This is a genomic window from Kitasatospora sp. NPDC053057, assembly GCF_044546945.1.
In the GTDB taxonomy this organism is placed as follows: Bacteria; Actinomycetota; Actinomycetes; order Streptomycetales; family Streptomycetaceae; genus Kitasatospora.
The window spans coordinates 1-56,959 of sequence record NZ_JBITZP010000047.1 but is presented as its reverse complement, the minus strand read 5'-3'; the positions used below and the strand labels follow the sequence as shown (position 1 = coordinate 56,959).

Annotated in this window: 48 protein-coding genes and 1 pseudogene; 28 read left to right on the top strand and 21 right to left on the bottom strand. The window is 71.0% G+C overall.

Annotated elements, in window-relative coordinates; all coding sequences use genetic code 11:
• Window positions 1-194 (bottom strand): hypothetical protein (locus ACIG5E_RS33290; protein ID WP_396539900.1); only part of this gene is annotated, 194 nt, incomplete at its 3' end.
• A gap of 21 nt (window positions 195-215) precedes the next feature.
• On the opposite strand from ACIG5E_RS33290, the gene ACIG5E_RS33285 reads away from it, so the two are divergent.
• Complete coding sequence (locus ACIG5E_RS33285; RefSeq protein WP_396539898.1) at window positions 216-1,952, top strand: LPXTG cell wall anchor domain-containing protein; 1,737 nt, start codon at window positions 216-218, stop codon at window positions 1,950-1,952.
• Window positions 1,953-2,198: 246 nt separating this feature from the next.
• Here ACIG5E_RS33285 and ACIG5E_RS33280 read toward each other — a convergent pair whose 3' ends face one another.
• Window positions 2,199-3,044: a polysaccharide deacetylase family protein gene (locus ACIG5E_RS33280; protein WP_396539896.1), complete on the bottom strand. Its 846-nt coding sequence runs from the start codon at window positions 3,042-3,044 to the stop codon at window positions 2,199-2,201.
• A 1,101-nt stretch (window positions 3,045-4,145) separates the two neighbouring features.
• On the opposite strand from ACIG5E_RS33280, the gene ACIG5E_RS33275 reads away from it, so the two are divergent.
• Both ACIG5E_RS33275 and ACIG5E_RS33270 read left to right on the top strand, forming a co-directional pair.
• The gene (locus ACIG5E_RS33275) at window positions 4,146-5,543 is read left to right on the top strand and encodes an alpha/beta fold hydrolase (protein WP_396539894.1); all 1,398 of its coding nucleotides are present in this window, start codon (window positions 4,146-4,148) and stop codon (window positions 5,541-5,543) included.
• A gap of 127 nt (window positions 5,544-5,670) precedes the next feature.
• Window positions 5,671-6,168 (top strand): phosphoribosyltransferase, encoded by a 498-nt coding sequence (locus ACIG5E_RS33270; RefSeq protein ID WP_396539892.1) that lies wholly within the window; start codon window positions 5,671-5,673, stop codon window positions 6,166-6,168.
• Between the two features lie 82 nt (window positions 6,169-6,250).
• Here the strand turns inward: ACIG5E_RS33270 and ACIG5E_RS33265 are convergent, their stop codons facing one another.
• Window positions 6,251-7,207, bottom strand: coding sequence for a helix-turn-helix transcriptional regulator (locus tag ACIG5E_RS33265; RefSeq protein ID WP_396539890.1), 957 nt, complete (start codon window positions 7,205-7,207; stop codon window positions 6,251-6,253).
• A gap of 221 nt (window positions 7,208-7,428) precedes the next feature.
• Here ACIG5E_RS33265 and ACIG5E_RS33260 point away from each other — a divergent pair, with 221 nt between their 5' ends.
• The 6 genes from ACIG5E_RS33260 to ACIG5E_RS33235 all read left to right on the top strand — a co-directional run bounded on the left by ACIG5E_RS33260 (window position 7,429) and on the right by ACIG5E_RS33235 (window position 13,346).
• The gene (locus ACIG5E_RS33260) at window positions 7,429-8,331 is read left to right on the top strand and encodes an oxidoreductase (protein WP_396539902.1); all 903 of its coding nucleotides are present in this window, start codon (window positions 7,429-7,431) and stop codon (window positions 8,329-8,331) included.
• Window positions 8,332-8,598: 267 nt separating this feature from the next.
• Entirely contained in the window at window positions 8,599-8,988 is a 390-nt protein-coding gene (locus ACIG5E_RS33255; protein WP_396539888.1) for a hypothetical protein, read from the top strand.
• Complete coding sequence (locus tag ACIG5E_RS33250) at window positions 8,988-9,419, top strand: hypothetical protein (RefSeq protein ID WP_396539886.1); 432 nt, start codon at window positions 8,988-8,990, stop codon at window positions 9,417-9,419. Before ACIG5E_RS33255 ends, ACIG5E_RS33250 begins: the two co-directional genes overlap by 1 nt.
• Entirely contained in the window at window positions 9,416-10,030 is a 615-nt protein-coding gene (locus tag ACIG5E_RS33245; protein WP_396539884.1) for a hypothetical protein, read from the top strand. Before ACIG5E_RS33250 ends, ACIG5E_RS33245 begins: the two co-directional genes overlap by 4 nt.
• Before the next feature lie 60 nt (window positions 10,031-10,090).
• Window positions 10,091-10,570 (top strand): hypothetical protein, encoded by a 480-nt coding sequence (locus ACIG5E_RS33240; RefSeq protein ID WP_396539882.1) that lies wholly within the window; start codon window positions 10,091-10,093, stop codon window positions 10,568-10,570.
• A gap of 826 nt (window positions 10,571-11,396) precedes the next feature.
• Window positions 11,397-13,346, top strand: a complete 1,950-nt coding sequence (locus tag ACIG5E_RS33235; RefSeq protein WP_396539880.1) for an ABC transporter ATP-binding protein — start codon at window positions 11,397-11,399, stop codon at window positions 13,344-13,346.
• 87 nt (window positions 13,347-13,433) lie between these two features.
• On the opposite strand, the gene ACIG5E_RS33230 is transcribed toward ACIG5E_RS33235, so the two are convergent.
• From ACIG5E_RS33230 to ACIG5E_RS33220, 3 genes are all read right to left on the bottom strand, one after another.
• Window positions 13,434-14,261: an aldo/keto reductase gene (locus ACIG5E_RS33230; protein WP_396539878.1), complete on the bottom strand. Its 828-nt coding sequence runs from the start codon at window positions 14,259-14,261 to the stop codon at window positions 13,434-13,436.
• Window positions 14,261-14,458 (bottom strand): hypothetical protein, encoded by a 198-nt coding sequence (locus ACIG5E_RS33225; RefSeq protein WP_396539876.1) that lies wholly within the window; start codon window positions 14,456-14,458, stop codon window positions 14,261-14,263. The genes ACIG5E_RS33230 and ACIG5E_RS33225 overlap by 1 nt, the downstream gene beginning before the upstream one ends.
• Window positions 14,459-14,633: 175 nt before the next feature.
• A complete protein-coding gene (locus ACIG5E_RS33220; RefSeq protein ID WP_396539874.1) occupies window positions 14,634-15,083 on the bottom strand; it encodes a hypothetical protein in 450 nt (149 codons plus the stop codon).
• Window positions 15,084-15,289: 206 nt separating this feature from the next.
• Between ACIG5E_RS33220 and ACIG5E_RS33215 the strand changes: the two genes are divergently transcribed.
• The gene (locus ACIG5E_RS33215) at window positions 15,290-16,432 is read left to right on the top strand and encodes a hypothetical protein (RefSeq protein WP_396539872.1); all 1,143 of its coding nucleotides are present in this window, start codon (window positions 15,290-15,292) and stop codon (window positions 16,430-16,432) included.
• 436 nt (window positions 16,433-16,868) lie between these two features.
• Here ACIG5E_RS33215 and ACIG5E_RS33210 read toward each other — a convergent pair whose 3' ends face one another.
• From ACIG5E_RS33210 to ACIG5E_RS33200, 3 genes are all read right to left on the bottom strand, one after another.
• Window positions 16,869-17,564, bottom strand: a complete 696-nt coding sequence (locus ACIG5E_RS33210) for an HNH endonuclease (RefSeq protein ID WP_396539870.1) — start codon at window positions 17,562-17,564, stop codon at window positions 16,869-16,871.
• A gap of 44 nt (window positions 17,565-17,608) precedes the next feature.
• Window positions 17,609-18,967 carry an AAA family ATPase gene (locus ACIG5E_RS33205; RefSeq protein ID WP_396539868.1) on the bottom strand — a complete coding sequence of 453 codons (1,359 nt, stop codon included), beginning with the start codon at window positions 18,965-18,967 and terminating at the stop codon, window positions 17,609-17,611.
• 294 nt (window positions 18,968-19,261) lie between these two features.
• The gene (locus ACIG5E_RS33200) at window positions 19,262-20,134 is read right to left on the bottom strand and encodes a HEAT repeat domain-containing protein (RefSeq protein ID WP_396539866.1); all 873 of its coding nucleotides are present in this window, start codon (window positions 20,132-20,134) and stop codon (window positions 19,262-19,264) included.
• Between ACIG5E_RS33200 and ACIG5E_RS33195 the strand changes: the two genes are divergently transcribed.
• Together ACIG5E_RS33195 and ACIG5E_RS33190 are read left to right on the top strand one after the other, a co-directional pair.
• Entirely contained in the window at window positions 20,133-20,585 is a 453-nt protein-coding gene (locus ACIG5E_RS33195; RefSeq protein ID WP_396539864.1) for a hypothetical protein, read from the top strand. The genes ACIG5E_RS33200 and ACIG5E_RS33195 overlap by 2 nt on opposite strands.
• Window positions 20,586-21,025: 440 nt before the next feature.
• Window positions 21,026-21,715: a hypothetical protein gene (locus ACIG5E_RS33190; protein WP_396539862.1), complete on the top strand. Its 690-nt coding sequence runs from the start codon at window positions 21,026-21,028 to the stop codon at window positions 21,713-21,715.
• A 401-nt stretch (window positions 21,716-22,116) separates the two neighbouring features.
• On the opposite strand, the gene ACIG5E_RS33185 is transcribed toward ACIG5E_RS33190, so the two are convergent.
• Window positions 22,117-22,968 (bottom strand): LysR family transcriptional regulator, encoded by an 852-nt coding sequence (locus tag ACIG5E_RS33185; RefSeq protein WP_396539860.1) that lies wholly within the window; start codon window positions 22,966-22,968, stop codon window positions 22,117-22,119.
• Between the two features lie 81 nt (window positions 22,969-23,049).
• Here ACIG5E_RS33185 and ACIG5E_RS33180 point away from each other — a divergent pair, with 81 nt between their 5' ends.
• The 4 genes from ACIG5E_RS33180 to ACIG5E_RS33165 all read left to right on the top strand — a co-directional run bounded on the left by ACIG5E_RS33180 (window position 23,050) and on the right by ACIG5E_RS33165 (window position 28,379).
• The gene (locus ACIG5E_RS33180; protein ID WP_396539858.1) at window positions 23,050-23,544 is read left to right on the top strand and encodes a cupin domain-containing protein; all 495 of its coding nucleotides are present in this window, start codon (window positions 23,050-23,052) and stop codon (window positions 23,542-23,544) included.
• A gap of 182 nt (window positions 23,545-23,726) precedes the next feature.
• Window positions 23,727-24,122: a DoxX family protein gene (locus ACIG5E_RS33175; protein WP_396539856.1), complete on the top strand. Its 396-nt coding sequence runs from the start codon at window positions 23,727-23,729 to the stop codon at window positions 24,120-24,122.
• A 41-nt stretch (window positions 24,123-24,163) separates the two neighbouring features.
• The gene (locus tag ACIG5E_RS33170; protein ID WP_396539854.1) at window positions 24,164-27,343 is read left to right on the top strand and encodes a Tn3 family transposase; all 3,180 of its coding nucleotides are present in this window, start codon (window positions 24,164-24,166) and stop codon (window positions 27,341-27,343) included.
• Between the two features lie 4 nt (window positions 27,344-27,347).
• Entirely contained in the window at window positions 27,348-28,379 is a 1,032-nt protein-coding gene (locus tag ACIG5E_RS33165) for a DUF559 domain-containing protein (protein WP_396539852.1), read from the top strand.
• On the opposite strand, the gene ACIG5E_RS33160 is transcribed toward ACIG5E_RS33165, so the two are convergent.
• From ACIG5E_RS33160 to ACIG5E_RS33140, 5 genes are all read right to left on the bottom strand, one after another.
• Window positions 28,371-28,796 (bottom strand): hypothetical protein, encoded by a 426-nt coding sequence (locus tag ACIG5E_RS33160; RefSeq protein WP_396539850.1) that lies wholly within the window; start codon window positions 28,794-28,796, stop codon window positions 28,371-28,373. The two genes, ACIG5E_RS33165 and ACIG5E_RS33160, sit on opposite strands and share 9 nt — an antisense overlap.
• Window positions 28,793-30,946, bottom strand: coding sequence for a site-specific integrase (locus ACIG5E_RS33155; protein WP_396539848.1), 2,154 nt, complete (start codon window positions 30,944-30,946; stop codon window positions 28,793-28,795). Before ACIG5E_RS33155 ends, ACIG5E_RS33160 begins: the two co-directional genes overlap by 4 nt.
• A complete protein-coding gene (locus ACIG5E_RS33150; RefSeq protein ID WP_396539846.1) occupies window positions 30,943-32,829 on the bottom strand; it encodes a hypothetical protein in 1,887 nt (628 codons plus the stop codon). The genes ACIG5E_RS33155 and ACIG5E_RS33150 overlap by 4 nt, the downstream gene beginning before the upstream one ends.
• Complete coding sequence (locus tag ACIG5E_RS33145) at window positions 32,826-34,148, bottom strand: site-specific integrase (RefSeq protein ID WP_396539844.1); 1,323 nt, start codon at window positions 34,146-34,148, stop codon at window positions 32,826-32,828. Before ACIG5E_RS33145 ends, ACIG5E_RS33150 begins: the two co-directional genes overlap by 4 nt.
• Window positions 34,149-34,568: 420 nt before the next feature.
• Window positions 34,569-35,705 carry an alkene reductase gene (locus tag ACIG5E_RS33140; protein ID WP_396539842.1) on the bottom strand — a complete coding sequence of 379 codons (1,137 nt, stop codon included), beginning with the start codon at window positions 35,703-35,705 and terminating at the stop codon, window positions 34,569-34,571.
• Between the two features lie 160 nt (window positions 35,706-35,865).
• On the opposite strand from ACIG5E_RS33140, the gene ACIG5E_RS33135 reads away from it, so the two are divergent.
• The 3 genes from ACIG5E_RS33135 to ACIG5E_RS33125 are packed head-to-tail and all read left to right on the top strand — an operon-like array spanning window position 35,866 to window position 37,369.
• Entirely contained in the window at window positions 35,866-36,432 is a 567-nt protein-coding gene (locus ACIG5E_RS33135; protein ID WP_396539840.1) for a TetR/AcrR family transcriptional regulator, read from the top strand.
• An 8-nt stretch (window positions 36,433-36,440) separates the two neighbouring features.
• Window positions 36,441-36,725, top strand: a complete 285-nt coding sequence (locus tag ACIG5E_RS33130) for a YciI family protein (RefSeq protein WP_396539838.1) — start codon at window positions 36,441-36,443, stop codon at window positions 36,723-36,725.
• Complete coding sequence (locus ACIG5E_RS33125; RefSeq protein WP_396539836.1) at window positions 36,722-37,369, top strand: DNA-3-methyladenine glycosylase I; 648 nt, start codon at window positions 36,722-36,724, stop codon at window positions 37,367-37,369. The genes ACIG5E_RS33130 and ACIG5E_RS33125 overlap by 4 nt, the downstream gene beginning before the upstream one ends.
• 3 nt (window positions 37,370-37,372) lie before the next feature.
• On the opposite strand, the gene ACIG5E_RS33120 is transcribed toward ACIG5E_RS33125, so the two are convergent.
• The 3 genes from ACIG5E_RS33120 to ACIG5E_RS33110 form a co-directional block, all read right to left on the bottom strand.
• Window positions 37,373-38,038, bottom strand: coding sequence for a recombinase family protein (locus tag ACIG5E_RS33120; RefSeq protein ID WP_396539834.1), 666 nt, complete (start codon window positions 38,036-38,038; stop codon window positions 37,373-37,375).
• A gap of 317 nt (window positions 38,039-38,355) precedes the next feature.
• A complete protein-coding gene (locus ACIG5E_RS33115) occupies window positions 38,356-38,763 on the bottom strand; it encodes a hypothetical protein (protein ID WP_396539832.1) in 408 nt (135 codons plus the stop codon).
• A 391-nt stretch (window positions 38,764-39,154) separates the two neighbouring features.
• Window positions 39,155-40,192 carry a Rieske 2Fe-2S domain-containing protein gene (locus ACIG5E_RS33110; protein WP_396539830.1) on the bottom strand — a complete coding sequence of 346 codons (1,038 nt, stop codon included), beginning with the start codon at window positions 40,190-40,192 and terminating at the stop codon, window positions 39,155-39,157.
• 555 nt (window positions 40,193-40,747) lie between these two features.
• Between ACIG5E_RS33110 and ACIG5E_RS33105 the strand changes: the two genes are divergently transcribed.
• The 6 genes from ACIG5E_RS33105 (at window position 40,748) to ACIG5E_RS33080 (ending at window position 52,444) form a co-directional block, all read left to right on the top strand.
• Complete coding sequence (locus ACIG5E_RS33105) at window positions 40,748-43,609, top strand: BTAD domain-containing putative transcriptional regulator (RefSeq protein WP_396539828.1); 2,862 nt, start codon at window positions 40,748-40,750, stop codon at window positions 43,607-43,609.
• Between the two features lie 186 nt (window positions 43,610-43,795).
• On the top strand, window positions 43,796-43,981 hold the full coding sequence (locus ACIG5E_RS33100; RefSeq protein ID WP_396539826.1) for a plantaricin C family lantibiotic: 186 nt from the start codon (window positions 43,796-43,798) through the stop codon (window positions 43,979-43,981).
• A 79-nt stretch (window positions 43,982-44,060) separates the two neighbouring features.
• Complete coding sequence (lanM, locus tag ACIG5E_RS33095; protein ID WP_396539824.1) at window positions 44,061-47,081, top strand: type 2 lanthipeptide synthetase LanM; 3,021 nt, start codon at window positions 44,061-44,063, stop codon at window positions 47,079-47,081.
• A 126-nt stretch (window positions 47,082-47,207) separates the two neighbouring features.
• Window positions 47,208-47,402, top strand: coding sequence for a hypothetical protein (locus ACIG5E_RS33090; RefSeq protein WP_396539822.1), 195 nt, complete (start codon window positions 47,208-47,210; stop codon window positions 47,400-47,402).
• Window positions 47,403-47,483: 81 nt separating this feature from the next.
• Window positions 47,484-50,264, top strand: coding sequence for a DUF4135 domain-containing protein (locus tag ACIG5E_RS33085; RefSeq protein WP_396539820.1), 2,781 nt, complete (start codon window positions 47,484-47,486; stop codon window positions 50,262-50,264).
• Window positions 50,265-50,281: 17 nt separating this feature from the next.
• A complete protein-coding gene (locus ACIG5E_RS33080) occupies window positions 50,282-52,444 on the top strand; it encodes a peptidase domain-containing ABC transporter (protein WP_396539818.1) in 2,163 nt (720 codons plus the stop codon).
• 53 nt (window positions 52,445-52,497) lie between these two features.
• Here ACIG5E_RS33080 and ACIG5E_RS33075 read toward each other — a convergent pair whose 3' ends face one another.
• From ACIG5E_RS33075 to ACIG5E_RS33065, 3 genes are all read right to left on the bottom strand, one after another.
• Window positions 52,498-53,400, bottom strand: a complete 903-nt coding sequence (locus tag ACIG5E_RS33075) for a hypothetical protein (protein WP_396539815.1) — start codon at window positions 53,398-53,400, stop codon at window positions 52,498-52,500.
• 198 nt (window positions 53,401-53,598) lie between these two features.
• Window positions 53,599-54,174 (bottom strand): restriction endonuclease, encoded by a 576-nt coding sequence (locus ACIG5E_RS33070; protein ID WP_396539813.1) that lies wholly within the window; start codon window positions 54,172-54,174, stop codon window positions 53,599-53,601.
• A 249-nt stretch (window positions 54,175-54,423) separates the two neighbouring features.
• Window positions 54,424-54,768 (bottom strand): hypothetical protein, encoded by a 345-nt coding sequence (locus ACIG5E_RS33065; protein ID WP_396539811.1) that lies wholly within the window; start codon window positions 54,766-54,768, stop codon window positions 54,424-54,426.
• A gap of 183 nt (window positions 54,769-54,951) precedes the next feature.
• On the opposite strand from ACIG5E_RS33065, the pseudogene ACIG5E_RS33060 reads away from it, so the two are divergent.
• The 3 genes and pseudogenes from ACIG5E_RS33060 to ACIG5E_RS33050 form a co-directional block, all read left to right on the top strand.
• A pseudogene (locus ACIG5E_RS33060) lies at window positions 54,952-55,164 on the top strand (ATP-binding cassette domain-containing protein); the annotation flags it as partial.
• Window positions 55,165-55,280: 116 nt separating this feature from the next.
• Window positions 55,281-55,775 carry a hypothetical protein gene (locus ACIG5E_RS33055; protein WP_396539809.1) on the top strand — a complete coding sequence of 165 codons (495 nt, stop codon included), beginning with the start codon at window positions 55,281-55,283 and terminating at the stop codon, window positions 55,773-55,775.
• Window positions 55,776-55,988: 213 nt separating this feature from the next.
• Window positions 55,989-56,600 carry a class I SAM-dependent methyltransferase gene (locus tag ACIG5E_RS33050; RefSeq protein ID WP_396539807.1) on the top strand — a complete coding sequence of 204 codons (612 nt, stop codon included), beginning with the start codon at window positions 55,989-55,991 and terminating at the stop codon, window positions 56,598-56,600.
• The last annotated feature ends 359 nt before the right edge of the window (window positions 56,601-56,959 follow it).

Here is a 56,959-nt window from a genome sequence, read left to right as displayed (position 1 = left end):
TCTCGAAGCGTGAAGAACGGCCGCGTCACGTGCTGCCGAATCCCGGAGATCTCAGCAGGTCGAGTGACCGCCGAGGTTAAACGGCAAGCTGAGAAGGCGTCACGCCGACGGAAATTGCGGACCGCTCCACCGGTCGAGTAGATGTTCCCGTCGGCATGCCCGTCCTGGCAGATCCGTCCCGGCATGCCCGTCACGACCCCAGGGGGACCTTCCACATGCGCAACTCGCGCAGACGCGCGCTCTACGCGCCCTTCACCATCGCCGCCGTCGTCCTCGGGGCGACCGCCGTCCCGGCGCACGCGGACGACCTGAAGCTCACCTTCACCGGAGTCTCGAACTCCACCGTCCAGATCCCGACCAAGCCTGCGCAGCCGGGTCGGGGCAGCCAGAACCTGCACATCGAGATCGGCCGGATCGGCTCGGGCACCGCGCACGACGTGAAGGTCGTGTTCGATACCACCGACCTGGCCGGCGTTGCGGACCTGACCGTTCCCGGTTGCGCGACCGCGGGCAAGACCATCACGTGCGACGAGCACGAGCTGAACTTCGACCGGATCAACCTCCTGTACAACCCGTGGCTCAGTGCTGTACAGGGGGCGACCCCGGGCAGCCACGGAGTGCTGCACCTGAAGCTGACGGCGTCCAACGCGCAGAGCGCGAGCCGGGACGTCCGGGTCGACGTCGGCGGGCCGGACTTCAAGGCCAAGCCGCTCGCCGACCAGAACAACGTCAAGCCCGGCACCGTGCTGACGCCGTCGGTGGAGTTCGCCAACGTCGGTGACCTGCCGGCTGGCAAGGTCGTGGTGGCCCTCGACGCCATCTCCGGCATTGACTTCAAGCAGCGCCCGTCGAACTGCGAGTTCGCGTCCGAGCCGGACGGCGGCTGGGGCGACAAGACCTGGCCCGGTGACTCCGTCGCGATCTGCACCGTGGACACCACGGTCGCGCCTGGTCAGGTGGTCGCCCTGGACCCGCTGCAGCTCGGCATCACCGACAGCGCCTGGTACACCTTCGCGGACATCACGGTGTCCCCGGCCGAGGACGCCCAGTTCTCCGAGATCTCGGACTGGCGCAAGCGGCTGACCTTCCAGCGCGGCACCGGCCCGGCCTTGACCGTGAAGCCGGCCAACGACCCCGGCCTACTCAGCGCACCCCGCACGAGCTACGACAACCGCGTCGAGCAGAACGTGCTGGCCACGAACACCGCCGATTTCTCTGCGCTGGGCTCCTGGAAGCCTAACGGCGACAAGCAGGGCACGCTGTCGGTCGGCTTCCGCAACAGCGGCCCGGCCTCGATCTTCTACCGCAGCGGCGACGCGGTCGTGACCGTCCAGGCCGCGATCCCCGCCGGCGTCACCGTGACCAAGGTTCCGGACGGCTGCCGGCCCAAGACCTGGGAGAACGGCAAGCAGGTCGCCCACCCGGACAAGTACCTGTGCGAGTCCCCGATCTGGGTGGCGAGCGGGCTGGAGAAGGTGTTCCCGTTCGGGCTGTCGGTCGATGCCGGCACCACGCCGCCGACCGTCCAGGTGACGCTCCAGGACCAGGAGAGCCTGTACGGCACCGGCGCCACGATCGCCAAGCTGTCCTTTGAACCGGACCCGTCGCACGAGTCGGTCTCGGTCCAGCTGGGCACCCAGGCGAGCGGCTCGATCCCCGGCCCCGTCCCGACCTCGGAGCCCTCGCAGGGCCCGACGCCGAGTAGCCGCCCGACCTCCGCCCCGCCGATCGCGCGGCCAACCGCCACGCCCTCGACGCCGGGCCAGGCCCCGAGCACGACGGCCTCGGCCACGAGCACCGCCTCCCCCAGCGCCCACGCGCTGAGCGGCGACCTCGCCCACACCGGTAGCGACGGCACGCTCCTGATCGCGGGCACCGGCGCGGCGGCCATCACCGTCGGCGGCGCGCTGTTCGTGGTCGCACGCCGCCGCAAGGCCGCGACCCACCGCTGAGACCCGACGAGGGCGGGGACCGAGTACCGGTCCCCGCCCTCGTGCGCGTTCGGCGCCGCCCGGAACAGCTTCACCGGCGGCCCGAAGGGTCACAGCAAGTGCCCTCCCAGCAGCGCGCTGCGCCGGGCAGGACCGCGCGGGAAATGATCTCCAAAGTCGCGGGAACGATCACCTCGCGGAGCGGATGTCACTGCAAGTCAACGGATTGTGTCGGTTGGCCACGGTCAGGTGCACCTCGACGTCGTGTCACTGGGTGGTGCGGACCGGGAAGCCGGTGGGGCGGCCCTGGCTCTTCAGCCAGGTGAGCACCTGGCCGAGGGCGTCGACGGTCTGCTGGCGGTCGCCGCCGCCGTCGTGGAAGAGGATGGTCGGGCCGTTGCCGATCTCCTTCTTGACGGTGTCGACGATGGCGGCCGTGCCGGGCCTGGTGAAGTCCTTGGAGTCGATGTTCCAGCCGAGCGGGCGCATGCCGTTCGCGGCGGCGATGCGCCGGCTGTCGGGGGTGCAGGAGCCGCCGGGGGCCCGATAGTACTGCACTTCGGCGCCGGCGCCCGCGGCCTCCTCGATCATCTTCTTCGCGTCCAGGATCTCCTTCTCCTGGTAGGCGACGGGCTTCTTGTCCATGGTGGTGTCGTGGTCCACGGTGTGGTCGCAGAGCCGGTGGCCGGCCGCGACGACCTGCTTGACCAGGTCGGGGTGGGCCTTGGCCTGCGGTCCGATCATGCAGAACGTCGCCTTCACGCCGTACTGCTTGAGGACGGCAAGGACCTTCGGGGTCCAGACGGGGTCGGGGCCGTCGTCGATGGTGATGTTGACGGCGTTGCCTCCGGCCTCGGAGGCGTGGGCTATGCCCTCGGGTATGCCCCCGGCCCCCTGCGTACCGCCACCGCCGCTGCCCTGGGCGCCGTCCTGGCCGCTGTGGTCGCCGTCGGCGGTCGTGTCCCGCTCGTGTGCGGCGGTCGGGTGGGGGGCGGCGATCGACTCGGTGACGGTCGGAATCGCCCAGGCGGCCGCCACCGTGACGGCGACCGCCACGGCGACGGCCACCCGTGAACGGTTGCGCTGGTCCCCCATGCGCGCCTTGAAGTCCATCAACGACCACTCCCCCCGGACCGCTCCAGCCTGTTCTGAGGTCCATGACGTCAACTGGGCCGGAGGGGTTCCCTCGGTTTGACGCGCGTAGCGGACCGGCGCTACGGCGAACCTCGGCCGGACAGGCCGGTGAGGCCCGGGAACTCGGCACGTCGGGGAACTGATCGATGATGCCGCAGGGGAGGCAGAAGAGCATGTCGGCCATGCCGAGGATCCGGATGCGGCCCGCCCTCATCCCCCGTGGCGGGCCGCTCACTTCACTCCTTGAGGGACGGGACCTACTGTCCTTCGGGATGGAAGCTACCGTCCTTCGGACGGGACCTACCGTCCGTCCCCGCCCACCGTGGGCGGTCCGGCCGGTACCGGCGGGACCGACACCGGACCCGGCAGGGGCTGACGGCCGGTCACCATCGCGCCCACCACGACAGCCGCACCACCGATCGTCATCAGCCACGACATCGGTTGACGGTCGGCCACCCGCAGCTTGCAGGACTCCGAAACGTCCCCGTACGACCCGCCCTCCTTCGGCGACCACGGCGACCCACACGCGTCATCCACGGGGTACAGCCCCAACGCGATACCACCGGCCACCAGCACCACCCCGGCCGTCGCCAGACCCTGCGTCACCTGAGACACGGCAACCCCCCTCAGCTCGATGAAGAGCACAGCGTAGGGCAGGCGGTATGCCGCGAGCACAGGCGGGGGCAGCACACGAACCGTTGCCCCGCCGGCCGGGTCGGACCCGATGCGGCGTCTTCGGTGGCGTGGCCGTCCTCCCCGCGCACGCGGGCGTCAGCCCCTGGGGTCGCTGCGCAGCCAGTGCCCTCCCGTGCTCCAGCCGAGGAGGAGCCGGCCGGTGCCCGCGTCCGTCGGGCCACCCTCGGCGGCCCGGCGTAGGCCGGTCAGGGCGGCGGCGAGGGGGCGGCGGCGAGGTGGGCGGCGGGCGGCGACGTCCTCGGCGCGCTGGGAGCACAGACCGGCGAATCCGTCGGAGGCGCTGGTCCAATCCCGCCCGAACGCTCGCCATCGAAGCGCCCCCGTACGCAGGCTGATTCCATGACCGCGTCCGTGCGGACGCGGTACGACCGGAAGGGGTTGAACATGACGAGCACGCGCAGCCGCGTCGCCGCCCTGCTGGGCGCCGTCGCGGTGGTCGCCGGCACCACCCTGGCCACCCCCGCCGTCGGCTTCGCCGCCACGGCCGGACCGGCCCGCGTCGGCGGCGGGATCACCGGGCAGGCTCCCTGTCCGGACGCACCGGAGTTCATCTGCGGGACCCTCACCGTCCCGTTCGACCACAGCGGTGCCACCCCCGGCACCCTCGACCTGGAGGTGGCCGTCACCGGCAACACCACGGCGCCCAAGGGCGATCTGCTGTACCTCACCGGCGGCCCCGGTCAGCCCGGCGTCCCGGCGATGAAGCGGATGGCGGGCAAGCTGGAGCCCGTCCTCAAGGACTACCGGCTGGTGATGTACGACCAGCGCGGCACCGGCCGGGGCGCGCTCCAGTGCCCGGGCCTCCAGGAGGACATGGGCTCCTCCGACCTCGCCGTGCCGCGCAAGCAGTCGATCGCCGACTGCGCCGCCGCCCTCGGCCCGAACGCCCGCCACTACAGCACGGCGGACACCGTCGCCGACATCGACCTGCTGCGCCGCGCCCTCGGCGACCGGCGCCTCACCCTGGACGGCGTCTCGTACGGCAGCTTCGTCGCCCAGCGGTACGCGCTCGCCCACCCGGCGCACGTGGCCCGGCTGGTGCTCGACTCGGTGGCGCCGCGACAGGGTTTCGACCCCCTCGACCTGGCCGCGCTGCCCGCCACCGCCCGGGTCCTGCGGGCCGCCTGCCAGGCCACCGGTTGCACCACCGACCCGGCCGCCGACCTCGCCGCCACCGTCCGGCGGTACGGCAACGGGGCGCAGATCCTGAGTGCGCTCACCGGCTACGAGTTCATCGACCCGGACTACGGCGGGGTCCCGGAAATCCTGCACGAGGCCGCCGCCGGGCAGCCGGCGAAGCTCCAGGACTTCTTCGACCTCGTCCACCGGGAGGTCGACGCCGCCCCCGCCGAGGAGCTCAGCCAGGGGCTGCACTCCGCCGCCCTGTGCTCCGACTCGCGCTTCCCGTGGGGCACCACCGACACCCCCGTCGCGGACCGCGCGGCGGCGCTGGAGCGCACCCGGCAGCAGCTGACCGCCGATCAGACCTGGCCGTACGACCCGGCGACCGCGACCGGGCTCGGCAGCCTCCTGGTCTGCCTCGACTGGCCGCGCGAGCAGGTGCCGCCGGCGCCGTCGGACCACCGCAAGCTGCCCGACGTGCCGGTGCTGCTGCTCGGCGGCGACCGGGACGTCTCCACCCCGTACGAGGTGCTCTACCAGGTGGCCGAGATGGCGCACGACCCGCAGATCGTGATCGTGCCCGGGGCGGCGCACTCGGTGCAGAACCGGGCGGCGAACCCGGCCGGACGGCAGGCGGTGTACGACTTCCTGCTGAAGTAGCGGCCGTCGGCGGGCCGTTCCGTACGGGGACGGAACGGCCCGCCGCCAGTGCTCAGCGTGCCGCTGCTCGCCGACCGGCCGACTGGCCGACTGGCCGACTGGCCGACTGCCGGGGACACTGAACGCCGTGACTGATGCGCGCGAGATCTTGGATTACCAGACCTTCGGCCGGGCGGTGCGCGAACTCGCGCAGACGATCGCCGACGATGACTACGAGCCCGACCTCGTCCTGAGCATCGCCCGCGGCGGCGTGTTCGTGGCGGGCGGTCTGGCGTATGCGCTGGACTGCAAGAACATCCACCTGGTGAACGTCGAGTTCTACACGGGCGTGGGCACCACTCTCGAAATGCCCGTCATGTTGGCGCCCGTCCCCGCGGCGATCGACTTCACCGACAAGAAGGTCCTGATCGCCGACGATGTCGCCGACACGGGCAAGACACTGAAGCTGGTGCACGACTTCTGCCTCAGCCACGTCGCCGAGGTCCGGTCCGCCGTCATCTACGAGAAGTCGCACTCCCTCGTGAAGTGCGAGTACGTGTGGAAGAGGACCGACGACTGGATCGAGTTCCCGTGGTCGGCGGAAGGGCCGGTCGTCAGGCGCCACGGCCAGGTGCTCGACGCCTGACCGGCGGAGGACGCGGCAACGATGACGCCGCCTTTCCCGATGCGCGCTCGGGTGCTTGCTTCGGGGCTGCTGTCGTGTTCCGTCACAGGTCGGCATCGGTGATGATGCGGTCCATCCGTGCCCGTGGCAGCACGGGGTCGGCCGCAACGTCCTCGATGACATTGGGATCCGGATCCGCGTGCTGCCCGTGCGGGGTCTCGGGCTGCCGTATCCACGCGTCCAGCAGCCGAAGCGCCTCCTCGGAGCCGGAGCCTGCCTCGGCGGTGTAGACACTCAGCCGCTGGTCCGGGTCGGCGGGCAGGGTGAGGGACTCGTAGTTGAGGGTGAGCGGGCCGACGACCGGGTGGTGGAAGCGTTTGCTGCCATGCGCGTGCCGATGCACGTTCTGGTCGGCCCACCAGCGGCGGAAGTCCTCATCCGTGATCGAGAGTTCGCCGACGAGTTCGGCCAGCAGTGGATCGTGGGGATGGCGTCCGGCGTAGAGCCGGAGCGAGGCGACGATGTCCTGGGCGTGGATCTCCCAGTGGGTGTACAGCGAGCGGGCGGTCTCGTCGCAGAACATGAACCGCACCAGGTTCCGCTCGCGGTGCGGCAGCGCGTCGAAGTCGGTGAGCAGCGCACGTGCCATCCGGTTGGACGCGAGGACGTCCAGTCGCCGCCCCAGCACGAGGGCGGGGGTGTGCTCGAGGATCCGGAGCAGGTCGCGAAGCCCCGGGCGGACCGGCTGCGGACGTGTCGCCGTGCGGCGGGGCCTGCCTGCGGCGGGCTTGGCGAGCTGGAACAGATGGGTGCGTTCGACGGGATCGAGGCGCAGCGCGCGGGAGATGGCGTCCAGCACGGTCTCGGAGGCGTTCAGTCGGCGTCCGCGTTCCAGGCGTACGTAGTAGTCGACGCTCACGCCCGCCAGTCGCGCGATCTCTTCGCGGCGCAGTCCCGGCACTCGCCGGGAGCCCCCGTCGTCGGACAGGCCCGCCTGGCGCGGGGTGATCCGTGCCCGCCGGGAGCGGAGGAACTCACCGAGAGCTGTGTTGCGGTCCATGCCGTTCACGATAGGGCCCAGGACCGCCCCGACGGCCCGCGAAGGGGGGACTGACAGTCCCCCGGTCCGGCTGTCCCCTGGTCGGGCTGTCCCCGGGGCGAGGCGGACCCCCCGGAAGCCGATCGGCAGCCGGTTCCGGTGCTGAAGTGGAACGTGTCGAGACCGGCCGGGGCCCAACCGCCCCGGTCGGCCTCCGTTCGCATCGCACGAAGGGAACTCCTGTGTCGGACACCAAGACATTCCTGATCACCGGCGTCAGCACCGGCCTGGGCCGCGCACTCGCACGCGCGGCGTTGGCCGCGGGCCACCGGGTGGTGGGCACGGTGCGCACGCCCGCCGACGCACGGGCCTTCGAGGAGCTCGCCGGCGACGCGCACGCCCGCATCCTGGACGTGACCGACCATGACGCGGTGGGCTCGGTCGTGGACGGGACCGAGCGCGACCTCGGCCCGGTCGACGTACTCGTCGCCAACGCCGGGTACGGCCATGACGGCCTCTTCGAGGAGTCGTCGATGGATGACCTTCGCCGTCAGTTCGAGGTGAACGTCTACGGAACCGTGGCGGTGATCAAGGCCGTGCTGCCGCACATGAGGAAGCGCCGTTCGGGCCACATCATCGCCGTCACCTCGATGGGCGGGCTGATCACCATGCCGGGCCTCAGCTTCTACCACGGCAGCAAGTTCGCCGTGGAGGGCATCCTCGAAACGCTCGGCAAGGAGGTCGCCGATTTCGGCATCCGTGTCACCGCCGTCGAGCCGGGCAGTTTCCGGACCGACTGGGCCGGCCGCTCGATGATCCGCGCACCCCGTGTGATCGCCGACTACGACGAGCTGTTCGAGCCGCTGCGCGCCCGGCGCGTCCACGGCAGCGGGCGCCAGCCGGGCGACCCGGACAAGGCCGCGGCCGCGGTGCTGCGAATCGTGGCGGCCGACCAGCCGCCGACGCACCTGCTGCTCGGCACCGACGCGCTTCGGCTCGTCCAGGCCGGACGCGAGGCCTTCGAGCGCGACATGCTGGCATGGGCCGAGTTGTCGGCCTCCACCGACTTCGACGACGTCAGCCGGCATCGCCTCGAGGCAGATCCGGCGCGATTGTCATGTCCGCAGGCATGGCAGGAGCCGTAGACGCGGGCCTTGGGCGCATTCGCCCCGCACCTGTGGGGGCCAGCCGTAGCCCGAACGCGGGGTACGGCTGGCCCCTGTCGCACGTTGCTGAGCAGCGCGGTCCCGCTCATCGGTGGCGGTCCGCGCGGATCAGTCATGATCGCGGTCTGCTACGTTCACCTGTACAAACAACTCGCTTGGACGTGCGGTCATGTGCACCGCAGCGCGGCCACGACAACGCCGATCCATGGGCGGGCGCAGGCCAGCTGACAGGGGGGACCGTAGTCCATGAACGCGTACGCAGGCTCGGACGGGCCGGGAGGGCCCTACGCCGCTCCCTACGCCACGCCGCCGCTCGGACCGACGTTCGGGGTCAATCCGGCGGACCTGGACCTGGCGGCCAAGGCCGCCAAGGAGAGCGGTGAGGCGATGCCCGGCGAGCTCAAGGCGATCCATCAGCCCTCCGACACGGCGGTCGCCGCGCTGTCGGGCTGGCAGGTCGGCGCCTCGCTGCACAACTGCACCGCGGCGTGGGAGGACCTGCTGAACAAGCTCGCCTCCGAGGTCGACGGGGTCGGCCTGAAGCTGAGTCAGACCGCCACCGACTACCGCAACGCGGACAAGAACAGCGCCACGGGTCTGAAGCCGCCCGGGCTGGTCCCGCAGGGGACGAGCTGATGGTCACCCTCGCCCAGCTGCGCGACACCGACCTGTCCGGCCTGGCGCCGGCGGCCACCGCCTACGACACCCTCTCCACCAACTTCGGCAAGCATGTGCAGAACATGCAGCACGAGGTCCTCAAGCACGTCTTCAACGCGAACTGGGTCGGCAACGCCGCCGGCGCCGCCAACGCCTCACTGCAGCGCACCAGCAATCGGCTGGACGCCGCGCACACCGAGATGTCGGCGGTCTCCGGGCTCCTGCGCGAGGCCTCCGAGAGCTTCCTGCTGGCGCAGTCCAAGCTGCAGGTGGCGTTGCAGGAGGCCGGGAACCTGGGGCTGACCGTCGCCGATGACGGGACGGTGTCCTGGCCCGCTCCGTCGAAGGCCGAGAAGAACGACCCGGGGTACAACATCCCCGAGCAGGTCACAAGGCAGGATCACCGATGAACCACCGTTCCCGCCCCGCCCTGCGCCTGTCGGCGGCCCTCGCCGTCCTCACCCTCGGTGCCACCGCCTGCGCCGCCGGCGCCGGGGCGGGCGCCGGCCAGGGCGGGGGGAAGACTCCCGGCCCTCTCATCCCGCCCGCCCAGGCCCTGCAGAAGCTCGACTCCCTGCTGGCGGAGACGACCTCGGGCGTGCAGCCGGCGCTGCGGTACTGGGACGCCTGGCCGCAGGCCACCGTGCAGTACTCCAAAGGCCTCGACGAGCACTCCCTCGGCTACGCCGCGGCCTCCCGCGAGCGCCACGTGATGACCAAGATCGCCCCCGGCAAGTACGACGCCCTGATGGCCGCGGTGCGCGGCACCTGGCAGGCCAAGGGCTACCGGATCGACACCGGGCCCGCCAATCTGAAAGCCTTGTTCGCCACCACGGCGGAGGGCTATGGCGTCAGCATCACCATCCATCCCGCCGGGAACATCGACATCGGGGCCACCGTCAGCCCCGTCCCGGTACCCGAAGGCCAGGATCTGTTCGGCACCCCCACTCCAGACCCGGTCATGGCCAATGGCAACCCGGACGTCCTGCCCAAGTACGACGACCCGTACTGGTCGGTCTGACCGCCGCGCCCCCCGCGGGACCGTTCTCCGTCTCCTCGTTCCGAAAGCCTCCCCATCCCCATGCCCCCCGAACAGGCCGTCCACGCACTCGACGCGCTCCTCGACGAGGCGATGTCCGCCATCCGTCCCCCGCTGAGGTACCGGGACGGATGGCCGTGGTCCACCGAACGGACCGCGGGCCCGGACGACCACTCCTTGGGCTACGCCACTGCCACTCGCGACCGGTACGTCATGACCAAGGTCGCCCCGTCCAAGTACGGCGCGCTGCTGGGCATCACCGAACGCGGCTGGCAGGCCCGGGGATACCGGATCACCGCCGTCAACCCTCGCCAGCCAGCCATGTTCGCTTCCACACCCGCCGGGTACGACGTGTGCCTGCTCGTCGGCGCCGCTGGCACCATCACCTTCCAAGCCGCCGTCGGCCCCATTCCCGTCATCCGCGACCACGACCCGTTCGGCACCCATGTCCCCGAGCCGACCCTGCCCGACGGACGCCCCGACATCCTTCCCAAGTACGAGGACCCGTTCTCGTCGCACTGAACCACCGCCCGGCAGTGGGCCGGCAGAGGTCCTCCTCCCGCCTGCGGAGGTCAGCTCTTGCAGGCGGGGCCGCAGCGCCGAGGAAATCGCCCGCTCCTCCCCGCGTGCAGGCTGGAGATATGGGCCAATGAGGATCTCGGAACTGATCGACCCACGCCGGGCCCCGCATACGGCGGACCGGTGGTTCTCTCGGCACGCCAGTAGCAGACCTTCCGCCTGACAGTCACCAGGCCGAGCAGCGTTCATCCGCCGCCTCCGCCTGAGCACTTCAACGAGTACAGACACCTGTCTCGCCCTGACCGCGCTCGACACTGTCAGCCCTGGACATGTGCGTCGCCCGGAAACCTGATCGAGCAGTTGTCCAACCGAACGGGTGAAACCGGCGACGGCTACGCGCTACACGGCCTCCTCGCCAGACAGGGCATCCGTGGCCGCCTCGGCCCCACCCGGACGACCGCACTCGAACAGGCTCTCGCCGCCTGCGCACTGGGCTCCGGTGTCCTCCCCAAGCTATGTGCGACCGGCTGGAGGACACCGTAGCCGGTGCTCGGGGCGTGCTCGAAAAGTCCTCTTTCGTCCGGGGCTCGCCCGGAGGAAATCCGCTTGAACGCCGAACTCGAACAGCACCATCATCGGACGCCATCCAGCCCTGCTCGATCCGTCAACTTGGCTTCGAAAGAGGGAAATTGAGCCTTCCCGCAAACCGAGTCCGGAGCTACCCCACACCCGCGCACCGCGCTTCGTCTGGAGGATCTGTGGCCTGTCCCCCCGCCCCGGCGATCCACGTCCCACCCGCCCCGCGCACGGCACGCGAGGAGGCGAACGCGTGAGCACCACGACCACGGCGTCGGCCGAGGCCCCCGACGAGGAACTGCGGTGGCTCGCCGACGGACGCCGCATCGAGGCGATCGAGGCGATCAGCGTCAGCGCGATGGCCCGCCGCCTCCCCGCGCTCGTCGTCCGCGCCTTCCGCCTCGGCTGGCGCATCGACCGCGTCTCCGTCGCGCTGCTGCTGACCTGCCAGGCGGTGTCCGCGGTGCTCGGCGCGGCGGGCCTGTTCGCGACCACCGGCACGATCTCGGCGCTGTTCGGCCTGGGCCGGCTCGACGACAGGCTCGCCCACGCGGCGCCGTCGATCCTCGTCATCGCGGCGGCCGCCGGCGCCCGCTCCCTGCTGGGCATCACGATCCGGACCGTCACCATCCACCTGTCGCCGCGCATCTCCCGGGAGGCGGAGGCCGCGGTGCTGCGCGCCACCGTGGCGGCCGAACTGACCGCCTACGACCACGCCGGCTACAACGACGAGCTGGAGGCCGCCGACCGCGGCGCCGAGGTCTGCGTGGACATCGTCGGGGAGGCGCAGAACCTGCTCGCCGCCCTCGCCTCGCTGCTCGGCGCGGCCGGCGTGCTGACCATGCTCCACCCCGCCCTCCTGCCGCTGCTGGTGCTGGCGGCGCTGCCGCAGGGGATCGCGTCGGTGCACGCCGCCCGGGTGCAGTTCCTGGCGAACCGGGCGGCGATCGGCGACCGCCGGATCATGGCCAACCTGCGCTGGTACATCCACCTCAAGCGCAACGCCGACCAGGTCCGCTCCGACACCATGGGCGAGTTCCTGCTCGCCAAGTACGACCAGGTCGGCCGGCGGCTGGACGCCACTTCGCGGCGGGCGGCGAGGCAGAGCGCCCGGGTGTCGGTGATCGGGGCCGCCGCGTCCGGCCTCGGCACCGCGATGGTGTGGGGGGCGATGCTGTGGCTGGTCAGCACCGGCCGGATGAGCCTGCCGCGCGGCGGAGCGGCGGTGTTCGCCCTGACCGCGGTCGGCACCAGCCTGCACGGCATCGTCGGCTACGGCGCGGACCTCTTCCGCACCGGCATGTATCTGGACGACTGGTCGAACTTCCTCGACACCGCCGGCGGCCACCGCCCCGAACGCGGCACCGAAGCCCCCGAGCCGCCGCGCCGGATCACCGTGGAGAACCTCGGCTACGCCTACCCCGCCTCCGACCGCAAGGCGCTGGACGGGGTGAGCCTGCACGTCGAACGCGGCGAGATCCTCGCCCTGGTCGGGGAGAACGGCTCCGGCAAGACCACCCTCTCCAAGCTCCTGGCAGGGCTCTACCTGCCCGATGCCGGATCGGTGCGCTGGGACGGGCGCGACACCCGCGACCTCGACCCGCACGCCCTGTGGCGCCAGGTCGCCGTCGTCCCGCAGGACTACGCGCGCTGGCCGCTGACCTGCCGCGAGAACATCACGCTCGGCCAGCCCACCGCCGAGGGCGACGCGGCGGTGCTGCGCGCCGCCGACGCCTCCGGGGCGGCCGACGTCGTCGCCAAGCTCCGCCGGGGCCTGTCCACCCTGCTGGCGGTGGAGTGGATGGGCGGCGAGGAACTGTCCGGCGGCCAGTGGCAGCGCCTGGCCATCGCCCGGGCGTTCCACCGCGAGGCCGGACTGCTCGTCCTGGACGAGCCCACCGCCGCCCTCGACCCGCGCGCCGAGCACCGGATCTTCCAGAACCTGCGGGCCGTCGCACGGGAGCGGGCCGTCGTCCTGGTCACCCACCGGCTCACCAACGTGGCCGTCGCCGACCGGATCGTGGTCCTGGAAGACGGAAGGGTCCTCCAGGAGGGCACGTTCGCCGAGCTGGTGGCCGACGAGGGCGGCCACTTCAGGGAACTGTGGGACCTGCAGAACGAGCGCACCGGCCTCCCCTCCCAGCGGACCCGGCCAGCGCGGGAGGGCAGGGAGGGCATGGAGGTCATGGAGACCGACCGGTGATCGATCGACCGGCTCCATCACCTACCTGCTCGCCGACGGCGACGACGTCATCCTCCTAAACTGGCCGCGATTCGGTTCTGGTTGCCTTCACCGCCGTCGGGTCTCGGTCGTGGTCATCCACCGGTCCTGCTCCGTGGCCGCTGCGGCTGTCGCCGTGGCTGCGGCCGTGGCTGCGGCGAACGCCGCTGTGTTCGCCTCCAGGTGGCCGACCTTGGTGGTGCCGGTCAGGACGACCGCGCGCTGGAAGGCCGCCCGGTGGAAGGCGAAGGGGTTGCCGGTGCCGGCGATCGCGCCGGAGGCCATCGGCCGGTTGAGCAGGGGCAGGTGGGCGCGCTCGGCCTCGGCGAACACGGCGGTGAGGCCCGTGCTGGCGGAGTTCGCCGGGAACTGGACGGTGTCGAAGACCGCGATGTCGAGCGCCGCGCGCAGTGCCTCCTCGGACGAGACGCTGACGCCGACCGCGCCCACCTCGCCGGAGGCCCGCAGGCCCTCGAACCAGGCGAGGAGGCGCTCGTCGCGCAGGTCGTCGACCGTGCACTTGTGCAGCTGCAGCAGATCCACGCGCCCCAGCAGCTCGCGGGAACGCTCGAAGCTCGTCTCCAGGGCGCCGAGCGAGTGGTCCGGCGGGCCCACCGGGGCCGGCCAGGTCTCACCGCACTTGGTGGCGATCAGCAGGTCGTCGCGTCGGCCGACGGGCAGGTCGCGCAGGTACTCGCCGAGCACCGCCTCGCTGCGGCCGTACGCGGCGGCCGTGTCGAAGAAGCGGATGCCCAGTGCGACCGCGCGGTCGAGCAGTGCCCGGGCCTGCTCGGCCGGGCACACCGGGGCGTCCGGGGTCGGCCACGGCCGGCCGATGCCGATCAGGCCGAGCCCGAGGGTGACATCGCGTACCCGGTCGGCGGTCGCCCCGTTCATCACTTGCTCCGCGGGTGGTAGGCGAGCTGGCGCTCGACGGCGGCCGCGGCGAAGTCGCCGACGGACGGCACCGAGCCGGGCTGGTTGGCCTTGATCTGGACGCCGCCGGGGCCGAGGGAGCACCCGGTGTTCGTCTCGGCGAGGGCGGCCATCTCGGCGGGCGCCAGGAACCCGTTTTTGCGGCGGTGTTCGTCCATCTGTCCGATGATCTGGCCCTGCACGGGCGGTCAGCTCCCCTGGTTGGTCAACTCGTAGGTGTCGATGGGACGGGCCGTGACGCCGCCCGGGCCGCGCATGTCAAAGACCTGGCCGACAACGGTATTCGAAGCCCCCAGATTCGGAGAAGGAAATGAGATGGCGGACCGCACACCATCAGCAACCGGTTCGCCCAGTGAACAGCACGTCGCGCAGCCCTTCAGCGAAGACCGGATACGCGTACTGGTCGGTGCCGGAGCCCGGCATCTCAAGCTTCTTGAGCTGCCCGCCGACGATGTGGGACACCAGTGGCACGGGCAGGGCGTCCGGCCAGAGGCCGGTTCGCTTGCCCTCGGAGAGCACGCGTCGGAAGGCCCCGGTGGATCCCCGCAGGTTCCGGCCGTTCGCCTTCAACTCCTCTGCGGCGCACTCGCCTTCACCGTGGACGACCTGCAGCAGGATCTGCTGGGCACGGGGCGGGAGCCGGTCGTAGTACGAGCGGGCCCGCTCCGGTGTCCAGCGGTCGTCGGGCACCGCGGTCACGACGGCGGTCGGCATGGCGGCGAGGGCGAGCAGCTTTTCGAGGGCCTCGGGGGTCGGGTTCTCCACGGTGATCGTGATCTTCATGGCTGACACCTTTGCAGCCCAGGGACCTGAACACAAATAACCCCACTAAACACGTGCCAGACGGGAGGGCATTCCCCAGATCCTGGTTATGTATCAATCTACGTATCGCGTCCTCTAACTGGATTTAGAGGATGCGATACAGCACCTGGTACAGATAGGCTGTCCCGGACGGATCATCAGCCCGCCGCACCGGAAGGAGAGCGCCCGTGGATGCGGAGGCCGACTACCTGCCCGAGATCGTGGTCGGCGAGCTGGTGGACGACAGCCAGGCACTCGTACAGTTCATGCTCGACGGCGTCGACCCGAACGAGACACTGACCGAGGACGCCTCCGACGACCTCGCCACCGCCCGGCCGGCCCGCACCAGCCAGACCTACGCCGAACAGTGGCGCTACTTCGCCCGCTGGTGCGCCGACAACGGCCGCCACCCCGGGCCGCGCACCAGCGAAGCGAACCTGGTCTCCTACATCTCCCACCTGCGCCGCCGCGGCGGACGCGACGGCACGGGCGCGCCGGTGAGCTCCCTGCGCCTGGCGATGGCCGCGGTCCGCGACGCCAACGCCCGTGCGGGGTATGAGAACTGGCCGCCGAAGAAGGCCACCGCCGAACTCATCCGCAAGCAGGCCGCCGACCACGCCCGCGCCCGCCGCGCCCCGAAGTCCAGCCCGCCCGTCGACGCCGCCCGCATCGCCCACCTCCAACAGGGCACGACCGCCGACATCCCGCTCGCCCGCTGGCGCGACCTGACCATCCTGCACCTCGGCTACCGCACCCGCGCCCGCCGCTCCGAACAGGCCGCCTACCGCATCGACTCCATTCTCTTCGAGCACCTGGAGGACGGCACCGAGCAGATGATCGTCGGCAAGCGCACCAGCAAGAACGACCACTGGTCCACCGGCCGCGAGTACGTCATCCGCGAGCCGGTCTCCATCACCGTCGTCCGCACCTACATCTCACTCCTTGCCGAACTCGGCCAAGCGGAGCCGCAGTTGCCACTACTGCGCGGCATCACCCGTTGGGGCCGACTCATGCCCGTCCCCGCCTCCGGAACCGGCATGACCGGCCACGCGGTGAACCGCGCCTTCAAGCGCATGGTCGCCCGCGTCCCCGACTTCGACGCCAAGAACGCCACCAGCCACGGCCTGCGCGCAGGCGTCCCCGCCGACCTCGCCGCCCAGGGCTACAGCCCCGCCGAGATCCTGGTCATCACCGAGGACTGGAAGTCCACCACCATGGTCGAGAAGTACGCCAAGGCCGGCCTGCGCCGCGCCGGCAAGGACACCCTCGGCCGAGCCCAACAGGCCCTCGACGCTCTGGTCGTCCCACCTCCGGGCCATCCTGCCGGGTAGGAAGGCAACACTGGTAGGCGCGATGTCGTTCGAACGATTTCGGCAACCAGTCACGCGGAATCGACAAGGCGGTACGGGGCTGAGTAGCTCGCAGCCCCAAAGGCCATAACATGGTCCGCTACGTGCCCAAGTGAGCTGGCCGAGGACGGTTATCAACCGTCGTATCTCACCGAACTCACCGAAACAAAACAGTAGTTGGTGCGCGCAGCGCATGGCAGGATGGGATGCGCTCCTTGACGTGTCAACAGCCCAATTCATAGTCGCATTCGGACACGTAGCACGGTCAAGAATCGGCAAAGGCTCTGCTGGGCCGCAGGTCAGAAAGCTCCTCCCTGCACTCGCAGGGGTCAGCCGGGGTCGCCAGGCGGATGAAAGTGCCCCTGGCCCTCCTCCCTGCACGCGCAGGGGTCACCCGATGGGGCCCAACTGCGGCGTCCTACCGGATCAGCAAAGCCGACCGGAGCCGGGGCTCGCGGAGGTGGGCGAGGAGCTGCGGGTCGTCCTCGAAGAGGATCTCGGCGGCGGGGTCGAGTGCCTGGTGCAGCATGGCCTGCACCACGTCGGCTATCGGCTGTTCGTTGACCACCGTGGCCCAGTGGGCGGCGGCATCGTGGTCGCCCTGGGCCGTGGCATGGGCCCACTGGGCGACGCAGGCCTTCGTGACGTGGAAGGCGTTGACCCGGCCCTTGGCCAGCAGGCCCCGATTGAGGTCGAACAGGTCGATGGTGGCCTGGCCCCTGGGGGTGAGCGGGTGGTAGATGCCGGCTGCCAGGACCAGGCGCAGGTGCGGTGTCGGGTCCTCGGCCGTGGGGTCGATCAGAAGCGGCCTGCTGCCGTCGTCGAGCGGGAACGCGGCGCCCTTCAAGTGGCTGTTGCACTGCGAGCAGGCGAGGACGTGGTTGGTCCAGTCGAAGGCGCGCATCGGGTGCCGGTCGATCGGCTCGAAGTGGTCGATGTCGGTGCCCTGGTTGTCCCCGCAGTACATGCACCGCTCGCGCCCGGCCGCCATGTCCGCGAGGAGGTCTCGAAGCGGCGCGTGCACGTGGCGCCGTACCGTCGTGTGGTTCCAGAGCGTTCGTGCCCTCGTCTCCGGCTCCGGGGCCAGCACGATGTCGCAGGTGCACTCGGCCATGCGGGAGCGCGGCGGCTCCGGCAGGGGGAGCCGCCGGAGCCGGATCACGCGACGTGCCCGGTCAGGGAGTGCAGCCGTGCGGCGACCTCGTCGACCCGGGCGGACGGCGAGCTGGTCAGCGTCCGCTTCAGCCGGCGGTAGCGCTCCCGCTCCTGCTCATCGGCCTCGCCGGCCACGATCTTCATCTCCAGCGCGACCAGGAGGGCCCGGGCCTCGTCGGCGCGCTGCGAGTACGGGGTGTCGAGGCCGAAGAGCTCGGACAGCACCGCGTCGTCGCCGCTGCCGAACACCACCCGGTCGTACAGGTCCGCATCCACGACTTCGGGGGCTTCGTCGACGTCGGGGCCGGGCAGGCGGATCAGTCCGGCGGGGTCGGCCGCCTGGCAGATGTACGGGCTGTGGGTGGTGACCAAGAACTGCACGAGCGGGAAGTGCTGCTTGAGCCACCCCCCGATGCGCTTCTGCCAGGACACGTGCAGGTGCGCGTCGATCTCGTCGATGATCACGACGCCGGGGACGGTGACGACGGGGTGGCCGCCTTCGCGGTCGACGCGCAGGGCGCCGTAGGTGTCGTGGAGCTGCTTGAGGATGTCGACTACCAGCGCGGCGACGGTCCGGTAGCCGTCGCTCATCTCCCGCAGGGCGAACGACCGGCCGCCGTGGGCGACCCACAGGCCGTCGGAGTCGACGTCCCCGATGGTGTAGTCATCGGGCAGGAGGTCGTCGCCGAGGATCTCCAGGGCGGTGCGCTTCAGCTCGGCTGCGCCCTGACGGTTCTCCAGGGACCGCAGGTGCTGCTCGATGAGCCAGCTGACGCCTTCGGCCAGCGAGGCGTCCTCGTGGAAGAGGCTGGTCAACCGGGCCACGGCGCCCGACCCCGCCATGCGCCGCTGGATCTCCCCCGACCCGCCGACGAGGCGGCGGAACGGCCCGTAGCCCGCGCAGAACCAGCCCACCGGGTTGTCCGACCACGGCCCGCGCTGAGCGGCGGTGGGCGCCTTCTTGTACGTCACCGAGCTCAGGGCCGGCTGAGCATGCCGGCCGGCCGCGGTGGCGGCGTCCGGCGCGGTCCACCTCAGTCCCGCCCAGAACGAGCCGGCCGCAGGCCGCCCCGTGGTGAACCTGTCCTCGGACGGGTCCGGGTGGAGGCAGACCTCCGCGACCGCCTGCGACCGCTCGTCGCTGATCCACGAGTCGAAGCCGGTCACCAGCCCGCGTGCCGCGCTCGGGCCGCTGACCGCCAGGGCGACGGCGCGCAGCAGAGTGGACTTGCCGGACCCGTTGCGGCCGGCCAGCACCGTCCACCCGGCGTACGAGCCGTCGGGCCGGGTCAGGTCGAGGTCCACCTCACGGGCGCCGCGGAACCCGCGAACGTTCCGCACCCGCACGTTCTTGAGGTACATGACCCGGCCTCCAACCCTCTTCCTCCGTGGTGCGCCCCGGTCCGGGGCCGCTGCGACGACTCTATCCGTGCCCTGGCCCGGGCTGGAGAGGGTCTTCTGTCCGGCAGTCCTCGCGTAGGCGGACGCGCCCGCGGTCGATGGCGTCTCACCGCCGATCAGCGCGGCGGTCTCGCGGCGGGTTGGGGAGTTCGGCGGCGGAAGGGCGGGTGTGCGGTCGGCCAGGCCGTGATCGGTCGCCGGGACCGCGACGGTTTCGGGATCCACTGAGCCGTGGCGCCCTCCTCGCGCACGCGCTCAGTCCTCCTGAGGGCAGGTGCAGCCGCTGTCGTCGCGCGGTTCGGATCCGTCGACGGGAGGCAGCCCGGTATAGGCGCGCAGTGCGGGGCGGGAGTCGGGCAGGTCCAGGGCGGACAGTGCGTCGCGGACTCCGGAGCCTGTCACCCAGTGGTCGTACAGGTCGGCGGGTAGCCGGTCGGCCACCACTCGCAGGATGGCCTGCTGTGCGGGGGTGAGGTCGGCGAAGGCGGCGTCGCCGACCGGTTCGAAGGCGGTGCGCAGCAGGTGCGGGGCGAAGCCGTGGATGGTGCGGGCCTCCATGAACCCGAGGCAGTGCGCGATGGCGATGAGGATCTGGGCGTCGTCGGCGGTGAGGTCTCCGAGTGCCAGGAGGGTGCGGGCGGTGTAGTGGTGGGGGCCGTCGTCGTTGTGGTCGGTGCGGGGTTCGGGCGCGGGTGCGATGGAGGCGTTGACGAGTTCGGCGACGACGCGTTCCAGCAGCTGGGGGTCGGAGAGCGGGTCGGCGGGCAGGAGGAACAGGCGGGCCAGTGCGGTGGCGGCGGCCCAGCGGAGCAGCGGGTGTTCGGCGTCCAGGTGGGGGCGCAGCCGGTCGGCTGTCGCCCGCTCTCCGAGGAAGCCGATGGCGAGCAGGACGGTGGCGGCCGTCCTCGGGTCCTGCTCGGTTTCGAGGCGGCGAAGGAGCGGAGGCGTGCTCTGGGCGGACTCCTCGGGGAACCAGCCCAGTAGGTAGGCGGTCCTGGTGCGGACTTCCCCGTGCGGGTCGTCCAGGAGCGCGCGCAGTCGGGGCAGTTCGGCGCGGACGGCGTCGTAGGAGCGCAGTGCGCCTTCGCGGCTGTCGATCGGGTGCCCTGCCGGTAGGGGTGTGGCCATGAACGGCGTTCCTCCGCATCTTCCGGTTCTTCTCCTGGTCGGCGCTCCCGTGCTCATCGCGGTCCTGGTGTCGGCCAGGCGGCGTCGGCGCGAGCGCGAGGCGCTGGCCGCGAAGTGGGCCTGGCTGGTGCGTGAGCGGGAGGCTCGCCGGTCGGCGGGCGCGCGGCTGCTGCAGGTGGTGAACGTCTATCAGCGGGCTCGACGGGGATCGAAGGCCAGCATCCGGTGGTGTGACGGCGGCGCCGTGCAGGACGCGTGGTTCAACGGCTGGCACGTGCCTCCGGGCGCCTTCGTGCCGGTGACGGGCAATGTCGGGTGGGGACCGCACAACGGGATCCGGAACGTGCTGTACGTCGAGCCCGCGCAGGTGCACGGCTGGGTGCCGGCATCGGCGCCGGACGCCTGGCGGCGGCAGCAGGAGGACCTGGGCCTGGCGCCCCAGCAGTGGTGAGCGCGGGCACGGTGGTCGCCCTGTCACCCGTCACCCGATCGGGGCGAGTCAAGCGGCCAGTCGGCCACCCGCGCAGGCGTCCTTCCGGCCAGGCCACGGCGCGGCACTGCGCGGCAGGGCGCGGCACAGCGCGGCCAACCGGTCCGGTGGCCGGCTGCCTGTACAGGCGTGATCGAGTAGCTGCACGGACCAGTCTGAGTACCCGTACTCAGGCCGGCCCGACTGTGGCTGCCGGAGCATGGGGGGCATGTGCCCAGCAGCGACTCCGAGCACGCGCCTCGCCACCGTCTCTCCCGCCTCCCGGCTTGCCGGCTCACGTCGCGGCGAGTCCAGGACGAAGTCGCTACGGGCAGTTGTCTGACGGGTCCGACCATCCGCCACGGCAGTCGGCTCCGTCAGAGCTCCTGCCGTCCCGTCCCCACCCTCAACGGAGTCCTTGCATGCGTACCGACCTCCTGCTGCGCGCAGCCGTGCCGACGACCGCGGCGCTCGTCCTGCTGCTGAGCGCCTGTGGACCGGACCAGAGCGGCGCTGACGCCCCCGCCGCCGGACCGTCGTCGGCCGCCTCGGCGGGAAGCACGACCGGCACGACCGCGCCGGCCGTCACGCCGTCGGCCTCTGCCCCCGCTCAGGCCGGATCGAGCGCGAGCCCGAGTCCGAGTGCCACCGCGGGCGGCCGCTTCCAGAGCGCCCTGGCCGTCGGAGCGAAGGCCCAGGGCACCTACCCCGACAACGAGAAGGGCGATATCTCCCTCAGCATCAGCCCTACGAGCGTGGTCAAGGGCGACATCGGCGACCTGGCCAAGTTCCTCAAGCCGGAGGACATGGCCGGGAAGACGCCGTACTACGTGAATGTCACCTACACCCACACCGGCGGCAACGGGATCTTCGAGCCCTACTTCAACCGGCAGCTGCGGGCGATGGTCAGCGACACCGCCCAGGCCCGCAAGGTCGACCTGCTCAGCAGCTTCCCCAAGTGCGAGAGCGATGTCCCGCAGGGCGGCAAGGACTTCGTCAAGGGCCAGAGCGAGCACGAGTGCGCGATCTACCTGGCGCCGGCCGACAAGCCGCTGACGTACCTGCTGTGGATCGACAAGGACGGCAAGCCGCTCGCCTGGAAGACGAGCTGACGGCACTGCGGGGCCGTGAGGGGACCGGCTTGATCTGCCGGTCCCTAACGGCGCGGCTCCCGGCAGCGGCTTCGCGACGACGACCAGTTGACCGACCGCCACACCGACCGACTCGACGCGGCACGTTGGCATTCCCCAGGCAGTCGCAGGTGCGGGGCGGCAGCGTGGTGGCTCGCACCGCAACTGCACCTGCGCCTACGCCCGAGGTCCCGGTCTCCGGACCCTGCCGTAGCTGCGGCGGCACCGCTGCTCCGCTCGGGACGAGGTATTGCCCGACAGCGACGTCCACGTGGCTCGTACGCGTGAAGGAGTAGCGGATTGTTCACCACTCTGGGTAGGCGGTCCCTGGGGTCACGGCCTTCGAGTTGTTCACGGGCTGTGGCAGCACTGGTTGTTGGTGCTCAGTGGCGGTACGCGGTTGTCGCGGTCTCGATGAAGGATCGGATCAACGGGTTGGTGTCACCCTCGTTCCACACCGCCACCACTCGGCTCGGCGGCATGTCGATCAGCGGCACCACGGCCAGCTCCGCGGGCAGGTCGTGTCCGAGCGGGGCCAGGCCGACCGTGCCGTTCCACAGCACGGCCTGCAGGCATTCCTGGACGGCGCGCACCACCGGGCCCTCGCGCGGCCTGCCGCCGTTCCAGTACGACTGCCAGATGGGGTCGGTGCCCTGCGGGAACTGGAACCAGCGGCGGTCGTCCAGGTCGGCCAGGCGCAGCCCGTCGTGGTGGGCCAGCGGATCGTCGGCGCGCAGGACCACGCCGACCGGATCGGTCCGCAGTGCACGCATCGTCAGGGCGGTCTCGTCGAACGGTGCCCGGGTCAGTGCGATGTCGACCAGTCCGGCGCGCAGCCCGCAGGTGGGGTCGGTCAGGTCGGTGTCGCGGATGCGGATGTCGATGCCGGGGTGGCTTCGGCGGTAGGCGGCGGCCAGCCTGGTCACTCCCGGGTCGGTGCCGTCGCCCAGCAGGCCGATGGTGAGGGTCGCGACGCCGGCCGCCGCGCTCACGCGGACCCGGACGCGGTCGGCGTGGTCGAGCAGGGCCCGTGCCTCGTCGAGCAGTACCGAGCCCACCGCAGTGAGGGTGACGCCCGTGGGCGAGCGGGTGAACAGCAGGGCGCCGACATCGGCCTCCAACTGCTTGATCGCCCGGCTCAGCGGTGGCTGGCTCATGTGCAGTCGGGTGGCGGCCCGGCCGAAGTGGAGTTCCTCGGCGACCGCCACGAAGTAGCGCAAGGTGCGTAGCTCCACGCTGCAACGATACCCATGGGGTATCGGCGCCGCGGGATGGGTCTTGGACACCGGCAGGCCCGTGGCGGTGCACTTGTGAGCATGACCGAAGACGCGAAGAGCAGCGAGCCGCGGACCGATCCCGCCGTGTCGGTGGTGGGTCCCGGCAACGGCGAGACGATCGTTCTGGGCACCACGCGCATGCGCGTCCTGGAGGACGGCAGCCACACCGGGCACCGCCTCGCGATCGCCGAGTCCGTCCTCGCCCCGCACACCCAGGGGCCGCCGCAGCACCGCCACGGCCAGCACGACGAGGGCTTCTACATCCTCTCCGGCACCGTGCGGTTCACCGTCGGGGACGAGGACTACGACGCCGCCGCGGGCACGCTCGTGATGGTTCCGCCCGGCACCCCGCACACCTTCGCCAACGTGACCGACCAACCCGCCGTCATGCTCAGCACCTTCACCCCCGACCTGTACGTGCAGTACTTCCGGGACCTCCAGGAGGTGCTCGCCGGCGGCCGGCCGCTGACGCCGCAGGCCAACATCGACGCGATGGCCCGCTACGCGACCGAGCCCGCCACCGACCCCGCCTGAAGCCGACGGTGCAGCACGGCCCGGCCCGGCCACCGTCCTTCCGACCGGCAGGGCGGGGGCGCTGGCGCCTTCCGACGTCCGGGCCGGCCCCTCTTACGACAAACCGGACCTTCACCAGGGCTGTTCCGGCAAGCGACGCAATCGACGGGTCCCCGTGAACCGGTGGCCCATGAACGGGAACCATGAACATCGCCTATTGGATCGTCGCGGGATTGCTCGCGCTCTTCTACTTCTACGCAGGCACGCTGAAGGTGATCCGCAGCCCTGATCAACTCCGACCGATGATGGCCTGGGCCGACCGCATACCCTTGCCGGCCCTCAGGGCGCTGGGGACGGTAGAAATACTCGGCGCGATCGGCCTGATCCTGCCGCCGCTGACCGGCATCGCCGTCTCGCTGGCGCCGGCCGCGGCCATCGGCTTCGTACTCCTGCAGACCGGCGCGATCGCCGTCCACCTGACGGGCGAGGACCGCCGGATCCGGCCCCGGGGATCAATGGAACCGTGGTTATCGATGAGATTGATCATGGAGCGGGCGCCTCTATCACGGTGCGGGACACTCGCGCAGCGGTTCGGGTGACGGCTCACTGATCCAGCGCCGGCCCGGCTACCCTGCGCCGCGTGCCGGTTGAGTTCTTAACTGATGAGCAGGCCGAGGCGTACGGACGGTTCGTGGAGGAGCCGACCCGCCCGGAGCTGGAGCGGTTCTTCTACTTGGACGACGTGGATCGGGACCTGATCGCGCTGCGGCGCACACCCCACCAGCAGCTCGGCTTCGCGGTGCAGATGTGTACCGTCCGGTACGTGGGCCGGTTCCTGCTGGACGACCCGTTGGACGTGCCGTGGTCAGTGACCGAGCACCTGGCCGTGCAGCTGGGGATCGAGGACCCGTCGGTGGTGAAGCGGTACGCCGAGCGCCGGCAGACCGCGTACGACCACGCTTGGGAGATCCGGGACGCCTACGGCTACCACCCGTTCGAGGACCACGAGTGGGGCCGGAAGTTCCGCACGTTCCTGCACGGTCGGGCCTGGACGCACGCCGAGGGGCCGGTGGCGCTGTTCAACCAGGCGGTGGGGTGGCTGCGGCGCCACCGGGTGCTGCTGCCGGGCGTCTCGGTGCTGGCCAAGCAGGTCGCCGCGGTGCGGAAGGTCGCGGAGGACCGGCTGCACGCCACTGTGGCCAACGCGGCCCGGCGGGCGGACGGCGCGCTGCCCGGGGACCTGGCGGCGCTGCTGGAGGTGCCGCAGGGGCGGCGGGTGTCGGAGCTGGAGCGGCTGCGTCGGCCTCCGACGCGCACGACCGGCACCAGCATGGCGAAGGCGCTGGAGCGGGTGGAGGAGATCTCCGCGTTCCGGCTGGGCCGGGTGAGGGTGGACAAGGTGCCGCCGAACCGGCTGGCGACGTTGGCGAGGGTCGGGCTGGGGTCGAAGGCGCCAATCCTGCAGCGCACCCCGGAGCCGAAGCGCACCGCGCTGCTGACTTTGGTGGTGCGGCACCTGGAGGCGTCGGCGATCGACGACGCGCTGGACGTGTTCGCGCTGCTGATGCAGGTGAAGCTGCTGAGCGCGGCGAAGCGGGCCACGGACAAGGACTGGCTGGCCTCGCGGCCCCGGCTGGCGAGAGCGTCGCGCACCGTGCAGGCGGCGTACCGGCTGTGGAGCAGGCAGCTGGACCTGGTCGCTGAGGCGGGCGCCGATCTGGACGCGGCGGCGATGTACCGGGCCCTGGAAGAGGAGGTGGGGCCGCGCTCCGAGGTCGAGGCCGCGGCGCGGCTGCTGGACGAGCTGCTGCCGCCGGGCGACGAGGCGGCGGAGGCCGAGATGCGCCGTGCGCTGGCCGGCCGCTACAACACGGTGCGCCCGTTCCTGTCGCTGCTCGGTGAGTCGAGCGCGCTGGGGGCGGCCTCCGGCGGGCGGCGGGTGCTGGAGGCGGTCAAGCGCCTGCCGGCGCTGGCTAGGCGCAAGGTGAAGGCCAAGCCGCTGTTGCCGCGCGAGATCGACCAGAAGCTGGTGCCGCCGGCCTGGAAGAAGGCGGTGTACTCCAACCCCGACCTGCCGCAGGGCGCGGTGGACCGCGACGCCTACGTGGTGTGCGTGCTGGAGCAGCTCTACCGGGCGCTCGGGCGGCGCGACGTGTTCGCCTCCCCGTCTGCGCGCTGGTCCGATCCGAGGGCGCGGCTGTTGGACGGGCCGCAGTGGGAGGCGGTGCAGGCCGATGTGCTGCACGGCCTGAGCCTGGATCAGCCGGTCGAGCAGCACCTGGCCGAGCGGGTGCGGGCGCTGGACGCGGCGTGGCGGCTGATGGCCGAGCGCCTGGCGGAGGCCGGCCAGGACGCGAAGCTCAGCTTCGAGGTCCAGCCGAACGGCCGGTTGAAGCTGAACGTGGACCGGCTCGGCGCGCTGGGCGAGTCGAAGTCGCTGCGGTGGCTGCGTCGGGCCACCGGGGCGATGCTGCCGCGGATCGACCTGCCGGACCTGCTGTTCGAGGTGGACTCCTGGACGGGGTTCCTGGACGCCTTCGTCCACCTGGACGGCGGCCGGCCCCGGATGGACAGGGTGAAGACCTCGCTGGTGGCGCTGCTGGTCGCCGAGGCATGCAACATCGGCTACACCCCGGTCATCGACGCGGACGACGAGGCGCTGACCCGGGCCCGGCTGGTGCACGTGGACCAGTACTACTTGCGGGCCGACACCATCGCCGCGGCGAACGCCGCGCTGATCACCGCCCAGAGTCGGGTGCCGATCGTCGCGCACTGGGGCGAGGGCCTGCTCGCCTCGGTGGACGGGCTGCGGTTCGTTGTGCCGAAGCGCACGATCAGCGCCGGGCCCTCGCCCAAGTACTACCACTTCAAAAGGGGTATTACATGGCTAAATGCTGTAAATGACCAGGTTGCTGGGATCGGGCAGATGGTGGTGCCCGGCACCCCGCGCGACTCGCTGCACATCCTGGACACCCTGCTGAACCTGGACGCCGGCGCCCGCCCGGAGATGGTTGCCACCGACAACGCCTCCTACTCCGACATGGTGTTCGGACTGTTCTCGCTGCTCGGCTACAACTTCTCGCCGCGCTTCCGCGACCTGGCCGACCAGCGGTTCTGGCGGGCCGAGCTGCCCGGGGCGCCGGGCAGCGAATACGGGGTGCTGGAGCCGCTGGCCCGCAACCGGGTCAACCTGGGCAAGGTGGTGACGCACTGGCCGGACATGCTGCGGGTGGCCGGTTCCCTGGTGACCGGGCAGGTACGCGCCTACGACCTGCTGCGGATGTTCGGCCGCGAGGGCCGCCCCACCCCGCTGGGCACCGCGTTCGCCGAATATGGGCGAATCGGCAAGACGCTGCACCTGCTGCGGGTGGTCGATCCGGTGGACGACACCTACCGGCGGCAAATGAACCGTCAGCTCACTGTGCAGGAGTCCAGGCACAAGCTCGCTCGGGACATCTGCCACGGCAAGCGCGGGCAGATCATGCAGGCGTACAGGTCGGGGCAGGAGGACCAGCTCGGCGCGCTCGGCCTGGTGTTGAACGCCGCGGTGCTGTGGACGACCCGCTACCTGGACGCCGCCGTCGAGCAACTGCGGGCGCTGCCGGCCGAGCAGCGCGAGCACCAGGTGGTGGACGAGGACGTGGCCCGGCTGTCCCCGCTTCGCCACGCCAACCTGAACGTCCTGGGTTCTCTCGCTAGCTTGGCGGTGTTGCTCAACGAGTTCCGGGGGCCGCCGGAGGCTCGGCCCATCCGACCTCTGGGTGAGTTGACGGAGCGACAGTCGCCGGGCACCCACTGTCAGTGCCCTCGTGCATGCTGATCGGATGCTGGTCACGATCAAGTGTGGGAACTGTGGCGAAGACGTTCACCTGCCACCGAGCCGACTGAAGAATGGCGCCAAGTACTGTTCCTCGAAGTGCTATCACGAAGCCAAGACTGCTGCACGTGTTGTGTCTCGCGGGTGTCAGCAGTGCGGCACCACGTTCAAGAAGAGGCTGTCTCAGGTCGTCCGCGGCAAGGGCCTGTACTGCTCCACTGACTGCGCCCGTCTCGGGTCACGAATGGATCGAGTCGAACGTCCATGCGGACACTGTGGCAAGCCTTTGATTGTGGTGCCCGAGCAGGTGGCTTACCGAGACAACGGCCGCGGCCAGTACTGCTCCATGGCTTGCAGTGGTGCCGCCAAGACGCTTGAGGGCACGATGTTGACCCCATGCAAGCGGTGTGGTGATGACGTTCGAGTGCATCGGTCGAAGATCGAGGACGGCCGGAAGAGCTACTGCTCGGACGAATGCAAGGCCGCTGACAAGCTCCGAGAGGAACGGCCCTGCGAGCACTGCGGGGCAGTCATGGTTCTCATCCATACCAAGACGATCGAGGAACGCCGATTCTGCGGCCGGGAATGCTACAAACTCAACCAAGCCAAAGATCCAGCGATCTTGGAACGGCTAGCCGTCATCCGGGCCAAGCAGTTGGAGCAAAAGGAACCCACGCGTTGCGAGCGGATTCTCTATGAACTGATGGACCGTGCGGTCGGACCGAAAGCATGGGAATCCCAGTACCGCCTCTTCCACTGGACTGTTGACGCGGCAGTCCCCGGTCGCCAGCTCGTCGTCCAAGCGGATGGCGACTACTGGCACGGGCTCACAGCGGCCAAGGCAGGCGAGGCACCTCACCCGACCGTCGCCCTGACGATCAGCAAAGACCGGGCCCAGGATAAATATTTGGAGAAGGCAGGCTGGCGGATCTTGCGCCTGTGGGAATCGGAGTTGATCAAAAATTCGGACTGGTGCTTGCGCAGGATCACGGCAGCAATCGAAGAAGCGGGCGGCGATTCTGGCAAGAGTTCAGCGTAGGGACCTGTGGCTGGGCGCCGTAGCGATGGAACGGACGTTGCCAAGGAGGTCGTCGCGTTCAGCGGTGACGCGGTCGAGCTCGACGGACAGTTCATTGATGACGTGCGCGTAGAACTCGGTCAGCGCCTGTCGCTCGGTTTCCGCCGCCTTGAGCCGGGTGTTGGCGTCTTCGAGGTCGCCGATCTTCTTCTTGAGGGCCGCGATCGGCGGCGGGTCCCCGGCGAGGAGCCGGGCGCGGGCCTGGAATTGCTCGGCGAGGTCACGGTGCTTATGGGTCAGCAGCCAGCGCTTGACGTCGGCCTCGGCGGCCAGTTGGACCACGGTGAGTTCGCCGGTGGACCGTAGGGGGATGCCGTCCAGCAGCCGGTCGGCGGCGGCCCGGATGGCCTCTCGGTCTGCGTCGGCGGTGGATGTCACGTGGTCACCGGCCGGGTCCGGTCGTGGTCGGCGACGAGTGCGGCGATCCGGGCCAGTTCGTGGCGCTCACGTTCCTGGCGGGGACTCGGGCTGAGCGGGTCGTCCACGAGGTCCTCCAGTTCGGCGATCTGACTGCGCAGGACGGTGATGTCGCGGTCGGTGCGGGCGATGTTCTGGCATCCGGGCTGGCAGTCCGTCAGGTCCGGGGTGCGCCGGACGTGCTCGTCGCCGCCCAGGCGGCACTTGGCCTTCGCAGGGTCGAAGACGCAGGTCATGCCCTTGCCTTCGTGGATCTGCAGGGTTGGGTTGTCGAGGAGGTCACGGGCCTGGCGGGTGCTGGTCAGGACGCGGCCGGCGAACTGCCGGGACGCCTGCTGGACGCGCTGGGTGTAGGTGGGGGCGGCGGGTCCGCTGACGTGTTCGCCGGCGCGCAGGCGATGCTCGGCGTCGGCGAGTTCCTCCAGCCGTAGCAGCCAGGTCTCGAAGGCGTGCTCGTCGGGAAAGCCGGAGGCGTAGGTCCCGCTGTAACCGAGAGTTACTCGGACGTGGAGATGGCCGTACTGGATGGCGCCGGCGACCAGGCCGCGCGGGTGTCTGACAATGTGCCAGGCCAGGGTCCTGCGGAAGCGGACGGGGTAGATCTGGCGGCCGCTGGGGTCGGGCGGGACGCGTTCGTCACGGCCAGTGGCCGTGCAGTAGTCGTCGATCCAGGCGGTAAACAGGTCGATGTGGTGGGCGAGGACCTGGGTCGTGCGGGCCTTGCCGAGCCGTTTCTGGGCCAGTGAGTCGGCGACCCGGGTGTCGAACAGGGTCGTGGGGAACAGTAGATCCCGGTCGTGCAGCCGTTCCAGCACGGTCACCGCGTCGGCGACCTGCTTCACCACGACCCACGGATCGGTGCGCTCCTCGCCCTGCGGTTTCTTGTCTCCGTTCTCGTCGATCGCTCCCTTCCACTTGCGGCCCCGCAGCAGCCACAGGTCGGCGGTTGGATCATGGCGCACGCAGCCGCGCTGCCAGGAGAGAACTTCTCCGGGTCTGGCGCCGGACAGGTAGGCCAGGACGACCGCGCAGGCCGTGGACAGATTCCTGATCAGGTGCGGGGCCTCGGCGAAGGTGATCGGCCTGGGCCGCCAGGGTTGGCCGTCCAGCTGGAAGTGGATCGGGGCGCTGAGGTAGGCGGCGTCAGCGATGGGCAGGCCGCTTGCGGCCAGTGCCGCCTTGTTCGCGGTGCGGTCCAGCCAGTGGGTGGGGCAGTTCAGGAGCCGGGCGAGGTGCTGCCGGTCCAGGACCGGGTGCCCGTCGGGGCCGGGCTTGCCCGGCAGTGCCGTGTGGTCGCGGGCCGTGCGTTGCAGGAGCGCCTGCAGGTCGGCGTGGAACGCCTCGGGGGTGCGGGGGTCTTCGTGTCCGCCGTGGTGGTGCCGGTCGGTGAAGCTGCGTGGGGCCAGGGCGGCGTACTCGTCGCGGATCGCGAGGATGTCGGCGGAGAAGTCCTCGACGAACCGCAGGGACCACAGCATCAGCCGGTCGATGGTCGCCGGCGGGATGCGCGGGGTGCGGTTCTCCCCGGCGCGTCGCTTGCGTCCGATCAGCTCGTCGGCGTCCGCTCCGCGCCATGGCGGTGCCTCGGGGAGCCGGTCGCGGGCCGGCAGCACCTGGCGCCAGGCCCACAGTCGTCGCACGGTGATGATCCGCTCGCCCAAGGTGTCGCGGGATGTGCCGCCCTCCAGCAGGTCGGCGAGATAGGCGTCCAGGTCATCGGGGCCGACGTCGGCCAGCGCGGTGATGCCGCGGATGTCCAGCCAGACCAGGAACACGGTCAGCGAGGAGAACAGCGACACGATCGAGCGGACGGCCAGGCGGGTGCGGGTGAAGCGTCGCAGAGCGGGCGGCTTCGGGCAGTTCAGCAGCTGCCAGACGTAGGTCTTGGCCATCAGCCGCAGCGGTGCGGGGATCAGGGCGAAGTTCAGGCTGGTCGTCGCGATGTGCTCCTCGAACAGGGCGGGCGTCAACTCCCAGCGTTCCTCGCCGAACACCGACAGGCCGGTGGCGTCCGTGCCGGGCCTGAGCGGACGGTTGAGCAGGACCGGAGTCCCCGGGCGGGGAAGACCATCGGCGGAGTCCAGCGGCGCGGATGCGTACTCGGCGGTCACGTGTGGTCCAGTTCTCGGGCGAGGAACCGCTCGGCCAGGCGGCGGTCGGCGCTGGTGGCCTCGTCGCGGGCGTGGGTGACGGCGGCGGGCGGATGCCGGGAGACAAGTTCGGCCAGTTGCGCGTGCGGGAGCGCGAACCGCTGGGCCCAGCGGGCCGGCGGCATCTCGGCGCGGTGGGAGTCCAGGCCGTCCAGGACCAGGATCTGCACCGTCAGATGCTGGGGCGTCGCGCGGGCGCACGGACAGTCCAGGCAGCGCATGAACGAGGCCCGGCAGGGCTGACCGGGCGGCGCGTGGGAGCCGCCGCGGTGGTCGGTGCAGGCCCCGAGAACGGTGTCCAGGTCTCCGGCGAGCATCCGCTTGAGGACCGGGATGTCCACTCCGTAGCGGGCGGCGACGTCCCCGGGGCGCTCGCGGGCGAGTTCCAGGTCGGCGGCGGTCAGCACCGGCATCAGCGCGCTGGCCCTGGCCCGGACGACCTGGTCGTCCAGGACCCGGGCGACCAGCTGCTGGTAGGCGGTGATGTTCCCGCGGTCTCGTCCGAGGTACTCGTTCGCCAGGACCTGGTCGGTGTGCGCGATGGCCTGCTGCCGCTGTTCCAGGACGGTCAGCCGCAGCCGGGGCAGGCTGACCTCGCCCTCGCGCGGCATCGCGGACCCGGTCGGGGAGATGGAGGTGAGTCCGGCGCGCCGGCTCCAGGCGGCGACCGCCGTGCCGAGCAGGCCGGCCCCGGATGGTCGGCCGACGCGAAAGCCCTTGCGCCCGCGGACCGCCATCAGCCGGTCGCTGCCGGTGATCCGCCGCACGGGCTCGGTCAGTTCGCGCGTCAGGAGGAAGACGCCCAGCGGGGTATGCAGTTCATCGCGTGTGCTCAGGCTCGGTCCGGTCTCCTCGTCGCGCTCGCCGGTGCTGAGCCAGTCCGGCAGGTCTGCCAGCACGACCGGCATGTGGCTGCGGTGTCCGCGTCGGGGCTTGACCAGCTCCACGATGCCGTTCGCGGTGCCGCCGACGCCTCCGTCCGGGCGGTGCACGGCTGCCGGGGCGTCGATGATCGTGCCGCCGTTCTGACCGGTCAGGCCGACCAGCAGGACAAGGAACGGCATGGCGTCACGCCAGGTGAGAAGCACCATCGGGATCAGGTCGCGCACCGTCCAGCGCTTGGCGAGGTCGTAGGGCAGGTAGCTGTTGCCGTTGCTGCGGTGCATGCGCGGGACGTCGCCGGTGGTCTCGACGTGGTCCAGCAGTTGCCCCAACTGCCAGCGTTCCGAATCCAGTTCGCGGTCGATGGTCCCAGACCGCCACTGCTCGACCAGTTCGCGGTGCTCGCGGATGCGGGCCGCCGTGGCGCGGGCCTCGCTGCGGGCGGCGGTCATGATCCGCCGGAACTCCTCGGGGCTGTAGCTGGAGACCTTCGGGGCGCGGTCCCGGGTGATCCCGCCGCTGCGAAGCGCCGAGGTGAAGGCATCGTCTGTGCCCTCGACCGCCCGCAGGGTCCGCTTGACGCCGCCCAGGCGCTGCGCGAGCGTGCGCTGTCCCGCGTACTTGGTCCGGTAGCTCTCCAGGTGAGCGGGCCGCAGCTGGTCCGGGCGGCTCGGCGGGAACGGCAGGCCGGACAGGCACTGGGCGAAGGTCCGCAGCCCGTAGTAGCAGCCGTTCGCGGAGCTGACGCTCTTGCAGGTGCCGGACGGCCCGGTGCGGCGGTCGAAGGCCCGGGCGAAGGCGACCTGCAACTCCCGGTCCACCGGCATGCAGGTGAAGTCGTAGTCCTGGCTGACGCGTCCGTCCTCGCTGGTGAACGTGACCGTGCAGCGGCCCTCGTCCAGCACCAGCCGGTCCGGCGCCTGGTAGCCCGGCGCCGGCAGCGCGGCCGGTCGGCCCCTCATCGAAGCATCTCCGCGAATCCGGGCCCGGTCCGGGAGGCCAGCGGGTCGACTGCGACCTTGGGGTGCTGGTGCCAGACCTGCTCCAGCAGGGCGGCGACCGGGACGCCGACCGTCTGCTCCAGCAGCAACTCGACGTCCAGGTGCCGAAAGGGCTCCAAGTACACGTCCATCGTGGTGGTGACGCTTCGGTGGCCGAGCATCGTCTGCACGAGTTGCCAGGTGTCGCCGAACTGCACCCGGAAATCCCGCAGTTCCTCACGGTCCAGGTGGGCGAACCGGGCGTCGTAGAGGAGCTTGCCCACCGAATACCAGCGCAGGGCAAAGGAATGGCGGAGCCGGTGGGCCGAACACGAGAACCCCTCCAACCCGTGCGCGGCGATCCGGGCGTTGGCGGTGGTGAAAGTGTGCTGCCAGCCGTGCGGATCACGCGGCAACCCGTCCTCGTTCAACCACAGCGCCAGCGGTTCCAGCCCCGCCTCGCCCTCTCGGAACAGCCGCTGTCGCACCTGTGGGTCCAAGGTGTCCAGCGACACCGAGCTCACGATTCCGCAGGCGTCGCGCACGGTCAGGCGCCGGTTCGCGTGGACTCGCTCGACCACGAGCCGGCCCGGCGCCGCCGCGTACCGGTCGTGCCGCTGAGCGCGGCGGACCGCCCGGGCCCGGGCTCCCTCGCTGTAGGACAGCACCCCGAGCAGGGCGCTTCGGGGCAGCCAGTAGCGCCGGCCCAGGCCACCCTTGGCGCAGGCGTCCGCAAGCCAGCGCGTCGTGAAGGCCCGGTCCGGATCATCCCCCGGCAGCTCGATGTCCAGCACGCTGGCCCACTCACTCAGCCGCAGACCGGTCTCGAAGAGCCCGTCGGCGAACGCGGCGTCACGTTGCTCGCCCCGCCCGCGCCAGCGCGGGTTCTCCAGCCCGTCCAGGCCGAAGCCCCGCAGTCCGAGGTCGCGCCAGCGCCGGTAGCCAGCCGGGGTGAACCACTTCACGTCCCGGCTGCGGATCCCCACCGGCCCGGCCGCGATCTCCTCCACCGATCCGCGCGGGGCGGGAGCGCGGACCTCGCGCATCTCCACCGGGCTGGCCACCGCGTGGTGGCGCGCGGCCCAGTCGTAGAAGACGTTCAGTGTCACCAGGTCGCCCTTCAGCGTCCCGGCCGCGACCCGCTGCGGATTGGCCGGGTCGGCCATCCGCCAGAACTTGAACGCCTCCACATCGGCAGGCACCGCCTGCTGCCAGCCCTGCCCTCGCATCGCCAGGAAGTTCAGCCACAGCCCGAGCGCATACGCGTACTTGCGCCAGGTGTCCGGGTCCCGCGACGTCATCGGGTACGTCGTGAAGAACGCGTTCACCCACCCGTCCGGCCTGCCACCGGGCCCCAGCAGGAACGGCTGCCCGGGCCGCCGCCCGTGAGCGCGCATCAGATCCGGCAGCCGGGCGGCGAACTCAGCCGAGACGGGATCGGAGAACTGCGGCCAGCGGCGCTCAGGATCGGCGAAGCACACTCGCCACCCCGGCGAAACACCCTCGGTGAGCACTGCCACAACGTAGCGTCACCGACCCCTGCAAGTTGCAACACGACATGCGACAACACTCGAACTGGGTAGAGAACCTGGGCCGCTATACCTTCCGCGCCTCCGGCCCGGCCGGCGGCGGGCTGCGGCCCCTTCGAGACCCGGCGGAGGCTGCGGACGAGGACGATGAGGCGGGAGCAGACTGAGCGTCAGGAACCGCCCCGGGGCTGATCAGCGTGCAGGCCCGGCCACGGCCTGGACGTCAGCCTGGGTCGTGAGGGCGCGGGTCTGGGCTGCGTCGCCCTGGTGGAACGGGTAGTCCGTGTAGCCAGCTTCCCCGCCGCCGTAGAACGTGGCCGGGTCGGCCGCGGCCAGCGGCAGGTTCTCCCGGTAGCGGCGGACCAGGTCCGGGTTGGCCAGGAACGGTGTGCCGAAGGCGACCAGGTCGGCATCGCCGGCGTGCACCGCTGCCTGGGCTCGGGCGAGGTTGTAGCCGTTGTTGGCGATGTACGTGCCGGCGAACCGCTCCCGCAGCGCGCGGTAGTCGAGGGAGACGGCCGTCGTCGCCATGCCGCCCTCCAGAACGTGCGCGTAGGCCAGGCCGCGTGCACTCAGCTGCCCGAGGAAGTACTCGAAGTGGCCCTGCGGGTCGGAGTCCGACATCGAGTTGAAGCCGTTCTCCGGCGTCAGGCGAACCCCCACCCGCTCGGCGGGCCACTGCTCGCACACGGCGTCGAGGGCCTCGTTCAGCAGGCGCATGCGGTTGGCCGCGCTGCCGCCGTACGCGTCCGTGCGGTGGTTGGTCTGGTCGCGCAGGAACTGGTCGATCAGGTAGCCGTTGCCGGCGTGGACCTCGATGCCGTCGAAGCCCGCTTGCTTCGCCAGCGCGGCGGCGCGGCGGAACTGGTCGACGATGCCCGGCAGCTCGTCGGCGTCGAGCGCGCGGGGCGTCACGAAGTCCTGCGGGCCGGTGTAGGTGACGGCCTGGCCGGCGGGTGCGAGCGCCGAGGGGGCGACGGGCACCTGCCCGTCCAGCAGGCTCGGGTGGGAGACGCGGCCGCAGTGCTGCAGCTGGACGAAGATGCGCCCGCCCTCCGCGTGGACCGCGTCGGTCAGACGCCGCCAGCTCGCCGCCTGGGCAGCGGTGTGCAGGCCAGGCGTGAAGGGGTAGCCGACCGCCTGCGGGGAGACGGTGGTGGACTCCGCGACGATCAGGCCCGCGGTGGCGCGCTGACGGTAATGGTCGACCATCAGCGAGGGAACGCAGCCGTCGGCGTCGGCGCGGTTGCGGGTCATCGGCGCCATCACCATCCGGTTGGCGAGCGTGAGGCCGCCCAGTTCGAACGGCGCGAACAGGTCGAGGTGCATGCGGAGCTCCAGCGTTGCGGCGAAGTCGTAGGACAGCTGTCCTAGAGCGCCGTCACGCTAGGCCGCTGGTCCCGGCGGTGTCAACGGCTTGACGCTCTAGGACGGCTGACCTACGTTGTGCCTCTAGGTCGACTGTCCTACGGCACCGGAAGGGATCACCATGACTGCTGTGGCGACCCGCGAACAGATCGTCGCGGCGGCCGACCGGCTCTTCTACCACCACGGCTACGAGCACACCTCGTTCGCGGACATCGCCGGAGCCGTCGGCCTGTCGAGGGGCAACTTCTATTACCACTTCAAGTCCAAGGACGCGATCCTGGACGCGGTGATCGACGCCCGCCTCGCCGACACCCGGCGGATGCTGGAGCAGTGGGAGGCCGAGGCGCCGACCCCAGCCGGCCGGATCATGCGGTACGTCGAGATCGTGCTGACCAACCGCGCCGACATCCAGGACTACGGCTGCCCCGTGGGCACCTTGACCACAGAGTTGGCCAAGCTGGAGCACGCCATGCTCGGCCAGGCCGGCCGCCTGTTCGCCCTGTTCCGCGCCTGGCTGCGCGAGCAGTTCGCGCTGCTCGGGCACACCGAGCAGGCCGACGAGCTGGCGATGCACGTGCTCGCCTTCAGCCAGGGCGTCGCCGTCATGGCCAACGCCTTCCGCGACGAGGCGTTCATCCAGCGCGAGGTTGACCGGATGCGCCAGTGGCTGCGCACCTACGAGAGATGAGAGAAAGCATGTTCGTGGTCCTGCTCCGGTTCTCCGACAACAAGGCCGCCGCCGCCCAGCACATGGCCGGCCACCAGGAGTGGATCAAGCGCGGCCTGGACGACAAGGTCTTCCTGCTGGTCGGCAGCATCCAGCCGGGCCTGGGCGGCGCGGTCCTCGCCCACAACACCTCGCCCGAGGAACTGCGCAAGCGCGTCGACGAGGACCCGTTCGTCGCCCAGGACGTCGTCACGGCGGAGATCATCGAGATCGCGCCGGGCATGGCGGACGAGCGGCTGAGCTTCCTGCTGTGACGACACCGTTCGTCGGACCCGACGGTGCGCCGCGCTGCGCATGGAGCGCAGGCGCCCCGGAGTTCCTCGCCTACCACGACACCGAGTGGGGTTTTCCCGTCGGTGACGACCAGCGCCTGTTCGAGAAGCTGAGTCTGGAGGGCTTCCAGTCCGGGCTGAGCTGGCGCACGATCTTGGCCAAGCGCGAGAACTTCCGCTCCGCCTTCGCAGCCTTCGAGATCCCGGCCGTCGCCCGGTTCGACCGGCACGACGTCGAGCGCCTCCTGGGCGACGCCGGCATCATCCGGCACCGCGGCAAGATCGAGGCGGTGATCAACAACGCCCGCCGGGCCGAGGACCTGATCGAGCGCGAGGGGTCGCTGGCGGCGTTCGTCTGGCGCTACGAACCCGACGCCGCCGGCCTGGCCGAACCGCAGACCGCCTCGACCTCACCCGCCTCGGTCGCCCTGTCGAAGGACCTGAAGAAGCGCGGCTGGAAGTTCGTCGGGCCCACCACGGTGTTCGCGTTCATGCAGGCCATGGGACTGATCAACGACCACGCCCGGGAATGCACGATCCGGTCCGAGGCCCAGCGGATCCGTGACGGATTCGACCGCCCCGGACAAGCTCTCGGGGGACTTGCCGGACCGGAGTCCGAGCGGTAGCGGTCAACTCGCCGTGACCTGCTTCGGAACCCGCCCGGAGGCACGGAGCTCCCGCAGGTCGGGGATGTGGTTGTAGAGGGTACCGGGGCTGACGCCGAGGATCTTGGCGATCGACGTGATCGAGTTCTCCGGGTTGGGCAGCATGTCGCGGGCAGCCCGGATGATCTCGGCGGTGGCGACGGTGGGACGTCCGCCTACCCGGCCACGGGCGCGGGCGGCGTCCAGGCCCTCGCGAGTGCCGGAGACGATCAGCTCCCGAATGAACTCAGCGAGCGCGGCGAAGACGTGGAAGACGAGCCGGCCACCGGGCGTGGTGGTGTCCAGTCGCTCGTGCAGCGAGCAGAAGCCGACCTCGCGGCGCCGGAGCTCGCCCACCATGTTCACCAAGTCCTTCAGCGAGCGGCCGTAGCGGTCCAGCGACGGAACCACCAGCGTGTCGCCGGACTGCAGGAAGGCGTGGCACTCCTTGAGCTCTGGGCGCAGGTCGTCCTTGCCGGACTTCTTGTCGGCGAAGATGCGCCGGCAGCCGGCGGCGGTGAGGGCGTCGATCTGGCGGTCGAGCTTCTGCCCGCCGGTGGAGACCCGGGCGTAGCCGATGAGGATCTCGGTCCGCTGGGCGGGTTCGGCGACCAGGAGGTCGAAGGCGTCGGGCTCGAAGGGGGTGGTCACGCCCGGGATTCTGTCAGAAAACGGTGTTCGGAAGTTCTTGAACGTCCCTGGTTTTTGAAGGAGTTGTTGAAGGATCTGAGGGGCCGTCGGGCGGCCTGCGCGGCGATCTTCAGGAAACGATGGTTTCTTGAAGCCCATCAAGCAGGGCGCACCTCGGCACCGTGATCGTTCTCACCGATAACCACGGTTCCATTGATCCCCGAGGCCGGGATCGCACTCAACGCCGGGCTCACCGTCACCCGACGGCGGGGCACCCCGATCTGGCGCGACGTGGACCAGCCGGTCCGGGCGGCCGACTGCCCGCCTCACCAGCCCTCCTACCCGTTGCCGATGGCGAGTTGGGCGATGGTCCCGAGGACCTCGGTGTCGTCCACGTCGAGCAACGAGGCGCGGACGGCCGCCGGGTCGCCCGCGGCATAGCCGTTCTGGTTCAGGGTCGTGACCGGGACGACCACCTTCACGGTCGCGCCCGTGCAGCTCGGGGCGAACCGGGCGGTGCCGAGGGCACCGGAGCGCCGGTCCTCAGCGGTCACAGTCGCGGACCTGACGAAGCCACCGGCGTCGCAGGAGTACTCGATGGTGACATTCACCGTCGTCGAGGCGCCGCCGGAGACGGTCGCACCGTCGATCTGCACCCCGGTGCCGGCGTGCGCCGGAGCTGCGCCGAGCAGTATCCCCACGATCAATGCGGGACCACCGAGCCAGGTCACGATCCTGCCGTTCATGAGGGCCCTTCCGTTGTCGGTTACCGGTCATGCTACGAACGACGGTGCGCCCCGGCCCGGTCCAACGATGAACGTTAGAGCGGCGTTCATCCGGACACCCACCGTCGACGCTGGAGGGGTGCCATGGGTGAGCGGGAAACGTGGACGACGGACGAGTTCGGCCCCGCACACGAAGGCACGGCGAGCCTTGGGGAGGCCACCGGACGCGCTGAGCCTCGACGAAGAGGGCGCCCGCCGTCTGCTGAACCGCTTCGGGCGCCGGCACACCTACAGCTGAAACCTGCTGCCAGGATGGCCGGAGCCCGGGTGAGGGCGCCTCCAGGAAGAGGAGGAGCTCCGGTGCCACGTCCTCCGGACTTCGCCAGTTCCGACAAGACCCACGAGACATGACTTATTGGCGGGTGCCCGTTTCGATGGTGGCGTCCTCGCCGTCGTGGTCCACGTGAGAGGTTCCGGCCCGCAGGTCCATGTGGCCGTCGGGCGGGTAGAACTGGCGCGCCCAGTGCCGCATCGCGCCGATCGGCCCGTCGCCGGCGGCGAGCCGAGGCCGGGAGAGGTACTTCTTGGTGGACCAGATCGGGAAGTCGGCCGAGGTGAAGTCGAGGGAGCCGCGGAACATCGGGCCCGCCATCAGCTTGGTCACTGTTCGGCTGACGGTCCGGGCGAGCAACGGCGGTAGTCCGGCGGGCTCCCTCAGGACGAAGCGGCTCGCTTGCCGCAGTTGCATCCGGACGGGGGTGACCTGGGCGGGCATCACCAGCGAGCAGATCGCCAGCCCCAGGGAGGGTGTGCGGATGTCGGTGTGCAGCACCGACAAGCCGTGTCCGTCGACCTCCACCTCGACGTCGCGCATGCCCACCAGCGGGAAGGTCTCCCGCACCCGCATGGAGATGTGGAAGTTGACCCCGTTGAACTCCACCGGGGCCGCCAACTCGCCCTGTGGCCAGCCGTGCAGGGTGATGAAGTGCCCCAGGTCGAAGGAGTTCTCCATGACGTCCTGGGCGTAGCCGGGCATCTCCAGGGAGGCGTGGCGCAGCGGCTGGTCGCCGAGCGCGTGCCAGGTGGGGATCTCCCAGTCCGGGTTCCGGCCGTCGTGGTGGCGCCAGAGGAAGACCACGTCGTTCAGCTCGCGCACGGTCAGCCGGGTCAGCGAGGCCCTGGGCGGCGGCGTGCCGTACCCGGTCCGGACGCAGCGGCCGTCGGGGTCGTAGGCAAACCGGTGGAACGGGCAGACCAGGTCGTTGCCTTCCACCTTCGCGAGGCCCAGGTGAGCGCCCAGGTGGGGGCAGTACGGGCGGACCGCACGGACGCGCCCGTCGTGCAGCCGGTAGAGCACCACATCCTCGCCGGCTAGTTGGCGGGTGATGACGGTGCCGGGCTTGAGTTCGGAGGAGAAGGCCAGTGCGGCCCAACCGTCGGGATAGGGCAAGCCTGGCGGGAGCGTGGCATCGGCGGGAGTCGGGGAGCTGCTGACGGGGTGAACGTGGCTTCGGCGCGCGGGCATGACCTCTCCTGTCGGCCTGTCCGGCGAGGCCGCTCCCAGGCGATCAGCATCCGAACAGAGTGGATTTGGATGCTATCCGCGATCTGGGGCGAGTTGTTATGCAATAGGCGCTTAATTAGCCCCATGCACAGAAAGTCTGATGGTCATTCTGTTCATGTCTCCGAGTGCGGCCTGCTGCCGGGCCTGCGTTGCCAACGGCTCCATTCGGCGGGGCCGGTGGCAAGTCCCTCTCCCCCGCCCGGGCCGCCGCCTCGGCCCGCCTCGGCCCACCACGACCCGCACCACTGTGCGCCGCGTCCGCTCCGCCCCCGGGCGGACCAGCCCTCGGGCGGACCGCGGCGGCTGCCCTGAGCTGGGGCGTTGCGACGCCCCTTGGAATCCGAGGCGAAGGGGCCGGGGGTCGGACGCGGCGGATAGCATCGCCGCAACGGGGTGATCGACACGGCCGGCGCTGCCGGTCGGTCTTGGGGGAATCGAATCGTGCGTTTCAGTTTGCTCGGCCCGGTCGTGGTCCGGCAGGGCGATCGGGTGGTGCCGGTGGGCGGGCCGAAGGTCCGGGCGCTGCTGGCGGCGTTGTTGTTCCAGGCGAACCGGGCGGTGTCGCTGAGCAGTCTTCAGGGTGCGCTGTGGGGCGAGGAGCCGCCGACGACGGCGTCCGCCTCGCTGGCCAACCATGTGGTGCGGCTGCGGCGAGCGCTGGAGGCCGAGGATGCGCCGCGGCTGTCCGCCACCCCGTACGGGCCGCTGCTGCGGGTCGACGAGGGGGAGCTGGACGTCCGGGAGTTCACCGGGCTGCTCTCCCTGGCCCGCGAGGCCCGCGGGCGGCGGGACTGGCCGGCCGTGAGCCGGCACGCCGGGGCGGCCATGGCGTTGTGGCGCGGTCGGCCGCTGGCGGACCTGCCGGTCCTGCACACGCTGGAGGCCGAGGTCAGGCAGCTGTGCGAGGCCCATCTGCAGGCCCTGGAGTGGTACTTCGAGGCGGAGCTGGAGCTGGGGCGGCACACCGAGGTGACGCCGGAGCTCAGCCGCTGGGCGGCCGAGCACCCGCTGCACGAGTCGCTGCACGTCCTGCTCGTCACCGCGCTGTACCGCGGCGGGCGCCAGGCCGAGGCGCTTGAGGTGTTCGAAGCCGTACGGGCGGCGCTGGCCGAGGAGCTGGGCGTGGACCCGGGCCCGGCCCTGCGGGAGGTCCACCAGCGGGTGCTGACCGCCGACCCTCTCCTGTTGAAGGAACAGGCGGGCTTGGAGGCGGTCCCGGTGCCGACAGCGCCCGCACCCACACCGACGGCACCCGCGCAACTGCCGCTGGACACGACCCTCTTCACCGGACGCAAGGACGAGCTGCGCCGCCTGCGCGAGGCACTGGAACAGGCCGCGTACGGCAACGGCCCCGGCGTGGTGGCCGTGACCGGCATGGGCGGGGTCGGCAAGAGCGCCCTCGCCGTCCACGCCGCCCACCTGCTGCGCGACCGCTTCCCCGACGGGCAGCTCCACCTGGACCTGCGCGGCCACGGCACCGCGACCCCGCCCACCGCCCGCGAGCTGCTCGCCTCCGTACTGACCGACCTCTCCGGACCGACCGACCCCGCCGTACCCCTGCCCGAGGACACCGGCCAGCGGGCGGCGCTGCTGCGCTCGGTGCTCGCCGAGCGGCGCGTCCTGCTGCTCCTCGACAACGCCCGCGACGGCGCGCAGGTGCTCCCGCTGCTGCCCGGTTCCGGCCGCAGCGCGGCGATCGTCACCAGCCGCTCCACCCTCACCGACCTGCCCACCGCCCACCACCTGTCGCTCGCCCCCATGGACGTCGAGGAGCAGCGCGCCCTGCTGTGTGCGCTGTGCGGCAGCGACCGGGTCGAGCAGGACCTCGACGCCGCGCTGCGGATCCTGGCGGCCTGCGCGGGCCTGCCGTTGGCCCTGCGCATCGTCGGCGCCCGGTTGGCCGCCCGTCCGGCCTGGCCGCTGGCCACCCTCGCCGACCGACTCGCCCCCGGCGGGCCCGGCCGCCTGAGCACCCTGACGGCGGGACACCTCCAGGTGCGCGCCACCTTCGCCGCCAGCTACCTCGGGCTACGGGACAGCGAGTCGCCCGGTGAGCGCGAGGCCGCGCGCGCGTTCCGTCTCCTGGGCCTGTGGCCCGGCCAGACCCTCGGCCCCGCCGACGCCGCCGCCCTCCTCGACCGCGACCCCGCGCGGGCCGAGGAACTGCTCGAACAGCTCGTCGACGCCCACCTGCTCCAGACACCCGCCCCGCTGCGCTACCGCCTCCACGACCTCCTCGCCGAGTACGCCGCCGAATGCGCCGAAGCCGACGAGAGCGAGCAGGAACGCGAGGCGGCCCGACTGCGCATGTGCGTCTGGTACGCGCTCGCCCTGGAGAACGCCCGCCTGGCCATCCCCGAGAGCGGCCAGCTGCCGCCCCGGCTCGGCCTGGAGCCACCCGCCCCGCTGCCCGTCTTCACCGACGAGATCCAGGCCCTCACCTGGTGCCGGCGTGAGCTAGCCGGCATCGGCGAGGCCATCCGGCAGGCCGGGCAGAGCCACCGCTTCGACCTCGCCTGGCGGATGGCCGTCTGGCTCCTCGGCTACATGCGCACGTCCTGGTGGACCGGACACTGGGAGAGCTTCCTCCACCAGGCGCTGGACCTCACCGAACAACACGACGACCGGCTCGGCCGCGCCTGGCTGCTGCGCAGCCTGGGTGCCTGCCACGGCATGGGTCGGCGTCCCGACCGCGCCATCGAGGCCTTCGAGGAGGCCCTCACGCTCTTCGACGACCCCGAGAGCCAGGCCGTCACCCTCGCCTACCTGTCGCTGGCCCACAGCACGGCCGGTCACGGTGACCAGGCCCTCGCCCATGCCCGCGCGGCCCTCGACCTCCACCGGCGCACCGGCGGTGACCGGCACCGCACCGCGATCTTCCTGAGCACCATGGCCGACGCCCTGCGGGTGTCCGGCCACCTCGACGAGGCCGACCTGTGCTACCGCGAGGCGATCGGGCTGTGGCGCGACCACGGGGACGCCAACGGCACCGCCATCGTCCTGACCAACCACGGCGACGTGTTGCGCCGCCGCGGCCGGCGCGATGACGCGTTCGCGGCCTTCGAGGAGGCCCTCGCGACCTTCCAGTGCATCGGCAATGCCGCCCTCGTTGTCGAGTGCCTGGTCATGATGGCCCGCACCCACGCCCGCTTCGATGAGTGGCCGCAGGCCCGTACCCGCATCCACGAGGCGATCGAGGTCGCCGACCGGCACCACCTGGAGTCCCGGCTCCGCGAGGCGCGCGACATCCTCGGCCTGATCGAAGTCGGCGCGATCGAAAGCGTCTGGCCCGCGGACCGCTGAGAGCGGCCGGCCCTTCGCAGGACCCGTCCATACCGGCTCTCTCCCCGCAGAGCCGTACGGCCGGGCCGTCGGGGTGTGTGAATCCCCTGTTGACGGCCTGTTGAGCGGTTGTTGGCGGGCGCTGCCACGCTGGCTCCAGAGCGGTCCGAACAGGGACCGCACGAGCCTCGAAATGAGCCAACTGCCATGAGCAACCCCAACGTTGACATCCTCGAAGAGATCAGCGAGCAGAACCTCGACGGCCTGAGCGCGGGAACCTTCACCTTCGGGCCCATCGAGGGGGTCACCTACACGGTCGCCAGCTGGGCGCTCGGAAACAACGGCTACCTCTGCACCGTCACCGCCGAGTGCCAGAAGAACTGCCAGCACTGATCCCATCCGGGGTGTGCCGGGTGCTGAGCGCCCGGCACACCCCTCCCGCGAAACCGGAACTCTCATCATGCGTGCACCAATGCCGAGTGCAGTGGCGGAAATCCTGCACACCTATCTTCCGGAGCTGCCGGACGGCGCGGCCCGGGACCGCCTGTTCGAAACCCTGCTCGGCGAAGCCGCGCGCGGCGATGACACCGAAGCCTCCGGCCCGGACGTTCCCGCGCCCGGGGCCTACCATCCGGCTGCCGACCCCGAGGGCATGTTCGGGGACTACTTCGCCCACCTCGTCCTGGCCTGGGCGGGGCGGATCGGCGACGCCGTGGCCGCCTCGCCGGTGGTGGCGGCGGATAACACGATCGGCCGGGACTTCGTCCAGGCCCAGACCGAGGCGGTCTCCGCCCTGATGCTGCGGGCCCTGCTGGAGGAGCTCCACCGGCTCCGGGCCGCCGGTTCGCTACCGGGTGACACCCCGGAGGAGCGCTACCGCGGTTTCCGGGCCTGGACCAACAGCGGTGCCGGGCACGCCGAGATGCTCCAGCGGTACCCCCTGCTCTTCCGCGCCGTCCGACTGCGCGTGCGGTCGGCGGAGGACCACCTGCTGGAGGTGATCGGAGCGGCCGAACGCCACCGCGATGCGCTCGCCGCCCGCATCCCGGGCATCGGCCCGAACCCCTTGGTCACCGCGATCTCGCTGGGTCAGGGCGACACCCACAACGGCGGGAGGTCGACGGCGCGGATCCGCTTCGCGGACGGCAGCCGGGTGATCTACAAGCCGCATCCGATCGAGGCCGAGATCGGGTACAACGCCTTCGTCGGTTGGATCAACGGGCGTCTGGGAACCGGTCTGCGCACGATCAGCGCGGTGCCGACCGGGGACGGCGGATTCGTCGAGTACGTCCGCACCGAGGAGTTCACCGGTGACGCCGAGGAGTACTTCGCGCACATCGGCCGGCTCACCGGGATACTCCACCTGCTCAGGGCCACCGACATCCACTACGAGAACGTGGTCACGGGTGCGGCCGGTCCGGTCGTCATCGACACCGAGACTTTGCTCACCCCGCGGCTCAACGTGCCTGCCGGTGACGGCAGCCGGTCCGCCGCGCACGAGGCCGCCACCGCGATCCGTGAATCCGTCGCGGCGATCGGCATCCTGCCGACGCTCCTGAAGCCCGGCGATTCCGACCGGGGCCTGGACATCGGTGCCATCGGCTACGACCCGGGCCAGGACATCCCGTTCCGAACGCTCGCCGTGCGCAATCCGGGCCGCGACGACATGTTCGTGGAACTCGCGGTCGGCCGGACGGTGGCCGCCAACGCGAACCTCTCAGTGCTCGGCACCACCGCCGTGCCGGTGCCGGTGCAACGCGACGTCATCAAGCGGGAGTTGCGCCGGGTCCTGGAGTACGCGAGCGCGCATCGCGACGAGGTGATGGCGGCGATCGAGACCCACCTCGGCGACGTCCGCTTCCGGTACGTCAACAACCCCACGATGTTCTACACGCAGCTCCTGAGGATGGCCACCCACCCCACCGCGCTGCGCGACCCGCTCGTCAGGGCGGCCGTACTGAACCGGGTGGTGCTGCGGACCGGCGAGGCGGCCGAGCTGGCCGACGAGGAGGTCCGGCAGCTCGCGGCCTGGGACGTCCCGTACTTCTCCTACACGCCGCGCTCCACCGCCGTGTTCGCCGGGGCCGGCACCGACGACGGCTCGGTCGTACGGGCCGGGGCGTTCGAGGAGCCCGCCCTGGAGGCGGTCCGGGCGCGCATCGCCGCCCTGAGCCCGGAGGCGATCGAGCGCGAGCTCCTCCTGGTCGACCTCGCCTTCGTCCACAAGCTCCCGGTGGACCAGGAGCCGACCGGCTTCGCGCCGGTCCGGCCCGTCGGCGCGGAACCCGTGACCGTGGACCGGGCGCGGCTGCTGGCCGAGGCCGTCCGCATCGGGGACCGTCTGGTCGACGGGATGGTCCTGGGCCGGGACGACCAGTACCCGGCCACCTGGATCGCTCCCCAGGTCATGACGGCCGAACAGAGCCAGTGGTGCCCCGGCACGCTGGGCTACGACCTCTACGGCGGCAGCCCCGGCCTCGCCCTCGTGCTCGCCGGACTCGCCCGCGAGACCGGCGAGGACCGGTACGCCGTCGCGGCGACCCGGGTGCTCGGTCCGTTGGAGGACCAGCTCCGGCGCGGAGAGCTGGCGGGCCCGAAGATCTCCCTCGGCGGGATGACCGGCCTCGCGGGCACCGTGTACGCCATCGCCACGGCCCGCCGACTGCTGGGCACCACGGGCACCACCGGAGCCCTGACGCACGGCGAACTGGCCGGCGAGCTCGCCCGACGCGCCGAACCGGCGGTCGGCTGCGACTTCGTCAGCGGTATGGCCGGCACGCTCGCCGTCTGCCTCGCCCTGCACCGCGACGCGCAGGAGGGCGCCGACCGGCAGCTCGTCGAAGCGGCCGCCCGGACGATCGCCGCCGAGGAGGCGCGCCTGCTCCGCGGCCTCAAGGCGGAGTCCGGGCAGGTCACCCCGTACACCGGGTACGCCCACGGGGCGATGGGGATCGCCCCGGTGCTGATCCAGTACGGCACGCTCCTCGGCGACGCGGAGGTGCGCGACCTCGGGCTCGACATCCTCGGCGCGGTGCTCGACGCCTACGACCCAGGCGACCGGGACTGGCCGCGGGTCTGGGGCGGCGAAGACCGCTCGTACGCCTGGTGCCACGGCGCGCCCGGGATGCTGCTCGGCGCGCTCACGGTCGAGCGCCACGCTCCCGGTGTGATCCCCCGCGCGCGACTGGAGCGGCTCGCCGAGCTGACGCTGCGGCGCGGCTTCGGCAACAACCCGACGTACTGCCACGGCGACCTGGCGAGCACGGAGATCGCGGTCATGGCGGAGCGGGAGCTGCCCGGCCTGTTCGGCGGGCACCTCGCCAAGGACCTCTACCCGCGCCTGTTCACCGAGGTCGTCGAGCGCTACGAGGAGCGCGCCGACACCAAGTACGGCCACAGCAGCAGCCTGCTGGTGGGCCGGGCGGGGTTCGCCTGGTCCGTCCTGCGTCACCTGGACCCGGACGCCTATCCCTGCGTGCTGAGCCTCGACTGAAGGTTTGGCGGCCCGCACCCCGCCGGCATCCGCCCGGCGCGGGCCGTCGCTGGACGGGGTTCCCGGATCCTCCGGGGACCTCGGTTGATCAACACCCCTGATCAACACCCTAGGAAAGGAAGAGACATGAGCGACATCCTCATGGACGCCAGCACCGGCTTCATCCCGGTGGACGAGCTGGTGGAGCTGGCTGCGGAGCCGGACGAGATCGCGGTCGGCACCATCCTGCAGACCACGGCCGTCATCACCGCAGCCACCGCCATCAGCGCTGCTCTCCAGGGAGCCTGCCCCACCAGCGGCATTACCCCGCGCTGCGTCTGATCCTGACACGCCGGCCCCGGGCGCACCCGGGGCCGGCCCCATCGACGACCGAACACCGAACAGCGAGGAACCGTAGTGCAGTTGAGTGAGGAAACCCTCGAAGAGCTGCTGCGGCAGCGCCTCGAGGACAAGGCCGACGTCTTCGGGGGCTTCCACCGCCCGCTCCTGGTGGAGTGCGCGCGGCGGTTCACCGACTGGGAGCGGCTGAGGGAGGCGGACTTCGCGGACTTCATCGACGTTCCGCGCGTCCTTGATTCGCTCCTGCGCGCCATCACGGACGCCCTTGCCGAGACCAGCGTCCGTACCCTCGTCACGGTCTTCCGCTCCCGCCACAGCGATCCCCTCCTCACCGGCCTGGGCTACGACGGGTTCCACGCCTGGGCCGCCACCGAGGAAGGCCAGAAGGAGTTGTTCAGCCGGTTCCCCGAGTTGGAGCGACTGCTGCGCCTGAGCGCCGACCGCCGGGTCGAGCACGCGCAGCGCGTCCTCCGGGCCGCCTGGGAGGACCGGCACCTGCTCCAGGACGCCTTCGGGACCGGCGGGCGCGTCGTGTCGTTCGTCCCCGGCCTCGGGGACTCGCACCGCCGTGGTCGGACCGTCTCGTTCGTCGGCTGGGAGAACGGCGTGACCGCCATCTACAAGCCCCAGCAGCAGAGCGTCCAGCCGCTCCTGGAAGCGGTGCGTTCGCTCGCCGATCCGGGCGGAGCCTTCTTCGGACCGCTCCACCCCAGGACCGTCGCCCGCCCCACCCACCTGTGGCAGGAGCGTGTCCAGCACACCGACGTCGACGAAGCCGTGGGCCCGGCCGGGTACTTCCGGCGGTTCGGCCGGGTCGCCGCCCTGCTGAGCATGCTGGGCGCCACCGACCTGCACCACGAGAACATCATCGCCACGGCGGACGGGCCCGTGGTGATCGACACCGAGACCCTGGTGTCCGTTCCCACCGCGAACTCCTCGGCACTGACCGGCGAGCTCGAAACGTCCGTCCTCAACACCCTCCTCGTCCCGGCCCGTTTCAGCGGCGCCACCGTCGACGTCGACCTGTCCGCCGTCGGATGCGTGAGCCCGGGCGGCTCCCAGCGTCTGCAGTCCTACGGCCTGGTCGACCCGGGCACCGACCTGATCCGCTTCGACCGAACGCCCGCCGTCCCCCAGCACCGCACCAACATGGCCACCGTCCGGGGCGAGCAGGTCGACCCCCGGCTGTGGGTCGGCGAGCTCACCGCCGGATTCGACGAGGCCCGCGCCCTGCTCCGGACCCACCGCCCCGCGATCGAACGCGTCGTGGAGCGAACGGGCCACTGGTCGGTCCGCCAGGTGCTGCGCCCCACCTACCTCTACGCCCGCTTCCTCGAAGCCTCCCTCCACCCGGCCCATCTCGCGAGCCCGACGGCCCGCGCGGACCTGCTCGGCAAGCTCCCCCCGCGCCACCGCGGCCTCGACGGCCCGGAGGCCTCGGGCGCCGCCCTCCGCGACGAGGTGGCCGCGCTGCTCGACCTCGACGTGCCGTTCTACGACCTGCCGTGCGACTCCCGGCAGCTGCGCGGCAGCGACGGCCGGCCGGTCGTCACCGCCACCGGCGATCCCGTCGAGCTGCCCAGCGCCCCCCGGCAGGCCGCGCTGCGCAGCATCGCCGCCTTCTTCAACCGCCCGCCGGGCCGCGACCTGACCTACCTCGGCTACGCGCTCGGCAGTTCGGTGGACGACGTCTGGGACGTCCGCCACCCGCCCGTACACGCCGGTCCGGCGCTCACCGACGCGCCCGGCTGGCTCGCGACGCTCGCCGAGCTCGTGGTCGGTGAGGCCGGCCAACCGACCTGGCTGATGCCCCGGTTGGACGGCGACGGCCTGCGGCTCGGCGCCGTCGACACGATGCTGCACGAGGGCGGCGGACTGCTGCTCTACCTCGCCGAGGCCGGACGGGCGCGCGGCGCGTCCGCGATCGGGGCCGACCCCGCCGCCGCCTACTCCACCGCGGTGCCGCCGACGCTGCCCAGGGCGACGGCCGCAGTCCAGTTCTCGCCGTTCACGGGGCTGCTGTCCACCGTCGTCACCGGCCTGGAGCTGCGGCGCCGCAGCGCCGACCCGGCGCTCATACCGCTTCCCGCCATGCCATCCGACGACATCGACGTCCACACCCTCTCCCTCGACGACTTCGACTACCTCAACGGCTTCGCCGGCTACCTGCTCCACCGCGCCGAGTACGCCCACGACCCCGCCCTGCCGCCCGCCGCCCCGCTGATCGACCGCCTCCTGGACCTGGACGGCCCGCCCACCGCCCACACCGGCGAACTCAGCCTGGCCCACGGCCGCTTCGGCCGGATCGCCGCGCTGAGCGCGCTCGCCCTGAGCGGCGCGGACGCCAGCGGCCGGGTGCGCGAGCACCTCGACGCCTTCGCCTCCGGGTACCTGCGCCACCGCTGGCAGGACGACTCCCTGCGGGACGCCGGCAGCAGGAGTACCTGGTGCAAGGGCTACACCGGCGTCGCGTTCGCCGCCGCGAAACTGCTGCGCGCCGTCGGCTACTCGGCGCAGCAGACCCGCGAGGCCCTCGCCCCCGAGATCGAACACATCGTCAACGGCGACCTCGGCGGCGACATCAGCTTCTGCCACGGCGCGGCGGGCCGGCTCGCGATGCTGTGCTGGCTGGCCGACCGCCTCGCCTGGCCCGCCCTGCGCGTCGAGGCCGCCGCCCTGCACGGCCGCTTCCTCGATCGCTACGGCGAGGGTGGCTGGTCCTTCGGCATCGGCTCGGTGACGGACCTGCCGTCGTTCCTGTACGGCCGGTCCGGCTGGTACTACGCCCAACTGATGCTCTCCGACCGCCGGGTCGAACTCCCCCTGTGCCTGGGAGGCCGCTGATGCCGTCCATATCGCCGATGCACCGCGCACGTCGGGTCAAGGAGGTCCACCAGTTCGCGCCCACCGAGTGCGCGCTGTGCTGCATCGCGATGATCCTCTCCGCGCACGGTTCGACCGACTCGGTGGCGCGGCTGCGCCGGGAGCACGAGACCGGCCGGGACGGACTGACCATCAGGGAGACCGCGGACATCCTGCGCGGGCACGGCTTCCGGGTCCGCACCTTCCGCGCGGGCACCGGCGGCCTGCGCAAGCTGGTGTTCCCGCTCATCGCCTACTGGGACGACAGCCACCTGGTGGTGCTGGAGAAGCTCACCGAACGCCACGCGACCGTCGTCGACCCGTCCGGCGGCCGGCGCAAGGTCACCGTCGAGGAGTTCGAGAGCCACTACTCGGGCCTGGCGATGGAGGCGACGCCCACCGACGCCTACACCCCGGTGCGCCACCGCGAGCCGAGCGTGTGGCGGGAGTTCCTGCGGGCCCTGCGCGGTACGAAGGGGCCGCTGGCCGGCGCGTTCCTGATGTCGCTGCTGCTCTACGCGTTCACCATCGTGATGCCGATGGCGATCGAGCGCGCCATCAACGGCTTCGAGCGCTACTTCACCGAGCTGTCGCTGCCCCTGGTGCTGGCCGCGCTCCTGGTGCCGATGGCGGCCTACCTGGTCCTCTCGCTGGTGCGGTCGGCCTGCCTGGCCTCCGTCATCCGGAGCCTGGGCGAGCTGATGATGGGCCGGACCTTCCGCACCCTGCTCGGCCTGCCCTACAAGTACTTCGCCAACCGCTCGCAGGGCGAGCTGATGTACCGCCTGTCGAGCATCGCCGCGGTACGGGACATGATCTCCAGCCAGATCGCCGCCGTCCTGCTGGACCTGGGCAGCCTGGTGGTGGTGTTCACGTACATCTTCCTGGGGTCCGTCCCTCTCGGGCTGATCGCCTCGGCGGTGCTGCTGTGCATGGTGGCGGTCGCCGCGCTCGCGTACCGGCCGATCCGGCGGACGACGGCCCTGGAGATCGACCGGACCGCCGAGTCGTCCTCCCTCCAGATGGAGGCGCTGGCCTCGATCGAGACGCTGAAGGTCTCGGGCATGACGGACTCCTTCCTCGCCGACTGGTCGACGGTCTACGCCGGGGTGATGGACCGGACCAGGCGGCGGATCCTCCTGCAGGGCGCGGCCTCCGCGGGCCAGAGCGTGTTCCAGGTCTTCGGCCCGCTGCTGGTCCTGGCGGCAGGCCTGTGGATGGTCTGGAAGGGCCGCCTCGACCTGGGCACGGCGGTGGCCGTGCAGGCCATGACGGCCACCAGCCTGGGCACCGTGACGTCGCTGTCCAACGCCTTCTCCCAGCTCGTCGTCGTGAACGCCCAGGTGTCGCGGGTCGGCGACATCCTCCACCAGCCCCCGGCCCCGGCCGTGTTCGGCGACGGTGCGGCCGACCTGCGGGCCGACCTGCGGGGCGACGTCACCCTGCGCGAGGTCGGTTTCACCTACCCCGGCGCGAAGACCCCGGCCCTGAAGGGCGTCAGCTTCGACGTGCGGGCCGGGCAGAGCGTGGCGATCGTCGGCGGCTCCGGCTCGGGCAAGAGCACCCTCGGCAAGCTGCTCATGGGCCTCTACCCGGCGGCGACGGGCAGCATCGCCTTCGACGGCCTGCCGCTCAGCGAGATCAGCGCGGACGCCTTCTACCGCCGTGTCGCCTACGTACCGCAGGACATCGTCCTCAGCAACCGGTCGATCGAGGACAACATCGCCTTCGGCGTGCCCGACGCGAACCGCGACCTCGTCCGCGAGGCCGCCCGGCAGGCCCAGATCCACCAGGACATCGAGGCGATGCCGCTGGGCTACCACACGCAGATCCGGGAGATGGGCGGAAGCCTGTCCGGGGGCCAGCGCCAGCGCGTCGCCCTGGCCCGAGCCCTGGCCCGGCGGCCCGGCGTGCTGGTGCTCGACGAGGCCACCAGCGCGCTCGACACGGTGACCGAGTCGCGGATCGCCGACGCGCTCGCCGGCCTGGAGTGCACCCGCATCGTCATCGCCCACCGACTGTCCACCATCATGAACGCCGACCTGATCGTCGTCCTCCAGGACGGCCGGGTCGTCCAGACCGGCCGGCACCACGACCTGCTGGCCGTGCCCGGGCCGTACCAGGAGCTGGTGCGCTCGCAGGTGAGCGTCCAGCCGGTGTGAGGCTGGCAGCTGTGAGCCCGGCAGCGGGTGAACGCGGAGGCCGTGTCCAACCCTCACCCGATCGGGGCCAGTTTCCCCAGGCCCAACGCGGCTGTCCGGGCCGCCTGCAGCGCCGCTCTGGCGCGGGCGGCGCCGCTGCGGGTGAACGGCTCGCCGCCGCCGACGGCGAGGGTGCGTGCGCCGAGGCCCGCGCAGGAGCGGCAGATGCCGGGGCGGGGAACGGGATCGTGGCAGGAGGCGCACTCGGCGAGCCGTACGGCGGTCGGGGGCGGGGTCGGGGGCGGCAGCTTGTGCTCCAGGCGGTAGCGGATCACCCCGGCCGCCGAGTGCAGGGGGACGGGGAGTGCGGGCAGGAGCGCCTGGGCGAGGTCGGCGTGCGTCGCCCCGCGTTCCAGCCACTGGGCGACCAGCGGTGCGAGCGCCCGCGCCTCGGCCTCGCCGAGGCGCAGTCGCGGCTCGGGCCGGATCGTCCGGTACAGCGCGGCCACGGCCGCGCGGACCTGTTCGTCCGGTACGCCTTCGTCCTCGACTTCGTCCTCGCCCTCGCCTTCGCCTTCGCTGCCGGGGAGGGTGGTTGCTTTCGCCTGGTTCTTTACTACAGGGGCGCCAGCGCGGCCGGTGGTTGGTTCACCGGGTACCGGACGGGTGGTACTCGGCGACGTCGGCTGCGGGGCGTCGTAGACGTGAGCCTCGGTGCGGACGGTGCCGTCGGGCATGCGGACCTTCTCGGTCCGGTAGAAGCCCGCGTCCGTCAGCTCCTTGAGGGCCTTGCGGACGGCGCCGCGCCCCTGGGTGCTGGTGTCGGCCATGTGCCGACCGTCCTCGCGCCAGCCGTCGGGGCGGGAGAGGAGATCCGCGAGCAGACCGCGCGCAGTGTAGGACAGCCGCCGGAATTGCAGGACGGAGTTGGGAAGCACGGTGAAGTGGCGGGCGTGTTCGGTACGATGGATCTGCATCGGGAGGTTCGTCTCCGGGTGCCGGGCCCCGGGGTGTTGGTAGCACCGCCGGGGTCAACTGTTTTCTGATTCCGTCACGGAACGTATCACGGTGCTCACAGCACCAATAATGCCTTTACGCAACGTGATTGAGGAAACGTCACTGCAGTTCATCCGGTGTCCGAACCTGCTCGCCGCAGTCACCATCGTCGCCTGGGTTCAGCCCCAGGGCGGCCCGCCCGTCCCCTCCGCCCACAACGCGAGCGCCCGCCGATCAACGGCCCTGATCCCGACCTGAGCACAGAACGCGGCCGCGGGCTTGGTGAACGAGCTGGTCGTCACCACAGCGGCCAGATCGCAACGGTGCACGTCACGATAGGTGCCGTTGACCACCTGAACATCCTGTGAACCGACGAACGTCCGCGGCCCGTACCTCTTCGCCTGGATCAGAATCCGCTGCCCGGTGGGCGTCGTGGCCAGCACATCCGCCGCCAGGTCACCGGCCCCGCCGACCACCGTCACCTTCGTGCAGCCGTCCCGCCGGCACAGATCCGCCAACGCGTGCTCGAACGCCTTCGGGCTCATCGTCAGAAACGGCCCGATGTGCCGCAACTGCGCCGCCCGCACGTCCAGCTCCCGCCGCCGCGCCCGCACCCGCGAACGCAGCACCGCGACACCCGCCCCTGCACCCACCACCAGCACCCCGGCCACCAAGACCAGGTGCTGGACCAGCCAGTGCACCACCACCGACACCACCGCGAGCCCGACCACCGCCGCGATCCCCACCAGCAGCATGTTGTCCCTGGCCTGCCGCACCCAACGGGCAGCACCCGACCGACGCCGCCGAACAGGCCTGCGAGCCACGGCATTCCCCCTCACACCCGGGTATCCGTGCGAGCGTAGAAGCCCCCGCCGCTCCGACGCCGGGCCGTGGTGTCGAGTTGTCCGGATCCCAGCGCCAGAAGGCCAGTACCGAGCACCGCCCTCTCGATGGCCTGAGCCCCCAACCTCACGACCCTCTGCTCATGCAAGGCTCCGAGGTATTCACGGCGTTTGCGATACCCCCCCGAAGACCCACGCGACCGCGAACCACAACGCGAACTGCCCGGCCCACTGGGCCGCGTCGCCGACGGTCTCCCCGGGGTAGACCTGGAGGTTCCCGACGAACGCGGCCGCGACGGCCGCGACGGAGCCTACGGCGGCAGCCTTCGGCCGCCGGACGGCGAGGTGCCAGCACAAGACGACGAGCAGGACGAACACGATCCAGGGCCGCACGCCAAACCGGAACAGGCCGTCGTGGTCCCGAACCTGAGCGATCGACCAGCAGAGCATCAGCGCGTAGAAGCCGGTGGTGGCCAGCACCACGGCCTGGTCCGTCAGCCAGGTCATGCGCTCCGATGTCGAGAGACGCTGGAGAAGCTCTTCCGTACGGAGATCGTATTCAGCGGCGTCGGCTCCGCGCGTCGCCCCGGAGATGTACGCGGGGTACGCCGCCGGGCCGATGGCCTGGGGGCAGAGGTGACACCCGCCGGCCGACGCGGCGAGCCGGCCGATGCCGCGAATGTTGTCCCCGTGATCGAAACCAACGAACTCACCAAGCGATTCAAAAACGTGACCGCTGTCGAGGGCCTCACGTTCACCGTCCAGCCGGGGCGCGCGACCGGCTTCCTCGGGCCGAACGGTTCCGGCAAGTCCACGACGCTGCGGATGATCCTGGGACTCAACGAGCCGACCCACGGCAGCGCGCTGATCGAAGGCGGTGCGGTTCAAGGGCGGCACCGAGGCACAGCCGCTGATCGAGGCCCTGGAGGTCCTCCGGGAGCTGAACGCGACCGGCGCCCGCAACGTGCCGGACACTGATGTTGTGCCCACGGGGCGGGCACGGGAGGGAGTCAGGTGTCATGGCGAGCACTCAGCTGACCGGCGTTCATTCGCTCCGTCTGGTCCGCGTGGACGCCGGTTCGGGCTCCGGTGTCCCGCGGATCCTTCCGAAGGCCGCGGCCGCTTCGACGTTCCCCCTGCTGCTTCGCCGGGCGGCCACGGTCCTCACCGTGCTCGGGCTGGCGATGATTCCCTGGCTGGTCTTCCTGCACACCGGGCTGCCGGCCACCGCTCAGGCCTCGCACTGGGCCTGGACGTGGACGGGTCTGGACAGCTTTGAGGCGCTCGGCCTGCTCTCCACCGGACTGCTCCTCAGGCGCGGCGACTGCCGGGCCTGCCTGACCTCCGCCGCGACCTCGGCCCTGCTGCTGGTCGACGCCTGGTTCGACACCATGACGACTGCCCCGGGTTCGCACTTCAAGCTGGCGGTGCTGATGGCGGTCTTCGTCGAGTTGCCGCTGGCGGTGGCCTGCGCGGTTCTCGCGACCCGGACCTTCCCTCGGCCGGGCCGCTGAGCGGAAGAGCTCGTGACGTGATCGGCGCTTGCGGTCCGGTCCGTTTCGGGAAGTCCCCGGCCTGCCGCAACGGCGGTCCACGGGCGGTTCGTTCGGCCCGCTCGGGTCGACTGCCGACAAAGTCGGCGCTGGCGCAAGCAGATTGCACACAAACATAACTGATTGGCCATCAGAGATGCTTCGATGGCCCAATCGGACATTTGGGGAGGAATTATGAGGAATTCGCGGGCATTGATCGGCGCGGGCGCTGCCGCCGCCGTCGCCACCTGGTGGTTCACCGACTCCGCGCCGTACCCGTACTCTCAGCGCTGGCTGCTCGACCTGCCGCTGCCGTTCCTGACTCTGAAGCGTCTGGACCACGTGCTGCAGGCCCGGGAGGGCGAGAGGATCCTGGAGATAGGCCCCGGAACCGGCCTGCAGTCGCTGCACGTCGCACCGCAGCTGGGCCCGAACGGCCAGCTGGACATCGTGGACATCCAGCAGGAGATGCTCGACCACGTGGGCCGCCGGGCCAAGGAGCAGGGCGTCGACAACATCGTGCCGAACTTCGCCGACGCACATGAACTTCCTTTTGCGGATGGCTCGTTCGATGCGGCTTACCTGGTGACGGCGCTGGGCGAGATCCCGGATCCGGCGCGTACGCTGGCCGAGCTGCGCCGGGTGCTGAAGCCGTTCGGGCGGCTGGTGGTCGGCGAGTTCTTCGACCGGCATCAGATCCGGCCGTCCTCGCTGATCAGCCTGGCGGAGGGAGCCGGGCTGCGGGTCGCCCGGCTGTACGGTCCGCCGTTCGCGTACTACGCGGTGCTGCGTCCGATCGACGCCTGACGCCGCTCGGGCGGTTCCCGCCCGGCCGAACCGTAGACCGGACGGCCGTAGCCGTAGCCGTAGGCAGTGTCGCCAAAGGGTCAGGCCCACATGAGGAGTGAGGCGAGGGTGGCTGTGGCTTGGTAGGAGACGGCGGTTTTGTGGCTCTCCTGCCGCATGTGTGGGTGCGCTGATCTGCGGCTGGACGTGAAACACGCCGTCCTCTGTGATCCTTGAGGTGTCGAGACTCAAGTTGGATCAAGCAGAGAGACGGCGTGCCTGCCTTCAGCATATGGAAGCGCACCCTGATGGTCGAAAACACCGTGGTCGAGGCGGTGCGCTGGGACAAATCAGAACAGTGTGTAGTCGCGTCGGTGCGG

Excerpts from the sequence above, each read along its gene's own strand:
- ACIG5E_RS33285 (WP_396539898.1), top strand. The coding sequence starts at position 216 with ATGCGCAACTCGCGCAGACGCGCGCTCTACGCGCCCTTCACCATCGCC.
- ACIG5E_RS33280 (WP_396539896.1), bottom strand. The coding sequence starts at position 3,044 with ATGGACTTCAAGGCGCGCATGGGGGACCAGCGCAACCGTTCACGGGTG.
- ACIG5E_RS33275 (WP_396539894.1), top strand. The coding sequence starts at position 4,146 with ATGACGAGCACGCGCAGCCGCGTCGCCGCCCTGCTGGGCGCCGTCGCG.
- ACIG5E_RS33265 (WP_396539890.1), bottom strand. The coding sequence starts at position 7,207 with ATGGACCGCAACACAGCTCTCGGTGAGTTCCTCCGCTCCCGGCGGGCA.
- ACIG5E_RS33255 (WP_396539888.1), top strand. The coding sequence starts at position 8,599 with ATGAACGCGTACGCAGGCTCGGACGGGCCGGGAGGGCCCTACGCCGCT.
- ACIG5E_RS33250 (WP_396539886.1), top strand. The coding sequence starts at position 8,988 with ATGGTCACCCTCGCCCAGCTGCGCGACACCGACCTGTCCGGCCTGGCG.
- ACIG5E_RS33245 (WP_396539884.1), top strand. The coding sequence starts at position 9,416 with ATGAACCACCGTTCCCGCCCCGCCCTGCGCCTGTCGGCGGCCCTCGCC.
- ACIG5E_RS33240 (WP_396539882.1), top strand. The coding sequence starts at position 10,091 with ATGCCCCCCGAACAGGCCGTCCACGCACTCGACGCGCTCCTCGACGAG.
- ACIG5E_RS33230 (WP_396539878.1), bottom strand. The coding sequence starts at position 14,261 with ATGAACGGGGCGACCGCCGACCGGGTACGCGATGTCACCCTCGGGCTC.
- ACIG5E_RS33225 (WP_396539876.1), bottom strand. The coding sequence starts at position 14,458 with ATGGACGAACACCGCCGCAAAAACGGGTTCCTGGCGCCCGCCGAGATG.
- ACIG5E_RS33220 (WP_396539874.1), bottom strand. The coding sequence starts at position 15,083 with ATGAAGATCACGATCACCGTGGAGAACCCGACCCCCGAGGCCCTCGAA.
- ACIG5E_RS33210 (WP_396539870.1), bottom strand. The coding sequence starts at position 17,564 with ATGGCCGAGTGCACCTGCGACATCGTGCTGGCCCCGGAGCCGGAGACG.
- ACIG5E_RS33205 (WP_396539868.1), bottom strand. The coding sequence starts at position 18,967 with ATGTACCTCAAGAACGTGCGGGTGCGGAACGTTCGCGGGTTCCGCGGC.
- ACIG5E_RS33195 (WP_396539864.1), top strand. The coding sequence starts at position 20,133 with ATGAACGGCGTTCCTCCGCATCTTCCGGTTCTTCTCCTGGTCGGCGCT.
- ACIG5E_RS33200 (WP_396539866.1), bottom strand. The coding sequence starts at position 20,134 with ATGGCCACACCCCTACCGGCAGGGCACCCGATCGACAGCCGCGAAGGC.
- ACIG5E_RS33190 (WP_396539862.1), top strand. The coding sequence starts at position 21,026 with ATGCGTACCGACCTCCTGCTGCGCGCAGCCGTGCCGACGACCGCGGCG.
- ACIG5E_RS33180 (WP_396539858.1), top strand. The coding sequence starts at position 23,050 with ATGACCGAAGACGCGAAGAGCAGCGAGCCGCGGACCGATCCCGCCGTG.
- ACIG5E_RS33175 (WP_396539856.1), top strand. The coding sequence starts at position 23,727 with ATGAACATCGCCTATTGGATCGTCGCGGGATTGCTCGCGCTCTTCTAC.
- ACIG5E_RS33165 (WP_396539852.1), top strand. The coding sequence starts at position 27,348 with ATGCTGGTCACGATCAAGTGTGGGAACTGTGGCGAAGACGTTCACCTG.
- ACIG5E_RS33150 (WP_396539846.1), bottom strand. The coding sequence starts at position 32,829 with ATGAGGGGCCGACCGGCCGCGCTGCCGGCGCCGGGCTACCAGGCGCCG.
- ACIG5E_RS33145 (WP_396539844.1), bottom strand. The coding sequence starts at position 34,148 with ATGACGTCGCGGGACCCGGACACCTGGCGCAAGTACGCGTATGCGCTC.
- ACIG5E_RS33140 (WP_396539842.1), bottom strand. The coding sequence starts at position 35,705 with ATGCACCTCGACCTGTTCGCGCCGTTCGAACTGGGCGGCCTCACGCTC.
- ACIG5E_RS33135 (WP_396539840.1), top strand. The coding sequence starts at position 35,866 with ATGACTGCTGTGGCGACCCGCGAACAGATCGTCGCGGCGGCCGACCGG.
- ACIG5E_RS33130 (WP_396539838.1), top strand. The coding sequence starts at position 36,441 with ATGTTCGTGGTCCTGCTCCGGTTCTCCGACAACAAGGCCGCCGCCGCC.
- ACIG5E_RS33115 (WP_396539832.1), bottom strand. The coding sequence starts at position 38,763 with ATGAACGGCAGGATCGTGACCTGGCTCGGTGGTCCCGCATTGATCGTG.
- ACIG5E_RS33100 (WP_396539826.1), top strand. The coding sequence starts at position 43,796 with ATGAGCAACCCCAACGTTGACATCCTCGAAGAGATCAGCGAGCAGAAC.
- lanM (WP_396539824.1), top strand. The coding sequence starts at position 44,061 with ATGCCGAGTGCAGTGGCGGAAATCCTGCACACCTATCTTCCGGAGCTG.
- ACIG5E_RS33090 (WP_396539822.1), top strand. The coding sequence starts at position 47,208 with ATGAGCGACATCCTCATGGACGCCAGCACCGGCTTCATCCCGGTGGAC.
- ACIG5E_RS33080 (WP_396539818.1), top strand. The coding sequence starts at position 50,282 with ATGCACCGCGCACGTCGGGTCAAGGAGGTCCACCAGTTCGCGCCCACC.
- ACIG5E_RS33075 (WP_396539815.1), bottom strand. The coding sequence starts at position 53,400 with ATGCAGATCCATCGTACCGAACACGCCCGCCACTTCACCGTGCTTCCC.
- ACIG5E_RS33070 (WP_396539813.1), bottom strand. The coding sequence starts at position 54,174 with ATGCTGCTGGTGGGGATCGCGGCGGTGGTCGGGCTCGCGGTGGTGTCG.
- ACIG5E_RS33065 (WP_396539811.1), bottom strand. The coding sequence starts at position 54,768 with ATGACCTGGCTGACGGACCAGGCCGTGGTGCTGGCCACCACCGGCTTC.
- ACIG5E_RS33055 (WP_396539809.1), top strand. The coding sequence starts at position 55,281 with ATGGCGAGCACTCAGCTGACCGGCGTTCATTCGCTCCGTCTGGTCCGC.
- ACIG5E_RS33050 (WP_396539807.1), top strand. The coding sequence starts at position 55,989 with ATGAGGAATTCGCGGGCATTGATCGGCGCGGGCGCTGCCGCCGCCGTC.